Genomic DNA, 57,671 nt, shown 5'->3' on the forward strand with positions numbered 1-57,671 from the left:
TGCCGTCCTTGTTGCGCGGCAGGCCGCCGAAGGACGGTGTCGAGTGCAGGTCTTCCACACTGGCCCCGGCGGCCACTCGGGTATCGTCGGTCAGGTCGTACTCGAGAATGCCGTAGAGCACGTTCTTGCGGCTGTCCGCGGTGTCGTAGAAGTAGTCCCGGTCCTCATGGCCTGCTACTACCCGACCACGCAGCCTGCCGTCGGCGGTGAGCGGGGCGCTGCCATCGATGGTCTGCCGGTAGGTGTCCCAGGAGCCTGCGCTGGCGGTCAGCGAGAGCGACGGCTCGGCCTTCGGGCGCTTGCGCACGAGGTTGATCGCCGCGCCGGGGTTGCCGCTGCCCTGTAGCAGGCCGTTGGCGCCACGCAGGACTTCCACGCGGTCGTAGAGCAGCGTGTCGGAGGTGAAGCTGCTGCCGATGGCGTAGTAGCGGCGGTCGAGGGGGACGCCGTCGTACTGGATGGTTTCCACTTCGAAGCCGCGCGAGTAGATGTACTTGCCGCCGGACGGGCTCTGGTAGGTGGTGATGCCGGTGGTTTTCTCCAGCACCTGGTCCAGGGTGTCGAGGCGCTGGTCGTCCATCGCCTTGCGGGTGATGACGGTGACCGACTGCGGAATGTCCTTCAGGCGCTGGGTGGATTTGCCGATGGTGGCTTCGTTGGAGGTGTAGGAACCGGAGTCTTCCGTTGTCGGCCCCAGGCCCTGGCCGGTGATGATCGTGTCGCTCATCGCCAGCGCGGTCGGAACTTCCTCCAGCACATAGCTGCCGCCCTGGTCCACTGCTCGCAGCCCGGTGCCGGAGAGGAGGGCGGCGAACCCGGCCTCCCGCGAATAGCTGCCGTGCAGGCCGGCCGACTGCAGATGCGCGGTCCTGCTGGCATCGAACGAGAGCGCGACCCCGGCTTCGCTGGCGAAGCGGCTGAGCACCTCGGTCAGCGACCCGGCGGCGATGTCGTACTGCCGGATGCTCTGCGCTGCGCTGGACGCTGCGGACTCTGAGGGCTCTGCGCCCTGAGCGACGGGTACGCCGACGACGGCGACACTGAAGAGGGCAGCCTGCACGTGAATGGCAAGCCGGTGGCGAACGAACGGATACAGCATGGTCTCTCCCCGGTGGTGGTGACCAAGTGGGTCACTGATGCCGGAGTAGCCGAACCAGGGACGAAGAAAGTGCACACTGATTGGAAAAATCTTTTCGCGCCTCCAGGCCGGCTCAGCCGCGCGGAACCACGGTTACCCAATACCCCGTGCGATACACCGTCGTAACAGGGAAGCTGCGCTCCAGGGCCCTGAGCGCGAGGTCGGTGTCATCCACCGGGAAGGCGCCGGAAATGCGCAGGCCACTGATGCGCGGATCGCACCTCAACCAGCCGTGGCGGTAGCGTCCCAGTTCCTCCAGCAACTCGCCCAGCGGGCGGTCGATGGCGATCAGGCTGCCCTGCGCCCAGGCGCCCACGGAGGCATCGTTGGCCTGCACAGGCTCGATGACGCCGGAGACGATCCGCGTGTGCTGGCCGGCTTCCAGGCGCAACGGCTTGTCCTGGCCGGGCACCGAGACTTCGACGGCTTTCTCCAGCACCGCCACCTCGGTTCCGTTGCCCCAGCTGCCCACGCTGAAACGAGTACCCAGCGCGCGCACGGTGGCGTCGGTGCTGCGTACGCGGAAGGGTCTGTCGAGTGCATCGGTTGCGGTGCTGATCAGCACCTCGCCGGCGCGCAGGACGATCAGGCGCTGGTTCGCGTCGAACAGCACATCCACAGCGCTGTCCGTGCCCAGTTGCATCCGGCTGCCGTCCGCCAGGGTGAAATGGCGACGTTCGCCGACCGCGGTCCGGTAGCCGGCGGTGTAGCGTTGGCGTACGTCACTGCGCCAACCCAGGGTGGCCAGGCCGCCCAGCGAGGCGAGCACGACGAAGCTGCGCAGCACCTGGCGCCGGGACTGCCCGGCCGAGGCCAGCGTGGCAGCCGCCAGGCGACCCGGCACGCGGGCCATCTGCAGGTTCACCGATTCGATGCGTTGCCAGGCGCGCTGGTTGATCGGGTCGGCCGCCAGCCAGCGTTGCCAGGCCCGCTGATCGCCGTCTCCCGGCGTCGCGTTGGCCAGGCGTGCGTACCAGCGGGCCGCTTCGCTGATGGCTTCCCGTTCATTGGGTTGCAGGGAGTCGTTCACAGGACTCCCGCCATGGCCAGGCAGCAGTGCTCCATGGCCTTGGCCATGTACTTGTTCACCGTGCGCAGAGAGATCCCCAGTCGCTCGGCGATCTGGTTGTAGGTCAGCCCTTCGAGCTGGGAAAGGATGAAGGCCTGCCGGACCTTCGGTCCCAGGCCATCGAGCATCCGGTCGATTTCCTGCAGCGCCTCGAGCAGCAGCGCCTGTTCCTCGGGGGACGGTTGCACCGCTTCGGGCAGCAACGCCAGCGCCTCCAGATAGGCGCGCTCCAGCGAACGGCGGCGGTACAGGTCGATGACCAGGCCCCGGGCGATGGTTTGCAGATAGTGCCGGGGCTCGCGGATCGCCTCGGCGCTCCGGGCCATCAGCACGCGAACGAAGGTATCCTGCGCCAGGTCGGCAGCATCGGCGGCATCGTTGAGGCGCTTGCGCAGCCAGCCACGCAGCCAGCCATGATGGTCGCGGTAAAGCATCCCTACCGCCTGCAGCGACGAATCCCCCTGCATTGCAATCCCCTAAGAACAATTTGCAAACGACAATCGTTATCAAATATACGGGATGTGGGATTGCTTGAAAACTCCAGCTTGGCGATGGTCCGTTGCTGCCCGATGCGGAGGGCAGCTTCCGGCCCGGAGCTCATGGAGTCAGGCCGGACACCACCAGCCAATGCGAGTGCTGGCGCGGTATGACCCAGATTTCGCTCAGGGCTGGTCGCCGAGCCTGACGAGCACATTGGACGCCAGCACGGCCAGGCCTTCCGCCTTCGGTAAGGTCCTGACCAGCGCCTGCGCGACCGCCCGCGCATGGACGGGTCGATATTTCCCTGGCATCAGCGGCCCCAGGAGCTTCGCGATCGGGATTGCCAGCTGCTCGCCGAGGCGCGGCGGTTGTTGCAGGCCATCGCGGTAGTCCAGCAACAGCGAGGGTTGCGCGATCACCAGCGCCGTCAGTTCCATCGCCTTGAGGGCATCCTCCAATTCACCTTTGATGCGGTTGTAGAACACGGAGGACCGCGCGTCGGCCCCTGCCGCGCTGACCAGTCCCACGCGCCGGACTCCCGCAGCGAGCGCGGCCTTGGCCACGGCGAGATTGGCGTCCAGGTCGACAGTGCGGAATGCCGCCTGGCTGCCGGCGACCTTGATCGTGGTGCCGAGCGCCAGGTAGGCCTCGTCGGTAGGTGGCAGCGCAGGCAGGCGGCTGAAGTCGACGATGTGAACCTGAAGCCTGGGGTGGCTGAGGCTCAATGGCCGACGACTCAGGGCATGCACCTCGCAGACAGAGGCGTCCGCCAGCAGTGCCTGGAGTATCTGGCCTCCCACGAGGCCGGTGGCGCCGGCCAGCAGCACTTTGCGTTGATCGTCGGGGGTGGGCACGTTTGCGGCTCCTCAGTTCAGGCGCATGGCATGTCGGGCGCTGTCGGGCGTCTGCCCGGTCCAGTCCTGAAATGCGCGGTAGAAGGAATTGGGATCTTCGAAGCCGAGCAGGAAGGCAATCTCCCCGCCCGACAAGGTGGTTTTCGCCAGATAGTGACGAGCGAGGTCTTCGCGGGTGGCATTGACCAGGGCGCGAAAGCTTTCCCCTTCGCCCTCGAGGTGGCGCTGCAGCGTACGCTTGCTCATGCCAAGGCGTACGGCGGTTTTCCCGATGGTCGCGGCGTTGCCCGGCAGCAGTTCCAGCAGTACCGCACGCACGCGCTCTGCCGTGGTCGCTGTCGCGTCGAGCTCACTGAGCCGGCGGCGGAGGTCCGGCTCGAACACCCGCCACATGGTGTCGTTGACCGTGAGAAAGGGACGCAAGGCGTCTGCGGCGGCGAATGTGATGCTCGGATTCGCCGCCTGTTCGACGCAGGCGCCGAAGAAGCCCTCGTAGCGTCGGGCATGGGCGCCGAGCGGCAATTGCGGAAGTGCCACACGAAGCGCCTTGACCGGCTCGCGGGTCGCGAGCCGGGTGAGACGCAGGAAAAACGCGATCTCGGCTACCTGCAGCGAATACGGCACTTCGGCCTGCACGGGTAGCCAGTGAGGCGTCAGCGTCAGTTCGCCTTCCTTGCCAACTTCCACTTCCAACCGCATGGGTGCCACGAGTTGCTTGTACTTGGCGAGGCGCTGCACGGCCTGCATGAGATTGGCGCTGCACAGGGCGGCGAACAGGGGCGGGTCGAAGGACTCGGCGGATAGGGTATCGACGAGGCGCAAGGGAAACAGCGCATCGCCGGCTTCGATCTCCAGGGCGCACCAGAAGCGGAAATAGTCCTCCGGAGAAAGACCCGGCGCTCCACGGGAAAGCAAGTCGTCCGGGAGCCCGGCACGGCGCAATACATGAGCAGGCTGCAGGCCAAGATCCTTGAGCAGGGTCTGCCAGCCGATGTTCATGGGAAAGGACTTGTTCTGCACCGTCGGGACTCCATCGTCACTCAGCGGGGGGTACGCAGCCCCTTCGAAACGTACGCGGAGTATAGAAAGGTGGAAAACTTTATCTCATGCAAAGTGCGCCATCCGGACGTCGAACGGCGCCAGTATCGGACATGTGCGCCCCGAAGCGAACTGGCGTCGTTCCCCTGAACAATGGCGTGAATTGCTAGAGCCCGGTGACAGGCCGTTTCTTAGAGTGAGCAGCACAACGTCGCCATGTGAGGGGATGTACCCCGCCACGACGCTGCTCAGCCAACCGGCCGCCCTGGATGTGGCTTGCCCCCGATTGGGCGCCATCCTCGACTGCTGCCGCACGAACGACTTTTGAGCCCGCGTGCTCGAGGAAAAACGCCATGACCCGCCAGACCATTCTCATCACCGGCTGCAGCAGCGGCATAGGCCGCACAACCGCCAGGTACTTCCAGGAGCGCGGGTGGAATGTCGTGGCGACAGTTCGCTCGAACCCGGAGGGGGACCAGGAACTCAACGCCCTCGACAATGTGCTGGTCACCGAACTCGACGTTACCCGCAAGGCCAGCATCGACTCGGCCATCGCTGCCGGGATCGAGCATTTCGGCAGGATCGACGTCCTGCTCAACAATGCCGGGTACGGCTCCTACGGGCTGCTGGAGGCAACGCCCGAGCACAAGATGCGCAGGCAGTACGAGGTCAATGTCATCGGCACCATGCTGGCGATGCAGTCGATCCTCCCGCACTTCCGCCAGCGTGGCGAAGGCCTGATCATCAATATCTCGTCCATGGGTGGAAAGATTACCTTCCCGCTGGGCACGCTGTACCACGGCTCGAAGTTCGCCGTCGAAGGCATGACCGAGGCGCTCTCCCACGAACTGGCCGCGATCGGGGTGACCGTCAAGCTGATCGAGCCCGGTGCGATCAACACCAACTTTGCAACTACCTCGCTCGACATGAACCTCGACCCCGGCCTCACCGAGTACAACGCGTTCGTCGAGGCTGTAACCGGGGCGTTCGGCACTCTCGCTGGCCGTGGTTCCGATCCGGTCATCGTGGCGAACACCGTGTGGGATGCGGCTACCGATGGAACCCGCCAGCTGCGCTACATCGCCGGTGAAGACGCCCGGCAGATCATTGCGGCGCGCCAGCAGATGAGCGATCCCGAGTACCTCGCACACCTGCGCAGTCAGCTGGGGCTCTGACAGACCGACGAGAAACGCGGGTGAGGCACCGAAGGAAACGTGGATGCGTGCCCACCTCATGGCGATTGGGGCTATACCTCCCGCCAAAGGTTTTCCGGTGGTCCTGGCAGGTTGGAAAAGCTGCATTGGCCGCTGGAGGAAAGGCACAGTGCAGCACGACGGGGCAGGGCGGGGGCTCGCATGTTTGCGGTGATTTCGGGGTGTTCGGGCGCTGGCAAGTCAACGCTGCTGGCCGAGCTTGCGCGTCGCGGGTACGCCGTCGTCGAAGAGCCTGGCCGGCGCATCATTGCGCAGGAACGGGCGGGTGACGGAAGCGCATTGCCGTGGGCGGATGCAGAGGCCTTCGGGCGGCGCGCACTGGCGATGTCCGTGACTGACCATGAAGCGGCGCAAGGGCTCACCTTTTTTGATCGGGGCATCGTCGATGCGGTCGTGGCGATCGCCGCGTGTGGCGGTGTTCTGCCGGTGGCTTCTCTCGCCACCAATCGCTACGACCGGCTCTTTCTCGCGCCGCCATGGCCTGAAATCTACGAGAACGACGCTGACCGCCGACACAGCCTCGAAACGGCCTTGCGCGACTATGAGCGCGTCCGGCGGGCCTATCTGGATGCCGGGTACCAAGCAATCATGCTGCCCTGCGATACGGTTTCCGCTCGCGCCGATTTTGTCCTGGCCAACTGTCAGGGTGGGAGCGGCAGGTCTCGCCAGTGATCGGTAGCCGGTGAGCGCACCGATCTGGCCCATGGCACTCAAGCCAGCTATCTCTCCCAATCGTCGAGAAACTGGTCGTCCGCTGCTCAGCGACGACCGGTGCATCGATGCATCCACCAGCCGCCGCGCACTACCTCGGCGGCGCCACGCAAAGGTCGTGTATCGGCGGCGATACACGATAGGAAGGAAATGCAGGAGAAATTATCAAATGGGATGTATTACCATTTGCGACAAATAATCACTACCTGCCAATTCCAGACACAAGGCCGCCCCCCATGAAACCCCGTTTCTCCGCTCTGTTGCTCACCGGAGCCTGCAGCGCAATGCCTGCGGCTTATGCCGCAGACGATGTACTGAACATGTCCGACAGCGTGATCCAGGCCCCCGATCAATCCGACGCACCCAGCGAGGGTTATCAGACCAAAGCGTCGCGCAGCACCACGCGGATGAAGCTGACCGACCAGGAGACGCCGCAGGGCGTCACCACCATCACCCGCCAGCAGATGGATGACTTCGGCCTCAACGACGTGCGCGATGCGCTGCGTTCGGCCCCCACGGTGACCGTGGAGCAGTTCGAGACCGATCGCACCATCTTCACCTCGCGCGGCTACCAGATCGACACCTTCGAGTACGACGGCATGGGCTTGCCGTTCGCGCAGACGCTGATGGGCGGCGGCCAGGACATGGCCGAGTACGAGCAGATCGATGTGCTCCACGGTGCCAATGGCCTCATGAGCGGCACCGGCAATCCTTCGGCCACGGTCAACTTCGTGCGCAAGCGCCCCACCGATACCTTCCAGGCGAAGATCGGCAGCAGCGTCGGTTCGTGGGACAACCGCCGGGTGGAGGCCGATGTCTCCGGGCCGCTGACTGACAGCGGCAATGTGCGCGGGCGCTTCATCTACGCCCACGACAAGGGCAACTCGTGGCTCGACCGCTACAGCCACGAGGTCAACGTCGCCGCCGGCTTGCTGGCTTTCGACCTGTCTGCTGCCGACACCCTGACGGTCGGTTTCTCCCAGCACAATTCCGACTCCAACGGCACCACCTGGGGCAACCTGCCGCTGGTGGACAGCAGCGGCAACCCGATCCACTACAGCAGCCGCAGCTCCAGCGTCGGCCAGGACTGGACCTACTGGAACCTGCACACCCAGCGCGCCTTTGCCGAGCTGAACCACGACTTCGGCAACGGCTGGAACGGCAAGCTCACGCTGACCGGTATCACCCAGTACCAGGATACCCAGCTGTTCTACCTCTACGGCATCACCGACGACGCCGGCACCGCCTACTCCAACCAGACTGCCAGCACCCAGCACCAGGTGATCGGTGAAGGCCTGCTCTCCGGTCCGTTCCAGCTGCTCGGCCGCGAGCATGAGCTGACCCTCGGCGTAAACTATGGCCGCACCCATCTCAAGGCCAGCGCCAACACCATTGGCGAGAACGGCTACTATAGCGCCAACCTGTCCGACGCCCTGGCCGGCAACCTGCCGCGCCCGGCCATGCCTTACACCAATGACACCACCAACGCGCAGAACTTCGAGGACACGCAGAAGAGTGTCTACGCCGGCGCGCGCTTCAGCCTGATGGATGACCTGCACTGGATCGTCGGCGCGCGCATGCTCAGCGCCGACGGTAGCGGTGACAGCTATGGCGCCGCGCACGACACCCGCGAGCATGGCAAGGTCACTCCCTATACCGGCCTGGTCTACGACCTGAACCCGGAGTGGGCGGTCTACGGCAGCTGGACGCGGATCTTCTCACCGCAGTACGTGATCGGCACCGACGGTGGCCTTCTCGATCCGCTGGAAGGCACCAGCAAGGAAGTCGGTATCAAGGGCAACCTGCTGGACAGCCGCATGAGTGTCAGCGCTGCGCTGTTCAAGACCGACCAGCGCAACGTCCAGGAGTACGCCGGTTACGTCGATGGTCATTACGTCTACAACGGCGTGGACAACAAGAGCCACGGTGTCGAGCTGCAGGCCTCCGGTGAGGCGCTGCCCGGCCTGGACCTGCTGGCCGGCTACACCTATGTGCGCATCGATGACGACAATGGCGACCGCACCCGCAGGTACGTGCCCAAGCACACCGTGCGCGGCTCCGCGACCTACCGCCTGCCGGGCCTGCCGAAGGTCAAGGTCGGCTCGCGCGTCAGCTGGCAGAGCGGCGTCGAAAGCGACAGCTACAGCGCGGTGCGCCAGAGCGCCTACGCGCTGGTCGACCTGATGACCAGCTACGACATCGACTCGAACTGGAGCGCCTCGCTGAACCTGAACAACCTCACCGACCGCAAGTACCTGCTCTCGCTGGAAAGCGGCAGCACCTCCAACTACGGCGCACCGCGCAACCTCACCGCGTCGGTGACCTGGAAGTACTGACGGGCAGATCGTCGGGCTCGCTGCATGCGGGCCCGAAAATCTGGCGCGGCACCGAAACGGGCTGCTACATGCCGTTGTGGAAGTCGCGGTGCTCCAGCTGGATGCGATCCCTCAAGCCGCGCATGCCGTGGGCGTATTCGCTCAGTACGCGCAGGGCCCAGTCGGCCCGGCGGCGGATGCGCATGTCGTCTTCTCCGGCCGGCTCGACACCGTTGAACACCTGGTCGACCTGGCGGATGACCAGTTGCTCGGGGAGGTAGCAGATGCGCGAGTTCTTGTAGCTGGAGGCGCGCAGCTCGGAGAGCGGGTAGGAGCCGCCCAGGCCTGCCGACACGCCCACCAGCAGCGCCGGCTTGTGTGCCAGTTCGGCGTAGCCGGCATAGAGGAACAGGTTCTTCAGGGCAGGGCAGGCCATGCCGTGCCACTCGGGGGAGATCACCACCAGGGCGTCGGCGCGCTGCAGTTGCCCGGTCTGTTCCACCCAGGCCTGGTCTTCGATCGGCGCCGGCCACAGGGGCAGCGGAGTACGGCCGAGGTCGACGACGCTGGCGGTGGTGCAGATTTCCAGCGCCTGCAGGCGCCCGGCCAGGTAGCGGGCCACCTTGGCGGACTGGCTGGATGCCTGGCTGGAGCCGGCGATCAGGGTGACGTTCAGGTTCATCGGGCGATCTCCGCTACTTCTTTCGATTGCGACTGTGGTTGGGCATCACGCACCAGCGGCCAGAACACTTCCTGTTGCCAGCTCACCGGGTGCATGTCCTCGATGCCATAGGCCGGCGGCCGGCGACGGGTGATCTTCGCGGTGCCGAACAGCACGTCCCAGAAGAACAGCAGGTTGCCGAAGTTGCCCTTGTAATTCGTCACGCCATCCTCGGCGTTCAGGCCGTGGTGCGCCGAATGGGTGGCGGGTGTGGAGATGGTCCGCTCCAGCAGCCACATCAGCGGACGCATTACGCGGATGTTGTAGAGCTTGTCGTCCCAGGCGACGCTGCTGTGCGCGCCGAAGATCACCAGCATCTTCACGATCAGGTAGCCGTAGTAGAAGTTGGCCAGTCCGAGGTAGACCAGCGCGCTGGTCAGCCAGATGCCGGGCATCAGCAGGTAGTAGAAGCTGTTGTTGCGATAGACGATGCGGATGCTCATGTACGGCGCCGAATGGTGCGCGCGGTGCAGTGCATAGAGGAAGGGAACGCGGTGGGTCAGGCGGTGCCACCAATATTGCGTCATATCGTCGAGCACCAGGAACAGTCCGAGGGCGGCGTACCACGGCACGTCGGCCAGGCGACCCTGCAGTTGCGGGGCGAAGTGGCCCAGCAGGTGGTTGGTGGTGAACAGGATCAGCGGAAAGGTGACCAGCAGCAGGATGCCCGAGCCGAAGATTTCCACCAGGGCATCGCGGCGCCGGGAAGCGGGCTGGCGGAAGCAAGCGCAGGCCATTTCCAGCAGTATGAAGGCAATGAAGATCGCGACCACCACGGGGGTCGGATTATTGGCGAGCAGTTCAGAGTTCATGGCACTCTCTTCTTGTTGGCTTCTTGGTTGCCCCTCGGGGCGCGGCAAACACAATAAGAAAACAAGGGCCCGGCCCGCGTCAGGCGTGAAATGGACAGAAATCCCCGAGAAGTGGCCAATCCTCAGCGTTACCACCGCGGCTCGCTGGGGCTGGTGCTGGAGCGTTATCTGCAGGGCATTCGCCGGCACCGCGAAGGTGACTACAGCATGGTCGCCCTGGAAGAGCTGCTGGCCGAGGCGCAGCAGCATGACCCCGCCATCGGCTTGCACCTGTTCGGCCAGTTCACGGCGCAGGACCGCCACATCCTGGCGATTTCCGCCGGCTACTGCGCCAGTGTCGGCGAGGCCCTGCAGCTCTGGGCGCGCTATGGCCGGCTGGCGTCGGACATGGACACCATCGATTACCTCGTGGACGACAAGGGTGCCGGCGTGGAGGTGATGATCGATGCACCCGGAGATCTCGCCCGGTTCACCGTCGAGCACTATTTCGTCATGAGCCTCACCGTGATGCGCGAAGCCACTGGCCGCCCGATCACACCTTTGCGCGTGGAGTTCAGCCACCCGCGCCCGGCCTATCACGCGCAGTACGCCGAGGCATTCGGCGTGCCGGTGGCATTTGCCGGTCACGGCAATCGCCTGTACTACGCGAAAGAGGACCTCGCCAGACCGCTGGCGGGCCGTCACGCCGGCATGCTCGAGATCATCTGCCAGGAGCTGGACCGTCGTCTCGGGCGCCAGCGTCAGCTCAGCGGCTGGGCCGGGAAGCTGGCGCGGAACATGCGCCGGGCCCTCGCCGAGGGGCGGGTGCCGGGCCTGGAGGAGCAGGCTGTGGCCCTGCACCAGAGCGCCCGGACCTTGCGCCGACGCCTGGAAGAGCAGGGGCTGAGCTTCCGCCAGTTGCTGGACCTGGTTCGTGGCGAGCTGGAGCAGCACTTCGAGTTGCAGGGGCTGACTGCCGGCGAGATCGCCACACGCCTGGGCTACGGTGACCAGGACGCCTACCAGCACGCCCGCCGTCGGTGGCGCGAGGCCGAATAACCGACAATGGGCCCACTGGCCCGGCGCGGGCACGGTCCCGGCTTGTACGAGGCAGCTGACGCGGCTTTTGTGGTGGTTTGCTCATTTCACGACAGGTGCCCGCATGGCGCGGCGTAAAGCAGTTGCTAGAGTAACGGGCAGGCGGTGGCACGGCAGTGTGTCTGGAGAGCAGTTCCAGCACGCCATCGGCAAGGAATCCGAATCGATGGAACAAGGAACCAACCGTGTCCACGCGTGAACAGATTGCAAGTCTGGAAGCCGCCGTATCGGCGCAGGTACTGGGTCAGGAAGAAACCGTCCGGCACATCCTGCTGGGCCTTCTGGCCAATGGTCATGTCCTTCTGGAAAGCCTTCCGGGGCTGGCCAAGACACGCACCGTGAAGACCCTGTCCAAGCACCTCGACGCGCGGATGAGCCGTGTGCAGTTCACCCCCGACCTGCTGCCCTCGGACATCACCGGCGCGGAAATCCTTCAGCAGACCGAGCAGGGCAACCAGCTGAAGTTCCAGCCCGGGCCACTGTTCGGCAACGTAATCCTCGCCGACGAGATCAACCGCGCCCCGGCCAAGGTCCAGGCGGCACTGCTCGAAGCCATGGAAGAGCGGCAGATCACTGTGGCCGGGCAGACCCACCGCATGCCGGGGCTGTTCATGGTGCTCGCCACGCAGAACCCGATCGAGCAGGAAGGTACCTACCCGCTGCCCGAGGCGCAGATGGACCGCTTCCTGATGAAGCTGCTGATCGACTACCCACGGGTCGAGGACGAATCCCGCGTGCTGCAGCTGGTGCGCGCCGAGGAGCGCAGCCAGCAGTCCGGAGCGACGCCCGAGGCGATCACGCCGCTCGCGCAGGAAGCCGTGTTCGCGGCCCGCCAGGAAGTCAGCGACGTGCATGTTTCCGAGGCCATAGACCGCTACCTCATCGACCTGATTAATGCCACGCGCCGCCCCGCCGACTATGACGCCGACCTGGCCCGCTGGCTGAAAGTCGGCGCCAGCCCTCGCGGCGGCATAAGCCTGGACCGGGTTTCCCGTGCCCACGCCTGGATGGCGGGTAACGACTACGTGACGCCCGACGATGTCCGTGCCGTGGTGCACCCCGTGCTACGCCATCGCCTGTTGTTGTCCTATGACGCCGTTGCCGATGGCGTGGGGCCCGATCAGGTGATCGACCGTCTGCTGGACAAAGTGGCGATCCCGGCCTGAGGAGGGTTTCCATGGCCGAGTCGCAGCCGGTTGCCGAGGGTTTTGTCTATGCGTCGCTGCCACAGCTGATGCTGCTGGAGCACCGAGTGCGCGGCCTGAGCTTTGTGTCGCGACAACCGCTTTCCAGCGTGCTCTCCGGCAGCCATGCCGCGCGCCTGCGCGGGCGCGGCCTGAGCTTCGACGAGCTGCGCCAGTACAACCCTGGCGACGACCTGCGCCACCTGGACTGGCGCGCCTCGCTGCGCTACGGCAAGCCCTTCGTGCGTAGCTACACCGAGGAACGCGACCGGCCGACCCTGCTGCTGGTGGACCAGCGCATGAGCATGTACTTCGGCTCGAAACGCAGCTTCAAGTCGGTGCTCGCCGCCGAGCTTGCAGCGCTGGGTGGCTGGATGGCGCTGCAGGCCGGTGACCGGGTCGGCGGCCTGGTGTTCGGCGACTGCAACATCGAGTACATCCGCCCCCTGCGCAGCCGGGCGAGGGTGGAGGCCCTGTGCGCGGCCATCGTCCGCTACAACCACGCGCTGCACGCCACGCACAGCGGCGAGGACTCGCCGGGTCAGCTGGACCGGGTACTGCGCCAGTGCCTGGGCGTGGCCGGACACGACAGCCTGGTGGTGATCGTCAGCGACTTTGCCGGCGTCACCGCGCAGACACTGCAACTGCTGCAGCAGCTGAGCGCGCACAACGATGTGCTGGCCCTGCAGGTCTTCGACCCCATTGCCCTGAAAGTGCCGGACAAGGGCCGGGTGACTGTTACTCAGGGGGAGTTGCAGGTCGAGCTGGAAGTGGGCCGGCGCCAGGTCCACCGGCCACTGGGGGAGTTCCTTTCCGGGAGACTGAAGGACGTGGCGACACTGCTGCGCCGCAGCCAGGTACCGCTGATGATGTTCAGCAGCGGGCGTGACAGCCTGGAGCAGCTGCGCGGTGAACTCGGGCGCCTGGCGCGATGAGCATTCCCAGCATCGATCAACTCCAGGAGCTGGCGCCGCCGGCTCCGCTGGTCAGCTACTGGCCGCAGACCTGGGCCTGGGTCTGGCTCGCCAGCGTGTTGCTGCTGCTCCTGGCGACATGGGGCTTCTGGCGCTACCGGAAATGGCAGCGAGATCGCTACCGGCGCGAGGCGCTGGCCTTGCTCGATGAACTCGGTGCGGCCATCAGAGAGCCTTCCCAGCGATTGGCCGCGCTGCGCCAGTTGCCGACTCTGGTCAAACGTGTCGCGCTGTCGATGCCCGATGGTGCGGCTTCGGCGCCCCTGGGCGGTGCTGACTGGCAGGCCTTTCTGCAGGCACGCAGCCCGGCGGCACTGCCGGCCGGTCTGCAGCGGCAACTGACGCTGCTGGCGTATGCACCTGACGCCAGGGTTGCGAATATGGACGAGCAGGAGGCGCAAGCCCTGCTGGCGGCCTGCCGGCAATGGGTCGAGGTGCACCATGTGGCAGCTTGAGTACCCCTGGCTGCTGCTCCTGTTGCCGCTGCCCTGGCTCGCCTGGCGCTATCTGCCAGCCTACCGCGAGTCGCGCAGCGCCCTGCGGGTGCCGTTCTTCGCCGCCATGAGCCACGCGGCGGGCCAGGAGCCGAGCCGTGGCGGCACCGCTGGCGGGCGCTGGCAGTTGCCGCTCAACCTGCTGGTCTGGGCACTGGTGCTGCTCGCCTGTGCGCGCCCGGTGCTGGTGGAGAAGCCCATCCAGCGCGTGCAGCCGATCCGCGACCTGATGCTGGCCATCGACATCTCGCAATCCATGGAAACCAGCGACTACCGGGATGCCGCAGGCAATCGCGTGGATCGTCTGAGTATCGTCAAGGGCGTGGTGCGCGACTTCATCGGCCAGCGCAAGGATGACCGCATCGGCTTGATCGTCTTCGGCACCGGCGCCTTCGCGCAATCGCCGCCGACCCAGGACCACGCCAGCCTGCTGATGCTGCTGGACGAAGTGGGCATCGGCATGGCCGGGCCCAACACCGCCCTGGGCGATGCCATCGGGCTGACCCTGAAGCTGCTGGAAAAGGCGCCGGAGCAGCAGAAGGTGCTGATCCTGCTCACCGACGGCAACGACACCGGCAGTGCCATCACGCCGAGCCACGCCGCGGCCATGGCCCATGAGCGCGGTGTGGTGGTGCACACCATCGGCATCGGCGACCCCGAGGCCAGCGGCGAGTCGAAGGTGGACCTGCAGACCCTGCGCGATATCGCCCATACCACCGGCGGACGGTTCTTCCGCGCGGGTGACCGCGAGGCGTTGCAGGAAGTCTACGCGACGCTGGACCAGATCACCCCGCACCAGGTGAAAACCCTCAGCCACCAACCCAAGCGCGACCTGTTCTGGCTGCCGCTGGGCGCTGCCTTGCTGTTGCTGCTGGTGGCGCATGTGCTGGCGGCCATTGCCGGGCGGCTGGCCGTTCCGCGTGCGGCGCAGGTCGGCCAGGAAACGGAGGGCTGATGGATATCGATCTCAGCGCCTTCCATTTCCTCCGCCCGGTATGGCTGTTGCTTCTGCTGCCGGGCATCCTCCTGCCGCTGCTCTGGAGTCGCCGCCACGACCTGGCGCGTCGCCTCGACGGGATCATCGCGCCCCACCTGCTGCAGCACCTGGTGATCACGCCGGTCGACCAGCACCGCGTGCGACCGGTGCAGCTGCTGGGTGCGCTGCTGGTGGTTGGCGGCGTGGCCGCTTCCGGTCCGACCTGGGAGCAGGATCGCCCGGCCTTCATGGAGAACCGCGCGCCGCTGATCCTGGCGCTGGACCTGTCGCCCTCGATGGCCGCCAATGATGTCCCGCCTTCACGCATCGAGGCGGCCAAGCACAAGTTGCACGACCTCATCGCCCGCCGGCCGGGCAGTCCCACGGCACTGATCGCCTACGCCGGCAGCGCGCACCTGGTGCTGCCCGCAACCCAGGACGCAGCGCTGCTCGACAGCTTCCTGCAGGCGCTTTCGCCCGGCCTGATCCAGAGCGAAGGCAAGGATGCGCTGGGTGCCATCGAGAAAGCCGTGCAGCTGTTGGCCGCCGAGCATTCGCCGGGCACGCTCGTCCTGCTCACCGACGGAGCCGACAAGGGGCAGTTCGACGCCATCGACAAAGCACTGCGCGGCAAGGACCTGCAGGTGCTGGTGCTGGCCGTCGGCAGCCAGGACGGCGGCCTGCTCGCCGGTGGGCAGCAGGACTCCGAGGGGCGACCCCTGCTCGCCACCTTCGATGAAGAAGGCTTGAAGGGCCTGGCAGACGCCGCCGATGCGCCGCTGGGCAGCCTGACCCTCAACGACGATGACCTGGACTGGATCGAGCTGCACGCCCAGCAACACTTCCAGGCCGCCCAGGGCGATGAGCGACAACTGCACTGGAAGGATGCTGGCTACTGGCTCTGCTGGCCCCTGCTGGTGCTGGTGCTGCTGAGCGTGCGCAAAGGCTGGACGGTGCACTGGCTGAGCGCGCTGTTGCTCGCCGCCAGCCTGAGCGGTGTGCCACAGCCGGCGCGTGCCGGAGTGCTTGCCGATGCCTTCTTCACCGCGGATCAGCAGGGACGCTGGGCGTTCGAGCACGGGCACTATCCGCAGGCGGCAGCGCACTTCCGCGATCCGTTCTGGAAGGGGGTGGCTGCCTACCACGCGGCGGACTACCCGCTGGCCCTGGCCAGCTTCGCCCGGCTGGATACGGCGCAGGCCTACTTCTATCTGGGCAATACCTACGTGCGCCTGTTGAAGTTCGACCAGGCCATCGGCGCCTATCGCCAGGCGCTGAAGCGCCAGGCCGACTTCCCCCAGGCCGCGGCCAACCTGGCGCTGGCCCAGGCGCTGGAGAAGGACCGCGAGGACCAGCAGGAGGCCGGCCCGCCGGGCGAGAAGCCCGATCAGGAAGTCTTCGACAATATGGCCGACAAGGGCAAGAACGTGGTGCTCAAGAAAGGTGCTGCCGAGTCGGACGAGCAATGGCTGAACAACCTGAGCACGTCGCCGGCGCAGTTCCTGCGGCGCAAGTTCCTGCTGCAGGACGCGGCGAAAGGGGCGGGATCATGAAGCACGTGCTCGCCGCTCTGCTCTTGTGCCTGCCGCTGCTCGGGCTGGCCGCCGAGCCCGAGGTGAGGGTCCGCACCCAATTGTTACCGGGGGATTCGGTGATGGTCGGCGGCACGCTCAGCCTTCAGGTTGATCTGCTGGTGGACACTTGGTTCAGCCAGCCACCGCAATTGCCGCCGCTGAAACTGGCCGGCGCTCTGGTCTCCGAACCGGCCAGCGAGGCCACGCATCTCACTGAGAAGATCGATGGCAAGACCTTCTTCGGCCTGCGCTTCCGTTACCAGATCACTCCGCAGTCGGCCCGCCGTTTCGACATCCCGCCGCTGGAGATCCAGGTGCAGCCGGGACAGGGCAGTGGTGCGATCCAGGTGCACAGCGAAGCGCTGCACTTCACGGCACGCCAACCCGCCGGCGCAGGGAGCGAACCGGCGCAGCGCCTGGTGGCGAGCCGGGTGACCATCAGCCAGGAACTCACGAAGTCCCATGAGCCGCTACGGGTCGGCGACAGCGTGACGCGCAAGGTGCACGTCCGCGCCGAGGGCGCCCAGGCCATGCTGATTCCCGCAGCGGATTTCGCCGAACCGGAAGGTCTGCGTCGCTACCTGCAATCGCCAACCGTGCAGCCCCTCAGCGACGGCCGTGGCGATGTGCTGGGTGGCGAGCGCATGGACGCGGCGACCTATGTGGTCAGCCGGCCGGGAGACTTCCAGCTGCCGGCCATCGAGTTGCACTGGTGGGCGGCGGACAGTGGCGAGGAGCAATCGGTCTCGCTTCCCGCATTGAAGTTGTCGGCCAGCGGTGCGGCTGTCTACCAGGCGCCATTCTCGATCAGTGACGATCTGCGGGAACTGGGCCGCCGGGCGCAGGTGCGCATCGCCAGTCACTGGCTGGCGCTGGCCGCTGGGCTGGCGCTGCTGGCGGCCCTTGGTTATGCCGTGCATGCCTGGGGTGGGACGCTGCGCGCCGCTGCCCGGGGCGCTATGGAACGTCGTCGCCAGGCATGGCGGGACTCGCCAGCCTACGCCTGGCGACAGGTCCGTCAGCAACTCGAGGGCGAGCCGCCGCAGGTGGGGGCGCTTTATCTCTGGCTTCGTCGGACGAACGGTTGTCGTGAAATGAGTGCTGCAATTCCCAATCGCACCATCAAAGCCGTCAATCCTTTGCTAGCGTTCCTAAGGGCCCGCTACGGGCGTCCGGGCGCGCAGCCCGGCGCGGGGCCGCAACCACTGATCCAGGCTTTGCCGGATATCCGCCGGGAACTGGGCCAGGGCAAGCCGACGGACTTGCCGGCCCACGCTCTCAAACCCTTGAATCCGTGATCCAGGGATGTGACATGCATTTGAAACTCGCTCCACCGATGGCCCGCTGGCTGCTCCTGCTGCTCCTGCTGCTCCTGGGCATGCCGTTCCTGGTCCGCGCGGCAGACGCATTGCCCTCATGGAACGACGGCCCCTCGCGGCAGGCCATTGTCGCCTTCGTCGAGGCGGTGACCCAGCAGGGCGGCAAGGACTTCGTGCCGCCGGCCGAGCGCATCGCCGTGTTCGACAACGATGGCACCCTGTGGAGCGAGCAGCCGATGTACTTCCAGGTGCTCTTCGCCCTGGACGAAGTGAAACGGCAGGCGCCGCAGCACCCTGAGTGGAAGGAGAAGCAGCCGTTCAAGGCGGTGCTCGAAGGCGACCACAAGGCCCTGGCCGACAGCGGCATGCAGGGCATCCTGGAGATAGTCGCCGCCACCCATGCGGGCGTCAGCACCGACGAGTTCATCGCCAACGCCCGCAGCTGGCTGGCCAGCGCCCGCCATCCGCGCAGCCACAAGCCCTACACCGAGATGGTGTTCCAGCCGATGCTGGAGTTGCTGGATTATCTGCGCGCCAACGGTTTCAGGACCTACATCGTTTCCGGCGGCGAAGTGGCGTTCATGCGCGCCTTCGCCGAGGAGGTCTACGGCATCCCGCCCGAACAGGTGATCGGCACCACCCTGGGCAGCCGCTTCGAGGACCGCGACGGTCAGCTGTCGATCCAGCGCCTGCCCAAGCTGGTGCACAACGACGACGGCCCCGGCAAGCCGGAGAGCATCGACAGCATCATTGGCCGTCGGCCGATCCTGGCCTTCGGCAACTCCGACGGCGACCTGCAGATGCTGCAGTGGACGACCGCGGGCAAAGGGCTGCGCTTTGCCGGCCTGGTGCATCACACCGATGAAACACGCGAGTGGGCCTACGACCGGCAGAGCAAGGTCGGGCGCCTGGACAAGGCGCTCGACATGGCAAAGAACAAGGACTGGGTAGTAGTGGACATGGCAAAGGAGTGGAAGCGGATCTATCCGTTCGACCAATAGCAAGCCAACAGGCAAACCGCAGGGACACGGGGATTTCCAGCCAGGTAGTCGGCATCTCCAGTGACGCAGTCGTGGCAAACGATGAGTAACTGGAAGGGAGAAACACCAATGAAGCGCACGGGAAGATGGATATCGCGGTTCGCCCTCGCGGCGACGGCGATAATGGGGTGCTCGATCGCCAGTGCGGCGGACAAGCCGAACATCCTGGTGATATTCGGCGACGATATCGGCCAGACCAACATCAGCGCCTACGCCTTCGGCGTGGTCGGCTACCAGACGCCGAACATCGACCGCATCGCCAAGGAAGGCATGATGTTCACCGACTACTACGCGGAGAACAGCTGCACTGCCGGCCGCTCCACTTTCATCACCGGCCAGGCGGCGCTGCGTACCGGCCTGTCCAAGGTCGGCATGCCCGGCGTGCCGGTCGGCCTGCAGGACCGCGATGTCACCATCGCCCAGGCGCTCAAGGCCCACGGCTACGCCACCGGCCAGTTCGGCAAGAACCACCTGGGCGACCGCGACGAATACCTGCCGACCAAGCACGGCTTCGACGAGTTCTTCGGCAACCTGTACCACCTCAACGCCGAGGAGGAGCCAGAGCGTCCGTACTGGCCCAAGGACGACGAGGCCTTCACCAAGGCCGCCTCGCCCCGTGGTGTGCTGAAGGCGACTGCCGACGGCAAGATCGAGGACACCGGCCCGCTGAACAAGAAGCGCATGGAGACCATCGACGACGACACCACCCAGGCTGCGATCAACTTCATGGACAAACAGGTGAAGGCGAACAAGCCGTTCTTCGTCTGGATGAACACCACACGCATGCACGCCTTCACCCACGTGCGCGAGGCCATGCAGGGGCAGAGCGGTATGCCGGGCAACGAGTACGCCGACGGCATGCTCGAGCACGACGGCGATGTCGGCAAGCTGCTCAAGGCGGTGGATGATCTGAAGATCGCTGACAACACCATCGTCGTCTACACCACCGACAACGGGCCGAACCAGTGGTCCTGGCCGGATGCGGCCACCACGCCATTCCGCAACGAGAAGAACTCCAACTGGGAGGGCGCCTACCGTGTTCCGGCGATGATCCGCTGGCCGAACCACATCAAGCCGGGCACCGTCTCCACCCAGATGTTCTCGGGGCTGGACTGGTTCCCGACCTTGCTCGCCGCAGTGGGCGATACCGACATCAAGGAACGTCTGCTCAAGGGCGCGGATGTCGGCGGCAAGAACTTCAAGGTGCACCTGGACGGCTTCAATCAGCTGGATTACCTGACTGGCAAGGCCGATAAGAGCGCCCGTAACGAGTTCTACTACTTCAGCGATGACGGCGACCTGGTGGGCATGCGCTTCGGCGACTGGAAACTGGTGTTCTGCGAGCAGCGCGCGCCGGGCGGCTTCAAGGTCTGGAGCGAGCCCTTCACCTGCCTGCGGGTGCCCAAGCTGTTCAACCTGCGGATGGACCCGTACGAGCGCGCAGACACGGTCTCCGACCAGTACTACGACTGGCTGGCGAAGAACGACTACCTGCTGTTCCAGGGCGAACGCAAGGCGGCCGCCTTCCTGCAGACCTTCGTCGAGTACCCGCCGAGCCAGAAACCGGCCAGCTTCAGCATCGAGTCGGTGCGCAAGGAAGTTGACGCGAAGATCGAAGCGAAGATGAAGCAGGGCGCCAAGTAGTGAGCGACAACCGGGGCGCCCGAATCGGGGCGCCCGACCCATCCCCCGCGATAGCCTGGCTATCGCGGGGGCTTTTCTGTCAGACAAGGTTGATTCGATGCCTTCAGCGGTCAGCTCGTCCCCGATGAACACCCGTCGCGCCACCCCGACGCAGCTCCAATCGAAACCTGGGCTCGCGGCCTGGGTGCCGGCATTGCTGCTGTTCGCCTCGGGCGGAGCGGCGCTGGTGTTCCAGGTGTTGTGGGTCAAGCAGTTGTCCCTGGTGGTGGGGGTGGAGGTGTATGCCGTCACCACCGCAATCAGTGCCTTCTTCGCCGGGCTGGCCCTGGGCGGGTTGGCGTTCGGCCGCTTGGCGGATCGCCAGGAGCGGCCGCTGCGACTGTACGCCGGTCTGGAATTCCTGGTGGCGCTGCTGGGCGTCGCCGCCACCGTCGCGCTGGCCAATGCCGCCAGCGCCTTTGCATTTCTCGAAGAGGCGTTCGGTCCCCTGGCCTGGGCGCTTCCGTTCGTATTGGTCGGTGTGCCGGCCTTCTTCATGGGCGGTACTTTGCCGGTGCTGGTGCGCGCGCTGGAGCCCGTCGAAGGGCAGATGGGCCGCGCCGGCGGAGGCCTCTATGCGGCCAATACGGCGGGTGCCATTGCCGGCACGCTGCTGGCCGCGTTCGTGTTGCTGCCCTGGCTGGGCGTGTTGGGCAGCGCCTGCGCGGCGGCTGTATTCAATCTCTTCGCCGCCGCCGGGGCGTTGCTGATCCGCCAGCAGAGGGCCCGGGTCACGGCGCAGGACGCGCCGGCGAGCGCCCCACGCAGCCGCGCGGCACGCCTGGCCATAGCGCTTTACTGCGTTGCCGGTGGGGTTGCGCTGGGGTACGAGGTGGTCTGGACGCAATCCATCGTTCAGTTCATGAGCACCCGCACCTTCGCTTTCGCGGTGGTCCTGGCCACCTACCTCTGCGGCCTGGTACTGGGCAGCGCCCTGTATGCCCGGCGCGCCGACCGCATCCGCGATCCCTGGGGCCTGTTCGGCCTGCTCATCGCTGCGGCGGGGCTGCTGGCCATTGCGCAGATAGCCGGTCTCGGTACCTGGCTGATCGGCCTGCAGACCCGCGTCGAATGGCTGGTGATGCAAGCTGGCGGCAGCGAGCTGGCGGGCATGTGCGCGCGCTTCGCGGTGGCGGCGCTGTGCGTGGTGTTCCTGCCGACGACCCTGCTGGGTGCGGCGTTCCCCATCGCGCTGCGGCTCTCGGTGGATCGAAACCATGTTGGCCGCGATGTCGGCGTGGTGGTCGCGCTCAACACCTTGGGCGGCATCGTCGGGGTCATGCTGACGGGCTTCGTCCTCGTCCCTGGGCTGGGGCTGGTTCGAACGCTGGCAGTGCTCGGGACGCTGGCTGCCGTCATCGGCCTGCTGGCCGTCTGGTGTGGCGAGGGGGTGAGCAGGCAGCTGCGCCTTGGCGTCGCCGCCGCGGCGCTGCTGGCCGTGGCAATCGGCGCCCTGACGCCGCCGCAGCACCTGGCCGAGCTGATGCCGGGCGCGCGAAACGGGCGGATCGGGTTCTATGCCGAGGGTCGCGGCGGCACCGTGGCAGTCATCGAGCAGGGCAGGGGAGACAATCGCTTCCACCGCCTCTACATCCAGGGCGTCTCCAACACCGGCGATGCCATGCCATCGCTGCGCTACATGCGCTTGCAGGCACTGCTGCCCCTGCTGATCCATAACGGCGAGCCGCGCTCGGCGCTGGTGATCGGCTTCGGCACCGGTATCACCGCCGGCGCCATGCTGCGCTACCGCGACCTGCAACATCCGGTGGTGGCCGAGCTGCTGCCGGAAGTGCTGGCCGCCGCGCCGAGCTTCAAGGGCAATTTCGACGCCCTCCACGACCCGCGCCTGGACATCCGCCTGCGTGATGGCCGCCGCGAGCTGCTGCGCAGCGCCGAGCGCTACGACATGATCACCCTGGAGCCGCCGCCGCCTTCGGCCGCAGGGGTGGTCAACCTGTATTCCCGCGACTTCTACCAACTGGCCGCCTCGCGCCTGGAGGAGGGCGGTGTGGTCGCCCAGTGGCTGCCGCTGCCGACGCAGAACGACGAGGAAAGCCGCTCGCTGGTGCGCAGCTTCATCGACGTATTCCCTTACGCCACGCTGTGGACCACCGAGTTCCACGAGATGTTGCTGGTGGGCTCGCTGCAGCCGCTGCACCTGGACGTGACGAACATCCGCCAGCGCTTCGAGCAGCCGGAAGTCGCCGCCGCGCTGGGGGAGGTCGGGGTCGACTCGGTCGAAGCCCTGCTGGCCACCTGGGTCACCGACCGCGCCGGACTGGAACGTTACGCCAGCGATGCGCTGCCAGTGACCGACGATCACCCGCGCATCGAGTACGCGCCCTGGGTACGCCCGAAGGAGATCGCCCGCGTGCTGCCAACCCTGCTGGCCCTGCGCACGGCGCCCCCGCTGGAGAACGCCCTGCCTTCGGTCCAGGCCTCGGTCAACGACAACTGGTTGCGGCTGCGGCGCTTCTACGACCTGAGCCTGAGCGCCTACCGCGGCGACCGCCAGAGCTGGGCGCGGGACGCCCGGCAGGTGGCGCTGGATGATGGCGACAACCCCTATTACCGCTGGTTCCTCGGCGCCCCTTGAGGGGGCGTGGCTGGCCGACTGCGGTTCGTTGCTACTGGCAGTATTCGACCCATAGAGGAATCTGCCGGAGCGGCCAAGAACGGGGCCCATAGCGGGCCGTTCAGCGAGAGCTACACCGACTCCGGCATCACCCACGAATGTGGCAGATCGGGGAAATGGCCCCACTGTGACCATGGAGCGCCGACCTGATCCGCCTGTCGCGAGGCCAGCCCCCATTCTGGAGGGTCTGGGAAACCATGCCAGGTGTTTTGGATCAGAATCAGCTCTTCGCCGTCGAAGGTCGCGTAAAAAGCGATGTCATTCGAGACGAACCAGTCGCGATCATGACCAAAGATGCCTGACGGAGGGAAATCGCTCCATGGAGCGCGCGTCCAAGGGATTGGTTTCATCGCGCGCTCGTGAAAGCCTAGTTCCTGTGCGTCGACAGCCGTCCCTTCCATGTCCCATGGGTTGGGTTCCCACTCAGGATTTATATCGTGTCGGCGGTAGATACTCATAAGAGCCATCACATAAGAGGCTGACGTGTTCGCGGGTCCGCGGTAACGATCCGCTAGCTGGCCAACGAAACTGCCATCCAGCCGCAGAGAATCGTTCTGACCACGATTGTCGACGATTCGGGACATTACGTCGAACGACCGCTTCTGGCCGTTAGCTGCCTGCTGAACCGGATATGTATTGTCAGATCAGGACTCTTGAAACCGCAGCCATGAAGCTCGGTTACTGACATGGACATGCTTCTGTCTGGCCGGTTCGAAGGCGCTGTCCAGCGTGCCAAGGGCTATGGAAATCCAATCGGAAAACTCCCCTTGGCTCGTTGACCAGAACAGCGAAGAACCACAGTTGGAACAGAACTGACGCAGCACACCGACCGACGACGAATAGGATCGGATGCCCCCCGCACCAGCCAGAATTCGAAGATCCCCGCGCGGCACGCTGCCGTAGCTGGCAAAGGCCGCTCCGTGGCTTTTTCGGCATTGGCTGCAATGGCAATGGCTGACAGCCTTGGGTGCTGTGGTCGCTGCATACCTGACCGAGCCGCACAGGCAGCTCCCCTGGAAAGTTTCATCCATGTTATTCGTCGTTCCTTGATGAAGGCGGCAGCTGGACTGCGCCATGGGTGCAACAGATGGAGTGCCGGTCTGTCGAGGGGCGGCCAGACGGGCAGCAGAAGGCACTCAGTGGAGGGTGGGGAAGCGCGCCTTCACCAGTTCCTGCGCCTGCCAGGTCATCTGGTCGAGCAGGCGGTCGCGTTTCTTCTCGGCCTCGCGCATGGCCTTGCTGCCGTTCTGCTTTACCAGGTAGGTGTGGATCTGCCGCACTTCCTTGGACTGGTAGATCGGCGCCAGGTCCTGCACGGCGACCATGCCGTCGGAGCGGTGGTCGCGGGTGTTCATCAGCACATGCGGCCCCTGGGCGGCGAGGACCTGGAAGCCCATCGCCTCGAAGACCGGCACCTTGCCCGCCGCGCAGGCCAGTTCGGCGTGGGGGCGGTGTGCTGTCATCTTCTGCAGCATGGCGCGGGCCATGCCCCGGCGGCGGTGGCTGGCCTGGACGGCGAGGTAGGCCAGGGTGCAGGCCTCGGCGTCGTCCTGGCTCGGCAGGTAGAGGGCGAAGCCGAGCACCTGCGACGGGTCTTCGTCGTCGAGGGCGAGGATCAGGCGTGCGGGACTTTCCGGGGAACCGTCCATGGCCTGCAGGTACAGGTGTACCTCGAAGCCGATCACGTACTGGTACAGCTGGAACAGCGGGTTGCTCGGTGTCAGCGGCACCGGACTGATGTCGCTGAAATAGTCCACCACCATCTGCAGCACCTGGCTCTTCAGGGATTCGGGAGGAGAGGTGTCGAGGATGGCGAGGGTGAACATCTGCAGCGGGCTCCGGGAAATCGGTGTTGGCGCCATTGTAACCTCCGCAGGCGCCGACCGATTCATCCGCCCGGCATTCAGCCCTGCCAGCCGCCACCGAGGGTCTTGTACAGGGTCACCCGGTTGACCTGCTCGGACAGCTCCAGAGTGATCTGCGTCTGCTGTGCCGAGTACAGCGAGCGTTGCGCATCGAGCACCTCGAGGAAGCTCTGCGAGCCCTGCTTGTACAGCGCCAGCGACAGGTCGTAGCTCTTCCTGGTGGCCTGGGTCAGGCTGCGCTGGGCGTCGAGGCGTTCGCTGATGTGGCCGCGTACCGAGAGGGCGTCGGCGACTTCGCTGAAGGCGGTCTGCAGGGTCTTCTCGTACTTGGCCACGTCGATGTCGCGGGTGATCTTTGCCGCGTCGAGGCTGGCGCGGTTACTGCCGGCGTTGAAGATCGGCAGGTTGATCGACGGGGCGAAGCTCCAGGCGCGGCTGCCGGACTTGAATAGCCCGGACAGCTCGCTGCTGGCACTGCCGCCGCTGGCGGTCAGGGTCACGCTGGGGAAGAACGCCGCACGCGCGGCGCCGATGTCGGCGTTGGCGGCCTTGAGCGTGTGCTCGGCGGCCAGTACGTCGGGGCGGCGTTGCAGCAATGTCGAGGGCAGGCCGGCGGGAACATTGACCAGCAGCGCGGCGTCGAGTTTCGCATCGCCCGGCAGCAGACTGTCGTCCAGGCGTTCGCCCACCAGCAGCTCCAGTGCGTTGCGGTCCTGCTCGACCTGGCTTGCGTAGTTGGCCACGTCGGCGCGGGCCGACTCCACGGTGCTCAGCGACTGCGCCAGGCTCAGCCCGGACTGGCCGCCCAGGCCATGGCTCTTTTGCGTCAGCTCGTACGTCTTCTGCTGGCTGGCGTAGGTTTCTTTCGCCAGGGTCAGCAGTTGCTGGTCGGCGGCCAGGGTCATCCAGGCGCTGGCGACTTCGGCCACCAGGCTGATCTGCGTGCTGCGCCGGGTTTGCTCCAGGGACAGGTAGTCCTCCAGCGCGGCGTCCTTCAGGTTGCCCAGGCGACCGAACAGGTCCAGCTCGTAGCTGCTCACGCCGAGGCCGACGCTGTACTGGCTGCTGACCGCGTTGCTGCCATCGGAGACCGAGCGCTGGCGGGTGCCGTCGGCGGTGGCGGAGACCGCCGGGAACAGCGCCGAACGCTGGATGCGGTACTGCGCCTGCTGGTACTCGACGTTCAGCGCCGCCACGCGCAGGTCGCGGTTGTTGGCCAGGGCGCGGGCGACGGTGTCGCGCAGGCGGGCATCGACGAACAGCTCGCGCCAGGCGATATCGGCGCTGGCCTGGCCGGTCGGGGTAGCGGTGGACCACTGGCTGGCCACCGGGGCGTCCGGGCGTTGATAGTCGGGCGCGAGGTTCACGCAGCCGCCGAGCAACATCGCCAGGACCAGGGGAATCGGGGAAAGACGCATCAGGCTTCTCCTGCAGCGGTGACGTCGCGGGTGGCTTTGCGGCGCGAGGCCAGGCGCTGCACCAGCACATAGAACAGGGGGATGAAGAACAGGCCGAGCAGGGTCGCGGCGAGCATCCCTCCAAGCACACCGGTGCCGATGGCCTGGCGCCCGCCAGCGCCGGCACCGCTGGAAAGCGCCAGCGGCAGCACGCCGAGGATGAAGGCCAGGGAGGTCATCAGTACCGGGCGCAGGCGCACCCGGACGGCCTCCAGTGTGGCCGCCAGCAGGTCCTGGCCACGCTCGTGGTTCTCCTTGGCGAACTCGACGATGAGGATGGCGTTCTTCGCCGCCAGGCCCACCGTGGTCAGCAGGCCGACCTGGAAGTAGACATCGTTGGACAGCCCGCGAACACCGGTCAGCAGGAGCGCGCCGAGGATGCCCAGCGGCACCACCAGCATCACTGCGAAGGGCACCGACCAGCTCTCGTACAGCGCTGCCAGGCAGAGGAACACAAAGAGGATGGAGATGGCGTAGAGCAGCGGCGCCTGGTTGCCGGCGAGGCGTTCCTGGTAGGACTGGCCGGTCCAGGCGTAGCCGATGCCTTCGGGCAGCTGGGTCATTATCTGCTCCACCGCCGCCATGGCGTCGCCGGAGCTGACGCCGGCCGCCGGTTCGCCCACCAGCTCGTAGGAGCCGAAGCCGTTGTAGCGCTCCAGCAGCGGCGAGGCGGTGCTCCAGCGGGTGCTGGTGAAGGCCGACAGCGGCACCATGGCGCTGCTGGAATTGCGCACGTACCAGTCGCCGATGTCCTCGGCCTGCATGCGCTTGTCGGCATCGCCCTGGAGGTAGACCTTCTTCACCCGGCCGGCGTCGAGGAAGTCGTTGACGTAGCTGCCGCCCATGGCTGCGCTGAGGGTGTCGTTGATGTCACTGGAGGCCACGCCCATGGCGCCGGCCTTGCGGTCGTCTATGTCGACGTTGAGCTGCGGGGTGTCCTCCAGGCCTTGGGCGCGCACGTTGGCCAGGCGCGGGTCCTTGGCCGCCAGTTGCAGGAAGGTATCTCGGGCCTTGAGCAGCTCGGCGTGACCGAGGCCGGCGAGGTCCTGCAGCTGGATGTCGAAGCCGGAGCTTTCGCCCAGGCCCTGGATCGCCGGCGGCGAGATGACGAAGACGTTGGCGTCGAGGATCTTCGACAGCGCCATGTTGGCGCGGCGGGCCACGGCAGCGGCGGTGTGTTCGTCGCCCTGGCGCTCGCTCCAGTCCTTGAGCTTGATGAAGCCGCGCCCGGAGTTCTGCGCGTTGCCGCCGTTGCCCAGGCCACGCACGGTGAGCACCGACGCGACTTCCGGCTGCTGCAGCATGTACTGCTGCACCTCGCGGGTGACGTCCTGCAGGCGCTCGTCGGTGCCGCCCACCGGCAAGGTCATCATCATCATGAGCATGCCCTGGTCCTCGTCGGGGAGGAACGCGGTGGGCAGCTTGTGGAACATCACACCCACGCCGCCCAGCACCAGCGCATAGATCAGCAGCGCGCGCAGCGGGCGCGCCAGCACGGCGCCAACGCCGCGCTGGTAGTCACGCGAGCCGCGCTCGAAGGTGCGGTTGAACCAGCCGAAGAAGCCACGGCGTGGTTCGCCGTGCTTCGCGTTCGGCTTGAGCAGGGTGGCGCACAGCGCCGGGGTGAGGGTCATCGCGACCAGCACCGAGAGCGCCATGGCGGCGACCATGGTCACCGAGAACTGCCGGTAGATCACGCCGGTGGAGCCGCCGAAGAACGCCATCGGCACGAACACCGCCGAGAGCACCACGGCGATGCCGATCAGCGCACCGCTGATCTCGCCCATGGACTCGCGTGTCGCTTCGCGGGGCGACAGGCCCTGCTCGGCGATGATCCGCTCGACGTTCTCCACCACCACGATGGCGTCGTCCACCAGCAAGCCGATGGCCAGGACCATGCCGAACATGGTCAGGGTGTTGATCGAGTAGCCCATCAGCGCGAGCACGCCGAAGGTGCCCAGCAGCACCACCGGCACGGCAATGGCCGGGATCAGGGTGGCGCGGATGTTCTGCAGGAACAGGTACATGATGAGCACGACGAGGGCGATGGCTTCGAACAGCGTCTTGACCACTTCCTCGATGGAAATCTTCACGAAGGGTGCGGTGTTGTAAGCGACCTCGCTGCGCAGTTGCAGCTTGCTGGGGAAGAATTTTTCCAGCTCGGCGAGCTTGGCCTGCACGGCTTCGGACACGTCCAGCGCATTGGCGCCGGTGGCCAGGCTCACGGCCAGTCCGCCGGAGGGCCGGCCGTTGTGTTCGGCGACCACGTCGTAGCTTTCGCTGCCCAGTTCCACGCGGGCCACGTCGGCCAGAGTCACCACCGCGCCATTGCTGGAGTACTTGAGCACCAGGTCGCGGAACTGCGCGGCGGTCTGCAACTTGCTGCGCGCGCTGAGGGTGGCGTTGAGTTGCTGGCCGGGGCGGGCGGGCAGGGCACCGAGCTGGCCGGCGGAGGTGTCGACGTTCTGCGCGGTGAGTGCGCTGCTGACGTCCGAGGGCATCAGCGAGTATTGCTTGAGCTTGTCCGGGTCGAGCCAGATGCGCATGGCGTAGCTGGAGCCCAGGGTGGTGACCTCACCCACGCCGTTGACCCGGCTGATCTGGTCGTAGAGCGTGCTGGAGATGAAGTCGCTGATGTCGGTGGCGCTGACCTCGGGATTGTCCGAGACCAGCGAGACGATGATCAGGAAGTCGCTGGCCGAGTTGCGGATCTCGATGCCCTGTTGCTGCACGGTTTCCGGCAGGCGCGCCTTGGCCTGCTCCAGCTTGGTCTGCACCAGCATCTGCGCGGTGTTGACGTCGGTACCGGCCTCGAAGGTCAGGGTGATGCTGGCGCTGCCCGCCGAGCTGCTGCTGGATGACATGTAGGTCAGGCCGTTGAGCCCGGTCATCTGCTGCTCGATGACCTGGGTCACCGAGTCTTCCATGGTCTTGGCCGAGGCGCCGGTGTAGGTGGCGTTGAGGCTGATCTGCGGCGGCGCGATGTTGGGATACTGCGCCAGCGGCAGCTGGTAGATGGCAAGGATGCCGCCGAGCATCACCAGGATGGCGATGACCCAGGCGAAGATCGGCCGGTCAATGAAGAAGCGTGCCATGGCGTGGGCCTCAGTCGGTGCTGTCGTTGCGGGCGGTCAGGCTGGTGTCGCCGGCGTTGCCGCTCTTCCAGTCGATGGCCTGCACCGGCTGGCCGACGCGGACCTTCTGCAGCCCCTGGACGATCAGTTGGTCGCCATCCTCCAGGCCCTTGCTCACCCACCAGCGATTGCCCACGGCGCGGTCCAGGGTCAGCTCGCGCTGCTCGACCTTGCCGTCCACCACCACCAGCGCGGTGGCGCCGCCGCGCTCGTCGCGGCTGACGCCTTGCTGCGGTACGAGGATGGCGTCCTGTTGCACGCCTTCCTGCAGCGTCGCCTTGATGTACATGCCCGGCAGCAGCAGGCCGTCGGGGTTGGGCACCAGGGCGCGCAGGGTCACGCTGCCGGTGCTCTCATCCACGCTCACGCCGTTGAAGGTGAGGGTGCCGTCGTGGGCATAGGTGCTGCCGTCCTCCAGCTGCAGGCTGATGCGCGCGGCGTCTTTCTCCTCGGCGCGGGTGAGCTTGCCTTCGGCCAGCTCGCGCTTGAGGCGCAGCAGGGTGGTGCTGGGCTGGGTGAAGTCGACGTAGATCGGGTCGAGCTGCTGCACGGTGGTCAGCGCGGTGGTCTGCTCGGCGGTGACCAGCGCACCGGCGGTGACCGACGAGGTGGACGTGCGACCGGCGATGGGCGCATTGATCTTCGTGTAGCCGAGGTTGATCCGCGCGGTGCGCAGCGCGGCTTGCGCCGATTGCAGGCTGGCGCGGGCTTCGAGCAGCGAGGCCTGGGCGCTTTCGTTGTCCTCGGCGCTGATGGCGTCGATCTTCACCAGCTGCGCATCGCGCTTGGCTTTCAGCTCGGCCGCCTTGAGCGTGGCGCGCGCCGAAGTAACGCTGGCCTCGGCCTGGGCGAGGGCGGCCTCGTAGGTCTGTGGGTCGATCTGGTAGAGCGCCTGGCCGGCCTTCACTGTCGCGCCTTCCTCGAACAGGCGCTTGAGCAGGATGCCGCCCACCTGCGGGCGGATCTCGGCGACCAGGTGCGCGCTGGCGCGGCCGGGAAGGGTAGTGCTCAGGCCCTGGGGCGCACTGGCGACGTGATACACCGCGACTTCCTGCACGGGCAGGCTGGGCGCGGCGGCGCTCTCATCGCGGCAACCGCCGAGGACGAACAGGCCGGTGCCCAGCAACAGGGCACGAGACAGGGGGGGAAACGAGGGGAAGAAGGAGGACATCCGTGGGGCTCCGGACCGGAATGATTTTCACGATCCAGGCTGCTCGGCAAATGTGCAGCCATTGTGCAGAAAAGTGGGAGATTGCCCGTGCCGCCTTGCCCCATGCGGGGTGCCGCGCTTCAATGACGGCAGTTTCGATTGCCCCGGCGGTGCCATGAAAGTCAGTCTTTCCAGCAAGTTCTTCCTGGCTATGCTCGCGGTGTGCGCCTTCGCCGTGCTGGGCATGGTGTTCGCCGCCTACCTGAGCCTGAAGTACGGTTTCCTCGGCTACCTCAACCAGCAGGCCGAGGAACGCATGGAGCGTATCGTCCCGCGCATCGAGCAGGCCTACGCGCAGAACGGCAGCTGGGACTTCATCCGCCGCGACCAGGACCAGTGGTTCGAACTGCTGCGCCCGGACGACATCAAGGACGACAAGACCTTCGACCCCAGCCTGCTCACCGTCTCCGACCTCACCGGTGCCTTCGTCCGCTTCGCCCTGCTGGACGAGCAGCGCAAGCCGATCATCGGCTACCGCGCCGCCGCCGGCGACATGCTGCTGCGACCGATCAACCATCAAGGGCACGTGGTCGGCTGGATGGCCCTGGCACCGCTGCAATCGGTGACCAGCGTTGGTGACCGGCGCTTCCAGCTCAACCAGCTGCGCTCCAGCCTGCTGGTGGGCCTGGCCTGCCTGCTGGGCACCGCGGTGATCGCCTGGTGGCTGAGTCGCGCGCTGTTGCGGCCGATCCGCGAGGTGGCCCGTGCCACCCATGAGTTGGCGGCCGGCGACTATGCGATCCAGGTGCCGGTGCGCTCGCAGGACGAAGCCGGGCAACTGGCCGGCGACTTCAACCGCATGGCCACGACCCTGGCCGGCAACGAGCGCATGCGCCGTGACTTCATGGCCGACATCTCCCACGAACTGCGCACGCCACTGGCGGTGATGCGCGCCGAACTGGAGGCCATGGAGGACGGCATTCGCCCGCTGGACGCCACTGCGTTGCGCTCGCTGCAGGGCGAGGTGGGCGCGCTGACCAAGCTGGTGGACGACCTGTTCGACCTGTCCCTGGCCGAAGTCGGCGGACCGACCTACCGCCGCGAGCGCATCGACCTGCGCGTGCTGCTGCCGGTGGTGGCCGAGGCCTTCCAGGCGAGCTTCGCCGAGCGCGGCCTGACCCTGCGCGTGGAGTTGCCGGAGCAGCCGTTGTGGGTGCTCGGCGACGAATCGCGTCTGGGCCAGCTGCTGCACAACCTGCTGGAAAACAGCCGCCGCTACACTGACAGCGGCGGGCAGACGGTGCTGCGTGCGCTGCGCGACGGCGAGCGCGTGCTGGTGCAATGCGAGGACAGCGCGCCGGGGGTGGATGCCGCTTCGCTGGAGCGCCTGTTCGAACGCTTCTACCGTGCCGAGCGTTCGCGCAACCGCGCCAGTGGCGGCACCGGGCTCGGGCTGGCGATCTGCCGGGGCATCGCCGAGGTGCATGGCGGCAAGCTGAGCGCCAGAGCCTCGGCGCTGGGCGGTTTGCTGCTGACACTGGAACTGCCGGTCGCCGGAGCTGAAGCATGAGCCAAGGACAGATCCTGCTGGTGGAAGACGAACCCAAGCTGGCCGCGCTGGTGGGCGACTACCTGCGCGCCGCGGGCTTCGAGGTGGAGCACATCGCCGACGGCCTGGAAGTGGTCCCGGCGATTCGCCAGAAACACTACGACCTGATGCTGCTCGACCTGATGCTGCCGGGCCGCGACGGCCTGGATATCTGCCGCGAGCTGCGTGGCTTCAGCCGCCTGCCGATCATCATGATGACCGCCCGCGTCGACGAGATCGACCGCCTGCTCGGCCTGGAACTGGGCGCCGACGACTACATCTGCAAACCCTTCTCGCCACGCGAGCTGGTGGCGCGGGTCAAGGCCGTGCTGCGGCGTACCGGCACCCAGGCGTCGAGCTTCGGGCTGGAGCTGGATGCGCGCACCTTTCACGCGCGCTACCAGGGCATCGCGCTGGACCTCACGCCGGTGGAGTTCCGCATGCTTGCCGCGCTGGCGGCGCGGCCGGGGCAGGTGCTGTCGCGCGACCAACTGATGAACCACATCTACCAGGACCACCGGGTGGTCGCCGACCGCACCGTGGACAGCCACGTGAAGAACCTGCGGCGCAAGCTGACCGCCATCACCCCGGCGGTCGATCCGATCCGCTCGGTGTATGGCGTCGGCTACAGCCTGGAGTGCGAGTAGACCGGCGGGCGGATCGCGACTTGTTTTCCGGCCATCCGGGTCAATGCTCCATCGGGTCGCCAGCGGCCAATCGCCTGGCGGCAGGCAGGCCGATGGGCGAGCTTCCCCGCGCTTGATATGCATCAACCGGCCTTCGCCCCGGCCGAGCACACTGGTCGGGTCGGCCGGTTGCCGCGATCCAGCGGTCCGCGCCGTCTCCGGCCATGTGCACCCATGGCGCATTCCGAGCAAGGAGAAAGAGCGATGGCAATGATGAAAGCGGCGATCTTCGTGGAACCCGGGCGAATCGAACTGGCGGACAAGCCCATCCCGGAAATCGGCCCCAACGACGCGCTTATCCGCATCACCACGACCACCATCTGCGGCACCGACGTGCACATCCTCAAGGGTGAATACCCGGTGGCGAAGGGGCTGACCGTCGGCCACGAACCGGTCGGCATCATCGAGAAGCTCGGCAGCGCCGTCAAAGGCTACCGCGAAGGCCAGCGGGTCATCGCCGGGGCGATCTGCCCGAACTTCAACTCCTATGCCGCACAGGACGGCGTGCCCTCGCAGGACGGCAGCTACCTGATCGAGAGCGGCCGCTGCGCCTGCCACGGCTACAAGGCCACCGCCGGCTGGCGCTTCGGCAACCTGATCGATGGTACCCAGGCCGAGTACGTGCTGGTGCCGGATGCCGAAGGCAACCTCGCGCCGATCCCGGACAGCCTCACCGACGAACAGGTACTGATGTGCCCCGACATCATGTCGACCGGCTTCAAGGGGGCCGAGAACGCCAACATCCGCATCGGTGACACCGTGGTCATCTTCGCCCAGGGGCCGATCGGCCTGTGCGCGACGGCTGGCGCACGCCTGCTGGGGGCCTCGACCATCATCGCGGTGGATGGCAACGCACACCGGCTGGATATCTCCCGCAACATGGGCGCCGACGTCACCCTGGACTTCACGCAGTGCGACGTAGTGGAAGAGGTGATGAAGCTCACCGGCGGCCGCGGCGCGGATTCATCCATCGAGTGCCTGGGCCTGCCGAGTACCTTCGAACAGGCGATGAAAGTGCTCAAGCCGGGCGGGACCCTGTCGAGCCTGGGCGTTTATTCCAAGGACGTGCAGATTCCGCTGTCCGCCTTCGCCGCCGGCCTGGGCGACCACCGCATCAACACCGCGCTGTGTCCCGGCGGCAAGGAGCGCATGCGCCGGCTGATGAGCATCATCGAGTCGAACCGCGCCGACTTCGGCTCGCTGGTGACGCACCACTACGCGCTCGACAACATCGTCGAGGCCTACGACCTGTTCGCCCACCAGCGCGACGGCGTGCTGAAGATCGCCATCAAGCCCTGAAGGGGACACGGGGATGAACTTCTGCACGCAGAGGTCATCCCTTCGGCGTTCAGCCCGAATTGCGCAGGGCAGGGCAAATCCAGTATTGTTGAGAACGATTATCATGTTTAACAAAACTGGACGTTCATGGACAGCGAGCGGGCATTCGAAAGGGATGTTGAGCGGCTTTACATTGCCCACCATGGCTGGCTGAAAGGCTGGCTGCGCCGCCGCCTGGGCGAGCAAGCCGATGCCGAGGACCTGGCCCAGGACACCTTCGTGCGCGTGATGCGTTCGCGCAGCGCCATCGCCGACCTGCGCCAGCCGCTGGCCTACCTCGCCACCATCGCCAACAGCCTGCTGATCAACCGCTGGCGCCGCCAGGCGGTCGAGCGTGCCTATCTGGAAGCGCTGGCTGCGCGGCCTGAGGCGGTAGCCCCTTCGGAGGAAGAGCGCCTGCTGCTGATCGAAGCGCTGGTGGAAATCGACGAACTCCTGCACGGCCTCGCGCCGCAAGTGCGGGAAATCTTCCTGATGTCGCAACTGGACGGCCTGACCTACCCGCAGATCGCCCTGCGCCTGGAGCTGAGCGTCAACCAGGTGCAGAAGGCGATGAGCAAGGCCTTCACCGCCTGCTACGCGTGCCGGTTCGAATGAGCGCCATGTCCCGCGACGGCGATTCCCGGCCGATTTCCGATGTCATCCGCGACCAGGCGATTGCCTGGTTCACCCTGGCCCAGTCGGGCTGCATGAGCGAGGCCGAGCAGCGCCAGTTGCTGCTCTGGCGTGAGGCCGACAGCGAGCACGAGCGTGCCTGGCAGCGCCTGAGCAGCATCCCGCTGGGCCTGCAGCGCCACGCCGGGCGGCTGGCTGACCCGCTGCTGCGGCAACTGGCCGGGCGCCGGCACTACGACGAAATGGACCGGCGCAAGGCGCTCAAGGTGCTGGTCGGCTTCGGCCTGCTCGGTGGCCTGGCCTGGCAGGGGCGCGATACGCCCTGGGTGCAGGGCGCCATGGCGGATTACCACACCGCAACCGGCGAACGTACGCAGCGCACGCTGCCCGATGGTACGCAGCTGTGGCTCAACACAGCCACGGCGGTCGATCTGCATTACACCGACCGCGTTCGTGAGCTGCGCCTGCGTTACGGCGAGATCGAGATTCTCAACGCCCGCGACAGCGCCGGGCGGCCGTTGCGGGTCGTCAGCGGCGACGCCGTGCTGCAACCGCTGGGCACGCGCTTTCGCGTCCGTCGCGAGAACGACGGGCGCGGCACTCTGCTGGCGGTGACCCAGGGCCGTGTCGCCGCCAGTTCCCTGGCCGGTGGCGAGGCGAGGGTGATCGAGGCTGGCTCGCAAGCCCGCATTGGCGCGGCCGGCGTCAGCGCTCCGCAGGCGCTGGATGTGAACGACGGCGCCTGGGTCGACGGCTACCTGGTGGCCGAGCGCATGCGCCTGGCGGACTTTCTCGCCGAGCTGGATCGCTATCGCCCCGGCCTGCTGCGCTGCGACCCCGCCGTTGCGGGCATTCGCCTGAGCGGCTCCTACCCGCTGGGCGACACCGACCAGGTGCTGGCGATGCTGCAGGACAGCCTGCCGGTGCGCATCCAGCGCCGCACGCGTTATTGGGTGACGGTGGGCCCGCGTTAAAGCGGCGAAGACCGCCAGATCGCGCCAATGAAAATAATTCTCGAAAAGTCGGCAGGTTTTTGTTTCTCGCTTGGCCTAGGGAGAAATCCCTGCTCGCACCTGCGGGCCAACAACGAGAAACGGACCCTCTGCCCATGACGCTTCACCCCATCACTCGCGCCCTGCGCCAGTCGCTTGGCCTGGCCCTGCTGTCCTGCTCCACGCTCACCCTGCTGCCGGCCATGCCGGTGCAGGCCGAATCCACCGCTACCCGCACCCAGCAGTACGCCATCCCCGCCGGCCCGCTGGACCAGGTGCTCGGCGAGTTCGGGCGCCGCGCCGGCATCCCGATCTCGGTGAATGCGGGCCTGACCGAAGGCAAGCGCAGTGGCGGGTTGAACGGAGAGTACGGCGTCGAGGACGGCTTCGCCCGCATCCTGTCGGGGACGAATCTGACGGTGCGGCGCCTGGACAACGGTGGCTACGGCCTGGTGCCGGCGCCGTCGGACGCGGTGCTGGAGATGGATGCCACCACCGTCTCCAGCCAGCTGCTGGACCCGACCAGCGAGGGCACCAACTCCTACAGTGCCCGCGCGGTGACCATCGGCAAGGGCGCGCACAGCCTGCGTGAGACGCCGCAGTCGGTCACCGTCCTGACTCGCCGCTACATGGATGACCAGAACATCACCACCATCGAGCAGGCGATGGAGAAGACGCCGGGCATCGCCGTGTATGAGTCGCCCATGGGCGGCAAGTATTTCTATTCCCGCGGCTTCATGATGCAGGGGCAGTACCAGTACGACGGCGTGCCGCTGGATGTCGGTGGCGAGTACGTGCAGGCCAACAGCTTTTCCGGCGACATGGCCTTTTATGATCGCGTTGAAGTGCTCAAGGGCGCGGCGGGCATGATGAAGGGTTCGGGAAGCTCCACCGGTGGAGTGAACTTCGTCCGCAAGCGTGGCCAGGCCGTGCCGGAGACCAAGTTGTCGCTGTCGGCCGGCAGCTGGGACAACTACCGGGGTCAGGTCGACGTGGGCGGGCCGCTCAACGAGTCCGGCACCTTGCGTGGCCGCACCGTGGTGGCGTTGCAGGATCGCCAGTATTTCTACGATGTCGGCAAGCGCAACGACCAGATTCTCTATGGTGCGCTGGATTACGACGTCAGCCCCGACACGACGCTGGGCCTGGGCGTCGCCTACGAAAAGCTCGACGCGACGCCCTGCTGGCACGGCCTGCCGCGCTACAGCAATGGCAAGGACCTGAAGCTCAGCCGCTCGACCTGCCTGGGCGCCTCCTGGAACAACTGGGAGAGCGAGCGCACCACGCTGTTCGCCGATCTGTCCCACCAGTTGAACGGGGACTGGGCCTTCAAGTTCGCCGGCGTCTGGACCCATAACGACCAGAACATGAAATACGCGCTGTCCGAGACCTCCGGCGGCGTGACGCCGGGCACCACCTCGGCGCCATCCTCGGTGTATTCCGGGCTGTTCGACTACGACCAGACCGACTATGGCTTCGATGCCTACCTGGATGGCAAATTCGATGCCTTCGGCCTGCAGCATGAACTGACAGTCGGCGCCAACGCCAGCCGCGCCAAGACCCACGACCGCTGGGCATTGATCAACATGTCGAGCCTGCTGGGCGCTACCCAGGACCCGTTTCACCCCAACTCGCACATTCCCGAGCCGGCGGATGATTTCTATGCCCCCAACTCCTACCGTGGCGGCCCGATTCCCACCGAGTCGGACACGAGGCAGTTCGGCACCTACGCCACCCTGCGCCTGAAGCTCGCCGAGCCGATGACCTTCGTCCTTGGCTCCCGTGTCAGCTGGTATCGCAACAGCCGCGATTCCTACACCCAGGCCTGGGACTACTGGCAGCACGACCGCAGCCAGGAAAACGGCCAGGTCACGCCGTTTGCGGCGCTGATCTACGACCTCAACGACCAGTGGTCCGTCTACACCAGCTACGCGGACATCTTCCAGCCGCAGAGCACCTACACCGACGAGTCAGGCAGTCCGCTGCAACCCAAGACCGGGGCCAGCTACGAACTTGGCATCAAGGGTGAGTTGCTGGAAGGCCGCGTCAACACGGCTTTCAACCTCTTCCGCACGGTCGAGGAACATCGCGCGGAAGCCAACTATGACACCACCTGCCTCGGTTCCTCCGACGGCTACTGCTACACCGACGTCGGCAAGGTCCGGGCGCAGGGCTTCGAGGCGGAAGTCAGTGGCGAGGTCATCGACCGGCTGCAACTGCTGGCCGGCTACACCTATACCCAGACCAAGTACCTCAACAGCGCTGAGGAGAACCCGCAGGAACCGACCTTCACCACCACCTATTTCCCGCGCCACCTGTTCCGCGCCTGGGCGGATTACCAACTGGCCGGAGAACTGGATCGCTGGAACCTGGGCGCGGGTGTGACGGCCCAGAGCGACGTCTCCGTGCGCAGTGGGAGCGTCACCTCGGTGCAGTCGGACTACGCCATCTGGAATGGCCGCCTGGGCTATCGCATCGACGACCACTGGACCGTCGCGCTCAACGGCAACAACCTGTTCGACAAGAAGTACTACCAGAGCGTGGGGGCCGTTTCCTGGGGCAACTTCTACGGCGAACCGCGTAACTTCATGGTCACCCTGCAGGGTGCGTTCTGACACGGAGTCCGAGCAACTGTTCTGTGCGGTGTTGACCTCAACCTAGGTTGAGGTCCTAGAGTCCGTCCGGGCCTGCCTGCCGCCGCCGTTTCCGGCGGCGGGCCGGCGCACTCGGAACATGACCGCACAAGGACCCGGTATGGACACCCACACTTCACTGATGATTTTCCAGGCTACCTGCTTCCTGGGTTTCAGCCTCTGGCTGAGCATCGCGCTGATCAACAACCTGCACGCCTTCTCCAGCTCGGTCGCAGCGGTCGGCGCGACCATGGCGATGGCGCCGCTGCGACAGCCTCCCGCCATCGACTTCCCCTTGCTCGCGCGCGCACTGGCCTCGCCGGCCCTGCATCGCCTGGCACTGATCGTTGTCATTCTGCTGCAGATCGTCGCGGTGCTGGCTGCCTGGACCGGCTGCTACGAGCTGTTGCTGGGCGACGGCCTCGACGCCGCCAGGCCCTGGCTGAACCTCTGCCTCAGCGCGGCGCTGGCCTTCCTCTTCGCCATGCTGCTGGGCGGCCTCTGGTTCGGCTACTGGATCCGCCAGGAGGGGCTGCAGCTGACGCACCTGATGCTGGTCGTCTGGGTGCTGCTGAACTTCCTCGTCCTCAACCTTCGCTGGAACTAGCCGGGACGCCTGCTACGCGAAAGCCCCCTCGACGCGATTGCGCCCGGCGGTCTTGCCACGGTAGAGCGCGCGGTCGGCCTGCTGCAGGTACTCGTCGAGCGCCTGCGTGCCAGTGAAGGCTTCCGAGACGCCGATGGTGGCGGTGCAGCGGATCGGCTGGTCCGGTATCGCGCCCGGTACTTCGCTTTGTTCGATGGCCACGCGGGCGCGTTCGGCCAGTTGCAGAGCGCCTGTCCTGTCCATGTCCAGGCCAACGAGGACGAACTCCTCGCCGCCCAGCCGGCACGTCAGGTCGCCTTTGCGAGCGGTGGCCTTGAGTACCTGGGCCACATGAGACAGCACGAGATCGCCGACCTTGTGGCCGTGGTTGTCGTTGATCTGCTTGAAGTGGTCGATGTCCACGATCAGCAGGTAGGCAGGCCCGGCTTTGCGGGAACGGAAGTGCGCTTCCAGCCCCTCGACCAGCCCGCGGCGGTTCAGTAATTGCGTCAGCGGGTCATGGGCGGCCATGGTGCGCAGCTCATCCGTCAGGCGCCGCAGCACCAGCCAGACGGCGCAGGGCGGCAGCACGGTGCCGAGGAATGACATGTAGAGGTAGAAGACTTTCTGGAAGCTGCTGTTCATGTCCAGCGCCGCCAGCCCGCCCTGGATGATCATCGCGAACTTCGCGGCGTTCAGCGCGCAGATGCCGCCAATCAGCACGGCGAACACGATCATCTCGACGCGCAGGTCCCGGGCGACGTTCTGCCGGGCATAGAGCACTGCCACGGCCATGCCCAGGAACAGCAGGGCACACGAGCCCGCCAGCAGCGCATGGCGCGCTTCACTTCCGAGGGCGGATTGCACCGTGAGCTGCAACGCCGTGTAGAGGACAGCCAGTGTGAGCAATGGCCGCCACACGGCGGTCGGTCGATCGAAGAAGCGCAGGGCGCCAAGAACGTAGGCGACAGGGGCGCAGAGGGTCATCGTGTGGTTGACGACACTCATCGCCCCCCAGTGCGCCGGGCCGCCGAGCAACTGCAGGATGTAGGCGAGCCCCAGCAGGAAATTGCCCAGGGCGAAGACTTCCATGCCCATTTTCTTGCCGTTCAGCCGGGTGCTGATCAGCAGGAACATGACGCTGAAACAAAGCAGGTGCACGCAGAGCATGCTGAGGATGACAGTGGTGACCATGGGTTCGCGTCAGTGAAGGCGTAGCAAAGGGAGCCGGGCAGTGGAGCTGTGGCGGGCGCGGACCCGGCACTCCAGGCCGCCTCTGGCGTACTCGGCGGAGTCGTTCGGGGCCAGGGCACCTAACCATATGTGTAGCGGGAAGGCAATCCGCCAGCACAGCACGCCAATGGAGGTGGTTCTCACGAGTCTGTCGACAGCCCGGACCGGGGGCTACAGTTCACTGTCGAGGGCGATACCGGGGGATGGGCCAGGAACCGGGACGTTCCGAGCAGTCAGAGCCACTGACCCTGGAGAAAGGGCATGCCCAAGAAAATCATCATTTCCTTTGACGGGACCTGGAATACCCCGGACGCGAAGTCCGAGATCAAGGGCAGTAAAAGTACCAACGTCTGGAAGCTGCATGCTTCCATCCTTCCCGCAGACAGCAACGGCACCTCGCAGGCCAAGTGGTACGACAAGGGAGTCGGCACCGCGTGGTACGACCGCCTTGCGGGTGGGGCATTCGGCGTCGGGCTTTCGGAGAATATCCTCGACGGCTACCGGCAACTGGTCAGTACCTACGAGGCGGGCGATCAGGTCTACGTGTTCGGCTTCAGTCGCGGGGCCTATACCGCCCGCAGCCTGGTGGGGCTGATCCGCAACGCCGGGCTGCTCAAGCCCGAGCACATCAACCTGACGAACGAGGCCTACGGGCTCTACCGCACCCGCGACGAGGGCGCCGACTCCGAGCGCGCCAGGCTGTTCAGGGGCAGCTTCTCGCGGGAGATCACCATCCACATGCTCGGCATCTGGGACACCGTGGGCGCGCTGGGCGTGCCGCTGGAGTCGTTCGACTGGTTCAACAAGGCCTACTACGAATTCCATGACACCGAGCTCAGCTCGATCGTGCACAACGCCTTCCATGCGCTGGCCATCGACGAGTGGCGCAAGAATTACCAGTGCACGCTGTGGGACCCCAAGAGCAAGCCCAACCAGCGGGTGGAACAGGTGTGGTTCTCCGGCGCCCACGCCAACGTCGGCGGCGGTTATGCGGACAACAGTCTGTCGGATATCGCGCTGGTGTGGATGATCAACAAGGCCATCGAGTGCGGGCTGGCGGTGGACACCCGCAAGACCCCGAGCCTGCCCACCACGACCCTCCCCATCACCAACTCCTACAAGGAGTTCCTCGGCGGCGCCTACAGCCAGTTCACACAGCCGCATTACCGGGATATCGGCAACACCTCGTTCGGCCAGGAGGCGATCGACCCGAGCGTGGAGGAACGCCTCAAGCACGATGCCCAGTACAAGCCGAAGAACACCGTGGGTGGGCATCTCACCGGCAATTTCACGCCGGTGGGCAAGATTCGCTGAGGGGGAGGGCGTACCGGGAAGGTCGCCTCAGCGCTTTACGCAGACGAACAATGCGTTGCCCGAGGTGCCCTCCCAGGGCGTGATGCGCTCGTAGTCGTGCTCGAAGACCTGCACCTCGAAGAGCGGCTCCAGCAAGCGCTGCAGCTCGGCGAAGGTCAGGGCGACCATGGCGTGTTCGTCCTGCCAGGCCTGGGTCTCGCCGGCGCTGGTCTTTTCGATGCTCAGGCGCAGCGCCTGGCGCTCGCCCGCGCCGCCGTAGTACCAGCCCGAGCCGAAGGTGAACTGGCTACCCTCGTGTTCGACCGAGTGGCGCACGAAGGAGCCGTTGTCGATCAGCGCCTTGTCCACGCTGTTGAAGCAGAACACGCCGCCGTCCGCCAGTGCCTGGTGCACGCTCGCCAGGCACGCCTGCAGCTGTACCACACCGGGGTTGTAGTGGATCGAGTAGAGAAAGCAGGTGATCAGGTCCAGCGGCTCGTCGACGCGGAAACTCGCCATGTCGTGGCAGCTGAAGCTTGCCTCGGGGCAGCGCTGCTGGGCGATGTCCAGCATCGGCTGATTGAGGTCCAGGCCGGCGCTCGCGTAGCCGAAGTCGAGGAAGTGGCGCACGTGCGGCCCGGTCCCGCAGGCGAGGTCCAGGTGCCGGCGCCCCTGGTTGCCGAACAACTGGTGCAGGCGGCGCACGCAGTGGCTCTGCGCCTGGTAGTCGATGTCGGCGCACATCAGGTCGTAGTAGGAGGACAGGTCGGTGTACAGCGCGTTGGAGGACATAGGCAGCCAGACAGGGAGTTTGCCGGAGGTTTCGGCGCGGCATGGTACATCAGCCGTGGGTCTTCTCCGCTGAAATCGGACGTCCCGCAGGCCTGCTCATTCCCCGATCTGGCGCCACTGGTTGCGGTAATGCCGTGGCGCCGTGCCGGTGATGCGCTTGAAGGCATTGCTGAAGGCGCTTTCGGAGCTGTAGCCCAGCTCGGTGGCCAGCTCCGCCATGGTCACGTCGCTGCCGCGCAGCGCCTGCTGGGCCAGCAGCATGCGCCACTCGCTCAGGTAGGTCAGCGCCGGGATGCCGGTGATGCTCTTGAAGTGCACGGCGAAGCTGGTGCGCGACATGCCCGCCGCCCTGGCCAGTTCGCCCAGTTGCCAGGCGCGGCCGGGCTCGCCGTGCATCAGGCCCAGCACCGGGGCCAGGCGCTTGTCGCCGGCTGCGCGGAGCCAGCCGCAGGAAACTGAATCGGAGGACTCCAGGTAGGCGCGCACCGTCTGCACGAACAGCAGCTGCGTGAGCTGCGCGGATACCGCGCCGACTCCCGGGCGCCACTGGTTGCGCTCTTCGACGATCTGGTCGAGCAGCCATTTCAGCCGCTCGGCCTGCTGCGTGCCGGCATGCACCTGCATCACCGCCGGCATCAGGCGGAACGCCAGTTCCTCGCTGGTCGGATCCAGGCGCACATGTCCACCCAGCTGGATGCAGTCCTCGCCGCTGCCCAGGGTGGCTGTGCGCTCGTTGGCATCGCCGCTGAACACGTCCATGGCCTCCAGCGGTTTCAGCGCCAGGTCGCTGGCCAGGACGAAGGCGCGGCGCGAGCAGAGGATGAACACGTCGCCCTCCTTGATCCACACCGGTTCCTCGTCACCTTCGATCTGCAGCCAGCAACTGCCCTTGATCAGCGCGAAGAACTTAAGGTGCTGCGGCGGCGGGAAGCGCAGACTCCAGTCGCCACCAGCGCTGAAGCCGCCGGCCACGGTCAGTTGCGCATCGGCCACGCGCAGGAAGTCGGACAGCGGGTCGGAGCGGGTAGCCGGGTACTGGGTCATGGCGAGGGGCCCTGGGGTGCCGAAAGCGGATGCGGCCCAGAATCGCACCGGGCTCCCGCCGGGGCAACGGCCAACCGCGCAACCGGCAGATTCGAACTCTCGCGCAAGTAAAGTGCACTCCAGCGCATTCACGGTTCGACGGAGCAGGCGTAATTTTCCCGGCGTCCGACTACAGCCTTGCCCGAGAAAATCCATGAAAGACGAATTGGTATTGGTGACCGGCGGGACCGGTTTCATTGCCCAGCATTGCATCCTCGCCCTGCTACGCGACGGCTATCAGGTGCGTACCACGGTGCGTTCGCTGGCGCGGGAAGCCGAAGTGCGCGAGCAGCTGCGCGAAGGTGGCATCGACGCAGGAGAACGCCTGAGCTTCGTGGTCGCCGACCTGAGCCAGGATCGCGGCTGGGCGGAAGCCGTCGCCGGCTGCCGCTACGTGATCCACGGGGCCTCGCCGACGCCCACGGGGGCGCAGACCAGCGAGGAGGAATGGGTGCGCCCGGCGGTCGACGGCAACCTGCGGGTGCTGCGCGCCGCACGCGATGCCGGGGTGAAGCGGGTCGTGCTGACCTCGGCCTTTGGTGCCATCTGCGCCGGACACGGGCAGATGACGCGGCCCTTCGACGAGACTGACTGGAGCGACCTGAGCAGCCGCAACGTCTGGCTCTACCAGAAATCCAAGACCCTCTCCGAGCGCGCCGCCTGGGACTTCATCGCCCGTGAGGGGCAGGGCCTGGAACTCTCGGCAGTCAACCCGGTGGCCGTGCTCGGCCCGGTGCTCGGCGCCGACTACTCGCACTCCATCCGCCTGGTGAAAAGCCTGCTCGCCGGCCAGCCGGGCAGCCCGAAGATCAACTGCGGATTCGTCGATGCGCGCGACGTGGCGGACCTGCACGTGCTGGTCATGACCCACCATGCCGCTCGCGGCGAGCGCTTCATCGCCACCGCCGGTGACAGCCTGTGGCTGGGCGAAGTCGCGCGGGTTCTCAAGGAGCGCATGGGCGCCGTGGCGGCGAAGGTCTCGACGCGTGTGCTGCCCAACTGGGTGGTGCGCCTGGGCGCGCTGAAGGACCCGGCGCTCAAGGGCTCCGTGCCGCTTCTCGGGCTGCGGATGAACTCCAGCAACGCCAAGGCGCGCAGGCTGCTGGGCTGGTCGCCGCGCCCGGCCGAGGAGGCCATCGTGGCGACCGCGCGCAGCCTGGACAAGCTCGGTCTGCTCGATTGAGCAGGCCCGGATAACGCAAAAGCCCCGTCCCGCGTGAGCAGGGCGGGGCGGTCTGGCGCTGGCTGTCAGTAATCCCAGAAGCCGGCGATCCAGCGGAAGGCATCGCCGTCGATGGCCACGCGCCCCACCGAGGGGAAGGGCAGGTGGGTGGCGACGAACAGTTCGCCACTGGCCGCCGCCTCGCGCAGCAGGCGGACCCGCACGTGGACCGACTCTTCCGGGTCGTGTTCGAAGCCGTTGTGCCATTCCGGATGGTCGAAGGCCACCGGGAACAGTGCATCACCGGCAAAGGTCAGGCGCTCGCCGGCGGAGTCGACGTAGACGATGCAGTGGCCGGGGGTGTGGCCGCCGGTGAGCTTCGCCACCACACCCGGCGCTACCTGGAACTCGTCCTCGAAGATGTGCAGGCGGCTCTCGTAGTGAGCCATGAACTCGTTGGCGGTGCGCCGCAGGACGTCCGGTACCGGCTGCGGCATCTCGGTCAGGCTGAAGTCGGGGATCTTCCAGAAATCGACTTCGGTGGCCGTGACGTGGATACGCACCTCGGGGCTCAGGCCGTTCTTCACGGTGTCGGTGAGCAGCCCGCCAATGTGGTCCATGTGCATGTGGGTGATCACGATATCGGTGATCGACGACAGCTCGATGCCGGCATCCTTCAGGCGCTTGGGGAACTGCCCGGCGCGGGGGAAGCCGGGGAACTGGTTGCCCAGGCCGGCGTCGACCAGGATGGTCTGCTCACCGCTGCGCACCACCAGCACGTTCAGTGCCCAGTCGAACATGTCCGGGCCCAGGTACATTTCCTTGAACCATGCCGCGCGCTCTTCCGGGGTGGCGTTGGTCGACATGGTTTCGGTCGGCAGCGGCAGCACGCCGTCGCTGACCACCAGCACGTCGATCTCGCCCACGCGCAGGGCGTAACGCGAAGGCACCAGTTCCTGGGCCGGGGTGGTGGCATCGGGCTGGGCGAAGGTATTCAGGTGCATGGTCATGGTGGTTCTCCTGTTGCTTGTTAGGTCGAGTCCATCAGGCGAGTGGCACTCCCTCGGAGCGAGGGAGTGCGGGCAGAGCAGCGATCAGGCCACCGGGATCAGCGGGTCGGCGGCGGCCAGGGCGGCGCGGCGGTCGGCGGCCGGCGGGTAGATCCAGACGGTGTTGATCTGCGTCTTGAGTTCCTTGGCCTCGGCCTTCACCAGCTTCAGCTGGCGGTCCCAGCCTTCGGTGTACACGGCGCCCCAGGCGCCGAGGTCGAGGCAGGTGACGTACTTGGGCTGGCGGTACTGGGTCGGGGCGACGCCCAGCAGGTCGGCGGCGGCGTTGTTGCCGGCGTGGCGTCCGAGGCTGATGGCGTGCTGGCAGGACATCGCGGCGAAGTTGCCGATGTCGTCGGTGGCGGCGTAGGCGACGTCACCGGCGGCGAAGACGTTCTGCAGTCCGCGCACCTTGAGGTTGCCGTCCACGTGCAGGCGGCCCTGGCCGTCACGTTGGGCAGTCAGCTGTTCGGTCAACGGGCTGGCGCGGAAACCCACCGTCCAGATCACCGTGTGGCTCTCGATGTGGCGGCCGTCGGCGAGGGTCACGCCGTTGGCGTCCACGGCGGCGACCGTGGCGCCGGTGATCCATTCGATGCCCAGGCTGTCGGAGGCCTCGATGATCGACGGGCGGATGCCTTCGCCCATCACCGCGCCGATGCGCTCGCCACGGTCGACGATGACCACGCGGACGTCCTGGTCCTCACCCAGTACGGCACGCAGGCGGGCCGGCATTTCAGTGCCGGTCTCGATACCGGTGAAGCCGCCGCCGGCGATCACCACGGTGTTGCGTGCGCGGCTGGCCGGCTGGTTGCGCAGCGACATCAGGTGGCTTTCCAGGTGCGCCGCCGATTCGATCTGGTCAACGTCGAAGGCATGTTCCTTCAGGCCCGGCACCGGCGGGCGGGACAGCTGGCTGCCGCTGGCCAGTACCAGGCGGTCGTAGCTCAGCTCGCCAGTGCGGCCGGTTTGGTCGCGGTAGCCGACCTTGCGGGCCTGCTCGTCGATGCTCTCGGCGGTGCCCTTGACGAAGCGCACGCCCACGGCCTCGAACAGCTCGGTCAGCGGAGCGAACATGCTGTGCACATCGGGCTCGTAGAAGCGCGGGCGGATGCGCAGTTCGGCCTGTGGCGCGAGCAGGGTGATCTCCACATCGTTGTTGCCGTGCATGTCCAGCAGGCGGGCGGCGCTCAGAGCGCTCCACAGTCCACCGAAGCCCGCGCCAATAACCAGAAGTTGCTGTTTCATCATGTGCTCCTGACTCGAATGGATGAATTGCCTTGAAGTCACTGCTTCAAGTTCGGCGTGACGCTGACGGGTAGTTGCAAACCTTGGTTTGCGTTGTTCCGTCTGCAGTCGTCCGCTGTGAATCCATGCTAGGGAGGAGAACTTCCGGGCGCACTTCTACATCGGTGTGCGGGAATTACGCATGTGTGGAAGAGAACTATACGAAGGTATCGACGGGGAATCGTGTGAAGTATTTTTCAGGGCAGTGCAGTGCAGTGAACAGGGTCGGGAATAACTTGCGGGGGATTTTCGCGTTCAGGATTTCAGCAGCAGGGCAGTCTCGATGCAGTGCAGCAATTGTTCGGCTTCGAACGGCTTGGGCAGGCAGGCGATCACGCCGGGCATGTCCATGCTGATGCGCGGCCGCTCGCCGGGGTAGGCGGTCATGAAAATCACCGGAAGGTCCAGGCCACGGCTGCGCAGCGTTTCATAGAGCTCCACGCCGCACATGCCCGGCATCTGGATATCGGAGATCAGGCAGCTGGCCAGTTCCGGGCCGTCGGAGCCGAGGAACTCGCGCGCCCCGCCGTAGGTGCGCGCCAGGTAGCCGGTGGCGCGCAGCAGGCCTTCCAGCGCGGTGCGAAGGGATTCATCGTCGTCGACTACTGCAATGACAGCCTTGTTGCGCATTTGCGTCTTTTGCATCCTCTGGGGCGCTCGTGGCGGCGCCTGCCGTACTTGCAAGATACGCCGTCGAACAAGTCGGAGAAGTATACCTAGGTATAGTCGGGCAACACCTGGGTATGGATATTCCGGCGGACAGTCTGATGTGGGTGATATTCGCGGCAGGAAGTTGAGCGGAACAATACCCAGGTATTAGTTCGGATAACCAACGGGTGGCGATATTGCACCCATGTACAACTGACTCAGCGGTTACGCCTGAATAATCTGCAATCACATCGCAAGCCTGGAGAAGTGAACGGGCCCAGCGAAAGGCAGTTCGGATGCAACTTTCACCAGGCGGGCGAAACCATGAACAGAAATGACCTGCGACATGCCGACATCAACTTGCTGGTTGTCTTCGAAACCATGATGCGCGAGCGCAACGTGACCCGGGCGGGCGAACGCCTGTTCCTCTGCCAGACCACCGTCAGCAGCGCGCTGAACCGCTTGCGGACGATGTTCGACGACCCGCTGTTCATCCGCAGCGGGCGGGCGATGGAGCCCACCGCGCGGGCCGAGGAAATCCACGTGCGCCTGGGCCCAGCCCTGGAAGGCATCGCCCTGGCCCTGAGCTGCGCAAGGGAGTTTGACCCGCGCACCAGCGAGGAGACCTTCCACGTCGGTCTGTGCGACGAAGTCGAATACGCGCTGCTGCCGCGGCTGATGCAGCAGCTGCGCGCCGAGGCGCCGAACATCACGCTCGTCGTACGGCGAGTCGATGCGCTGCAACTTCCGCAGCTGCTGGTCGCCGGGGACATCTCCCTGGGCATTGGTCACGCGCAGGAGCTGCCGGCCAGCGCCCACTGCCGCAGCCTGCGCCCGGTGCAGCCGATGCTGCTGCGCGCCGATTCGGCGGCGGCGCCGGTGAGCCTCGACGAATTCTGCCGGCGGCCCCATGTGGCGGTGTCCGCGCTGGGCAAGGTGACCGACGACGTCGACCGCGCCCTGGCGCGCCACGACCGGCAGCGCCGGGTGGTGCTCGCGGTGCCGCAGTTCAGCGCCTTGCCGGCGCTGCTGGCCGGAAGCGACATGCTCGCCATCGTGCCCGACTACGTGGCCCAGGCGATGGCGCGGGTGGATGGCCTGCGCGCCGAATACGCACCGCTGCCGCTGTCGAGCCCGGACCTGGCCATGGCCTGGCGCGGCACCAGCCATGCCGACCCGCGCGAGCGCTGGCTGCGGACGTTCTTCGCCCGCCACCTGGAGCAGCAGCCGGAGCGTGCGCTGGCGCTGGCTGTGGCCTGAGCGAATCAGACTCAGCGGCTGAAGCGGCTGCGGTAGTCGCGCGGGGAGATCGACAGGTGGCGCTGGAAGGTGCTGCGCAGCCGCTCCTCGTCGCTGAAACCGCAGGCGCTGGCGATCTGCCCGATGTTGCGCGAAGAGTTTTCCAGCAGGCGTTTCGCTGCTTCCAGGCGGAACAGTTCGATGGCCTTGGCCGGCGTGCGCCCAGTGCGATCCTTGTACACGCGGGAGAAGTTGCGCAGGCTCATCTTCGCCTGTTCCGCCAGGCGTTCCACGGTCAGTTCCGGATCCCCCAGATTCTCCGCCAGCCACAGGTGCAGCTCGTCGAAGGCCGGGTTGTCCTGGGTCTGCAATTGCAGCAGGGTGCTGTACTGCGCCTGCCCGCCGGGGCGCTTGAGGTAGACCACCAGCTCGCGCGCCGCCTGCATGCTGACCTCGCGGCCGCAGTCGGCTTCCACCAGCGCCAGTGCGAGGTCGATGCCGGCGGTGACCCCTGCCGAAGTCCAGACCGAGCCCTGCTGGATGAAGATCGCATCGGCGTCAACTTCCAGGGCCGGGAAACGCTGTTGCAGGGTGTCGCACAGGGCCCAGTGGGTCGCGGCGCGGCAGCCGTCGAGCAGCCCGGCCTTGGCCAGCAGGAAGGCGCCGCTGCACACGGAAGCCACCCGACGCACTCTGGGGGCCGCGTGGTTCAGCCAGGCCGCCAGCTCGCCGTGGCTGTCGAGGGTTTCGCCGATGTCCGGGGCGCCGGGGACGACCAGGGTGTCGACCGCGGCGAGGTCGAGTTCAGCCAGCGCGCTGGTGTCCACCGACAGCCCTTCGACGGTGCTCACCAGGCCGCCGCGCAGGCTTGACGTCAGCAACTGATAGCCGGGCAGGCCACGCTGGGCCAGGGCCTTGCTGGCGGCCCAGAACACGGTCTGGGCGCCGCTCAGGTCGAGCAGGCCCATCTGCGGGTAGGCGACGAAGGCGACGGTGATCGGCGTCGTCGCGGGGAGCGGGTAAGGGGGAGCAAAGGCGCTTGCCATCGGGGTTCTGCCTGTTCGGGGAGCTGGTCGAAAGTGGGCCGAAGGTATGGCCGATATTCAGGGGTTTCTGGCCTGGCGGCGCTTCGCTTCGCCAGGCTAGCCTTGCTCGCAGCAGCGCGATGGTGCGCGCCATGGCGCGCGTTATGGCCAATATCCCGAAGGTATCGCTCCGGCCCCATGACCCCGGCCCCATGATCACTGGGCTGGCACTTTGCCGCGGGCCCCATCATGGACTAGATTTTTTGACCTGCACACCGCGAGTGTCGCGGTCCCCCAAGGAGGCAAGATGAGCTCGTCGGCGCATTCCAATCCGCCGCAAGGCCCGAAGGAGCCGGTGGTCTATGTGGTCGATGACGACGAGTCCATGCGCCTCGCCCTCGATGGCCTGTTGCGCTCCATCGGCCTGCAGGTGCAGACCTTCGATTCCACCCAGGCCTTTCTGTCCTTTGCCCGGCGTGACGTTCCCAGCTGCCTGGTTCTCGATGTGCGCCTGCGCGGCGAGAGCGGCCTGGCGTTCCAGGAGCAGATGGAGAAGAGCGGGGTGCGCATGCCCATCGTGTTCATGACCGGCCACGGCGATATCGCCATGACAGTCAAGGCCATGAAGGCCGGCGCCGTGGACTTCCTCGCCAAGCCCTTCCGCGACCAGGACATGCTCGACGCAGTGGCCAGCGCTTTGGCCCGAGATGGCGAGCGGTTGCAGGCCGAGCAGTCCGGCGCGGCGCTGCGCCAGGCGTTCGAGGCGCTGACCCTGCGCGAGCGCGAAGTGCTGCGCTTCGTCGTCGCGGGGTTGATGAACAAACAGATCGCCGCCGAGCTCAACCTCAGCGAAGTGACCGTCAAGGTGCACCGTGGCCAGGTGATGAAGAAGCTGGCCGCGCGTTCGGTCGCCGATCTGGTGCGCATGGCCGAGGCCCTGGGCGTCGAGCCGTTGCAGCGGACGACCTGAAGGCCGTCTGCAATACAGTCGCTGACCGCCACTCGGGGGCAGCAGAATCCCTGAGAGGTTGCCGAGCCGATGGCCAGCAAACAGAAGATCCTGTGGGACGATGGCGAGCGGGTGTTCTGCCGCGCGCGCCCATCCGGTGACGACGGCGCCAGCGTGCTGCTGGTGCGCCCGGCCGCCGAACATCCTTTGCCCGCCACGCTGGAACGGCTGGCCCACGAGTACAGCCTGCGCGACGAACTGCACAGCGCCTGGGCACTGCGCCCGCAGGCGCTGCACCGCGAAGGCGGCAAGACCCGCCTGCTGCTCGATGACCCCGGCGGCGAGCCGCTGTCGCGCCTGCTGCGCCAGCCGCTGGACACCGCAACCTGCCTGCGCCTGGCCGTGGACATCGCCGTGGCGCTACGCCACCTGCACCAGCGCGGTTTGGTACACAAGGACCTCAAGCCCAACCACATCCAGGTCAACTGCACTGATGGCCAGGCACGCCTGACCGGCTTCGGTCTGGCCTCGCGGTTGCCGCGCGAACGTCAGGCGCCCGAACCGCCGGAGACCATCGCCGGCACCCTGGCCTACATGGCGCCGGAACAGACCGGGCGGATGAACCGCTCCATCGACTCGCGCAGCGACCTCTATGCCTTTGGCGTGGTGCTCTACCAGATGCTCACCGGTACGCTGCCGTTTACCGCCAGCGACCCGATGGAATGGGTGCACTGTCACATCGCGCGCAAGCCGCTGTCGCCCGGCGAACGGGTCGCCGGCGTGCCGCCGATGCTCTCGCAGATCGTTCTCAAGTTGCTGGCCAAGACCGCCGAGGAACGCTACCAGAGCGCTGCCGGCGTCGAGCACGACCTGCGCCGTTGCCTGGAAGACTGGAAACGGAGCGGGCGCATCGAAGCCTTCAGCCTGGACGAGCAGGGCACGCCCGACCGCCTGCTGGTCCCCGAGAAGCTCTACGGTCGCGAGCGCGAGGTGGAGGTGCTGGTCGAGGCCTTCTCGCGCATCGTTGCCAGCAGCACGCCGGAGCTGGTGCTGGTGTCGGGCTATTCCGGGATCGGCAAGTCCTCGGTGGTCAACGAGCTGCACAAGGTGCTGGTGCCGCCACGCGGGTTGTTCGCTTCAGGCAAGTTCGACCAGTACAAGCGCGACATTCCCTACTCGACGCTGGTGCAGGCCTTCCAGGGGCTGGTGCGCACGCTGCTGGGCAAGAGCGGTGACGTGCTGGAGGGCTGGCGCAGCGCGCTGCTGGAAGCGCTGGAGCCCAATGCCCGGCTGATTACTGACCTGATTCCCGAGCTGCGGCTGATCATCGGCGACCCGCCGCCGGTGCCCGAGCTGGAGCCGCAACAGGCGCAGCGTCGCTTCCTGCTGGTGTTCCGCCGCTTCATCGGCGTGTTCGCCCGCGCCGATCACCCTCTGGCGCTGTTCCTCGACGACCTGCAATGGCTGGATGCGGCAACCCTCGACCTGCTGGAAGACCTGCTTACCCATTCGGAACTGCGCCACCTGATGCTGGTGGGCGCCTACCGCGACAACGAAGTGGACGCCAGCCATCCGCTGACTCGCAAGCTGCAGGCCATCCGCCAGGCCGGTGTACGCATCGACGAGATACGCCTGGCGCCGCTGGCCCGCGCGCACATCGAGCAACTGATTGCCGAGGCGCTGCGCTGTCCGCCGCCGAGCATCGTGGCGCTGGCCCGGCTGGTGCAGGACAAGACCGCCGGCAACCCGTTCTTCGTCATCCAGTTCCTCCAGGCACTGGCCGAGGAAGAGCTGCTGACCTACGACCACGAGGCGCGGCGCTGGCGCTGGGAACCGGAGCGCATCCACGCCAAGGGCTTCACCGACAACGTCGTAGACCTGATGGTCGGCAAGCTCGCGCGGCTGCCGCTGGAAACCCGCCAGGCTCTGCAGCAGCTCGCCTGTCTGGGCAACGTGGCGCAGATCGATACCCTGGCGACCGTCCTCGACCTGCCGCCGGCGAAGGTCCATTCGATACTCTGGTCGGCGGTGCGCCAGGAATTGGTGGAGCGCCTGGAAGGCGCCTGCGCGTTCGCCCACGACCGCATCCACGAGGCGGCCTATTCGCTGATCGCCGAAACGGCCCGTGCCGAGGCGCATCTGCGCATTGGTCGTCTGCTGGCCGAGCAGACGCCGACGGAGCGGCGCGAAGAAGCGATCTTCGAGATCGTCGGCCAGCTCAATCGCGGCGCCCGGCTGATCGACTCCCGCGCCGAGCGCGAACAGCTGGCCGAGTACAACCTGCTGGCCGGGCAGCGCGCCAAGGCTTCCAGCGCCTACAGCTCGGCGCTGGCCTATCTGCACGCCGGGATGGAGTTGCTCGACGGTGATTGCTGGCAACGCCGCCACGACCTGTGCTTCGCCCTGGAACTCAACCGCGCCGAGTGCGAATTCCTCACCGGCCAGCTGGCGCAGGCCGACGAGCGCCTCACCGCGCTGACGCCACGCGCCGCCACCACGGTGGAGCAGGCGGCGGTGGCCTGCCTGCAGATGGACGTGTGCCTGTTGCAGGACCGCAGCGACCGGGCGGTCGCGGTGTGCCTGGCCTACCTGCGGGCGGTTGGCATTCACTGGTCGGCGCACCCGGACGACGAGCAGGTGCGCGAGGAATACCAGCAGATCTGGACGCAGCTGGGCGAGCGCAGCATCGAACAGCTGATCGACCTGCCGCTGATGGAAGACGCCGCCTCCCTGGCGACCCTCGACGCCCTTGGCAAGCTGTTCGCCCCGGCGCTGCAGAGCGATGCCAACCTGGCCAGCCTGACCATCTGCAAGGCCGTGAGCCTGAGCCTGGAGCGGGGCAACTGCGATGCTTCCTGCATGCTCTATGCGAATGTCGGGCGCGTCGCCGGCCGCCGCTTCGGTGACTACGAAGCCGGCTATCGCTTCGGTCGCCTGGGCTGCGACCTCGTTGACCGGCGCGGGCTGAATCGCCATGAAGCGCGAACCTACCTGTGCTTCTCGATGTTCGTAGCGCGCTGGATGCGCCCGGTGCGCGAGTGCCGGGAGCTGCTGCGCCGGGCGTTCGTCGCGGCCAATCGCGTCGGCGACCTGGCCTACGCCGCCTATGCCGGCAACGGCCATATCGCTGATGTGCTGTTCCTCGGCGAGCCACTGGCGCAGGTGCACGAGGAGGCCGGGCAGGGCCTGGCCTATGCGCAGAAGGTACGCTTCGGCCTGGTGGTGGATTTCATCAGCACGCAGCTGGCGCTGATCCGCACACTGCGCGGGCAGACCCCGACCTTCGGCAGTTTCGACGATGAGGTGTTCGACGAGGCGCGTTTCGAAGCGCACCTGGACAGTACGCCGGGCCTGGCGCTGGCGGCGGCCAAGTACTGGATACGCAAGCTGCAGGCGCGCTGCATGGCGGGCGATCATGCCGCAGCCATGCACTGCGTAACGCGGGCGAAAGGGCTGCTGTGGGTGGTGGAGTCCTTCACGGAGGAGTCCGAGTACCACTTCCACGCAGCGCTGACCCTGGCCGCCACTTTCGATTCCATGGCTGTCGATGAGCAACCTGAGCGCCTGCGAGAACTGGCCGTGCATCACGCGCAGTTGCAGGAGTGGGCCCGGCAGTGCGGCGAATCCTTCGCCTGTCGGGTGGCGCTGGTGGGAGCGGAAATCGCGCGGGTCGAAGGGCGGCTGGTCGATGCCGAGCTGCTTTACGAAGAGGCCATCCGCCAGGCGCAGGACAACGGCTTCGTGCAGATCGAGGCGCTGGCCAACGAGCTGGCGGGGCGCTTCTACGGCGCGCGCGGCCTCGCCAAGATCGCCCGCGTCTACCTGCAGGATGCGCGTTATGGCTACCTGCGCTGGGGCGCCGACGGCAAGGTGCGGCAACTGGAGGGGCGCCATCGCTACCTGCGCAACGAGGAGCCTGCGCCCGGCCCGACCGCGACCATCGCCACCCCGGTGGAGCACCTGGACCTGGCCACGGTGCTCAAGGTGTCCCAGGCCGCCTCGGGGGAGATTGTCCTGGAGAAGCTGATCGACATGGTGATGCGCACCGCCATCGAGCAGGCTGGCGCCGAGCGCGGCGTGCTGGTCCTCGCCGAAGCGGGCGAGCCGCGCATCGCGGCGCTGGCGACCGTCGGCGACGGCGCGATGCTGTTGTGCAACGAACCGATCAGCGCCGCGGCGCTGGCCGAAACGGTGCTCTACCAGGTGCTGCGCACCGGCGAGAGCCTGTGCCTGGAGGACGCCATGGCCGATCCGGGATTCACCACCGATCCCTATGTCCGCCAGCACGGCGCGCGTTCGATCCTCTGCATGCCGCTGATGAATCAGGCCAAGCTCACCGGCGCGCTGTACCTGGAGAACAACCTCTCGGCCGACGTGTTCAGCCCCGCGCGGATCGCCGTATTGCGGCTGTTGGCCTCACAGGCAGCGATCTCGCTGGAGAATGCGCGCCTGTATCGCGATGCCGCCGAGCGCGAGGCAAAGATTCGCCGGCTGGTGGACGCCAACATCATCGGCATCATCGTCTGGAGTGCGGGCGGCGAGATAGCCGAAGCCAACGACGCCTTCCTGCGCATGGTCGGCTACGAGCGTGACGAACTGCTGTCCGGCCGCGTGCGTTGGCACGACATGACGCCGCCGGAATCCCTGGCGCTCAGTCAGGCGCACCTCGCCACGGCCATTCGGACCGGGCATGCGCAGCCTTTCGAGAAGGAATACATCCGCAAGGACGGCAGCCGCGTGCCGGTGATCGTCGGCCTGGCGGCCTTCGAGGCCAGCCTGCAGGAAGGGGTGGCTTTCGTGCTCGATCTCACCGAGCGCAAGCAGGCCGAGGAGCGGGTGCGCGAGGGCGAACGGCGCTATCGCGAGGTGCAGACGGAACTGGCCCACGCCAATCGTGTGGCGACCATGGGGCAGTTGGCTGCGTCCATCGCCCACGAGGTGAACCAGCCGATTGCCGCTACCGTGACCAATGCCAATGCCGCGCTGCGCTGGCTGGGTGCGCAGCCGCCGGAATTGGGTGAGGTCAGCCAGGTGCTGGGACGCATCATCAAGGACGCCAACCGTGCCGCCGAGGTGCTCGGGCGCATCCGCCAGCTGATCCGCAAGACCCCGCCGCAGAAGCAGCCGGTGGACGTCAGTGCGGCGCTACGCGAGATGGTCGAGTTCACCCGCGGCGAGGCGGCGAAATCCGGCACGGTGGTGCGCGTCGAACTCGCCGACGGTCTGCCGGAGGTGGAGGGCGACCGGGTCGAATTGCAGCAGGTGATGCTCAACCTGATCGTCAATGCCCTGGAGGCCATGGGCGCTGTGCCTGTCGGTGAGCGCCACCTGCTGGTCAGCTCCGAGTACGACGAGGGTGGCGTGCGGGTGAGAGTCTGCGACAACGGACCGGGATTCGCCGAGAACAACGCGGACTTGATCTTCGCGCCGTTCTACACCACCAAGGCCACCGGCATGGGCATGGGTCTGTCGATCTGCCGCTCGATCATTGACACCCATGGCGGCCGTCTCTGGGCCAGCGCCAACCAGCCCCGTGGCGCGGTGGTGCAGTTCACCCTGCCGGCGCATCCCGCAACGGACGCCTGAAAAAGCCAAAGGGGGGCTTGACCTTGACACTAGCGTCAAGCCCCCAGAGTGCTCCCCATCGGAGGTCGACATGCAAATCGGAGAGCTGGCCCTGCGCGCCGGCGTCAGTACACGCGCGCTGCGCCATTACGAGTCGAAGCAGCTGATCGAGTCGTCGCGGCTGGATAATGGCTATCGCGACTACGCCGCGTCCATGGTGCAACGCGTGCTCTGGGTGCGCGAGCTGCTCGAGTGCGGCTTCAGCACCCGGCAGATCCACGGCCTGCTGCAGTACCTGGAGGAGGAAGAGGACAGCGAAGGCTTCCTCGCCTGCCTGCAGCAGCACCTGGAAAAACTGGTGGCCCTGGACGCGCTGCAGGCCCAGCTGGCCGAGCGCCGCGAACGCCTGGCAGAAAAGATCGAGCGCTATCTGCCGCTGCAACAGGACCTGCTGCGTGCTCCCGATTTGCGACCTCCCAAACGAGCCGATTCACAAGCCACGTTGGAGAGATGATGGGAAAGCTAAGCAACAAGGTCGCCCTGGTCACGGGCGGCAACAGCGGTATCGGTCTGGCCACCGCGCAACGATTCGCCCTGGAAGGCGCCGAGGTGGTCATCACCGGGCGCCGCCGGGACGCGCTGGAGGAGGCGGTCGGGCTGATCGGTGACAACGCCGTGGGCATCCGTGCCGACGCCAGCCGGCTGGAGGATTTGGACGCCCTGTACCGGCAGATCGGCGAACGCTTCGGCCACCTCGATGTGCTGGTCGCCAATGCCGGCGTGATCCGCCCGGCACCGGGCGATCAGGTCGATGAAGAACAGTTCGACGAGCAGTTCGACATCAACGTCAAGGGCGTCTTCTACACCATCCAGAAAGCGCTGCCGTTGCTGCGTGACGGCGGCGCCATCGTGCTGGTGTCGTCCATCGCCCACCTGAAGGCGCTGGAGGCTCATGTAGTCTACGCGGCGACCAAGGCGGCGGTGCGTTCCTTCG

47 protein-coding genes (2 of these 47 cut by a window edge) are annotated in these 57,671 nt (G+C 66.4%); 27 read left to right on the forward strand and 20 right to left on the reverse strand.

Annotation, left to right across the window (positions count from 1 at the left end):
• From IB256_RS29595 to IB256_RS29615, 5 genes are all read right to left on the reverse strand, one after another.
• Positions 1 to 1,099: the beginning of a TonB-dependent siderophore receptor gene (locus tag IB256_RS29595; protein WP_192404922.1), read on the reverse strand. The gene continues 1,382 nt to the left of window position 1, outside the view; the window shows 1,099 of its 2,481 coding nt (coding positions 1-1,099); the start codon lies at positions 1,097 to 1,099; its stop codon lies off the left edge, out of view.
• A 112-nt stretch (positions 1,100 to 1,211) separates the two neighbouring features.
• On the reverse strand, positions 1,212 to 2,168 hold the full coding sequence (locus tag IB256_RS29600; protein ID WP_285888364.1) for a FecR domain-containing protein: 957 nt from the start codon (positions 2,166 to 2,168) through the stop codon (positions 1,212 to 1,214).
• Positions 2,165 to 2,674 carry a sigma-70 family RNA polymerase sigma factor gene (locus tag IB256_RS29605; protein WP_192404923.1) on the reverse strand — a complete coding sequence of 170 codons (510 nt, stop codon included), beginning with the start codon at positions 2,672 to 2,674 and terminating at the stop codon, positions 2,165 to 2,167. Before IB256_RS29605 ends, IB256_RS29600 begins: the two co-directional genes overlap by 4 nt.
• A 195-nt stretch (positions 2,675 to 2,869) precedes the next feature.
• Positions 2,870 to 3,541 (reverse strand): NAD(P)H-binding protein, encoded by a 672-nt coding sequence (locus IB256_RS29610; protein WP_192294870.1) that lies wholly within the window; start codon positions 3,539 to 3,541, stop codon positions 2,870 to 2,872.
• A gap of 12 nt (positions 3,542 to 3,553) precedes the next feature.
• A complete protein-coding gene (locus IB256_RS29615; protein ID WP_285888360.1) occupies positions 3,554 to 4,561 on the reverse strand; it encodes an AraC family transcriptional regulator in 1,008 nt (335 codons plus the stop codon).
• A gap of 371 nt (positions 4,562 to 4,932) precedes the next feature.
• Between IB256_RS29615 and IB256_RS29620 the strand changes: the two genes are divergently transcribed.
• The 3 genes from IB256_RS29620 to IB256_RS29630 all read left to right on the forward strand — a co-directional run bounded on the left by IB256_RS29620 (position 4,933) and on the right by IB256_RS29630 (position 8,840).
• Complete coding sequence (locus tag IB256_RS29620) at positions 4,933 to 5,754, forward strand: SDR family oxidoreductase (RefSeq protein WP_192404924.1); 822 nt, start codon at positions 4,933 to 4,935, stop codon at positions 5,752 to 5,754.
• A 180-nt stretch (positions 5,755 to 5,934) separates the two neighbouring features.
• Complete coding sequence (locus IB256_RS29625; protein WP_192294868.1) at positions 5,935 to 6,465, forward strand: AAA family ATPase; 531 nt, start codon at positions 5,935 to 5,937, stop codon at positions 6,463 to 6,465.
• Between the two features lie 323 nt (positions 6,466 to 6,788).
• Positions 6,789 to 8,840 (forward strand): TonB-dependent siderophore receptor, encoded by a 2,052-nt coding sequence (locus tag IB256_RS29630; protein WP_225602020.1) that lies wholly within the window; start codon positions 6,789 to 6,791, stop codon positions 8,838 to 8,840.
• A 64-nt stretch (positions 8,841 to 8,904) separates the two neighbouring features.
• Here IB256_RS29630 and IB256_RS29635 read toward each other — a convergent pair whose 3' ends face one another.
• Positions 8,905 to 9,501 (reverse strand): NADPH-dependent FMN reductase, encoded by a 597-nt coding sequence (locus IB256_RS29635; protein WP_192294866.1) that lies wholly within the window; start codon positions 9,499 to 9,501, stop codon positions 8,905 to 8,907.
• Entirely contained in the window at positions 9,498 to 10,352 is an 855-nt protein-coding gene (locus IB256_RS29640; RefSeq protein ID WP_192404926.1) for a sterol desaturase family protein, read from the reverse strand. Before IB256_RS29640 ends, IB256_RS29635 begins: the two co-directional genes overlap by 4 nt.
• Positions 10,353 to 10,442: 90 nt before the next feature.
• Between IB256_RS29640 and IB256_RS29645 the strand changes: the two genes are divergently transcribed.
• From IB256_RS29645 to IB256_RS29690, 10 genes are all read left to right on the forward strand, one after another.
• A complete protein-coding gene (locus tag IB256_RS29645) occupies positions 10,443 to 11,390 on the forward strand; it encodes an AraC family transcriptional regulator ligand-binding domain-containing protein (protein WP_192404927.1) in 948 nt (315 codons plus the stop codon).
• 224 nt (positions 11,391 to 11,614) lie between these two features.
• A complete protein-coding gene (locus IB256_RS29650) occupies positions 11,615 to 12,595 on the forward strand; it encodes an AAA family ATPase (protein ID WP_192294863.1) in 981 nt (326 codons plus the stop codon).
• A gap of 11 nt (positions 12,596 to 12,606) precedes the next feature.
• A complete protein-coding gene (locus IB256_RS29655; protein ID WP_192404928.1) occupies positions 12,607 to 13,548 on the forward strand; it encodes a DUF58 domain-containing protein in 942 nt (313 codons plus the stop codon).
• On the forward strand, positions 13,545 to 14,042 hold the full coding sequence (locus tag IB256_RS29660) for a DUF4381 domain-containing protein (RefSeq protein ID WP_192404929.1): 498 nt from the start codon (positions 13,545 to 13,547) through the stop codon (positions 14,040 to 14,042). Before IB256_RS29655 ends, IB256_RS29660 begins: the two co-directional genes overlap by 4 nt.
• Positions 14,029 to 15,036 carry a VWA domain-containing protein gene (locus IB256_RS29665; RefSeq protein WP_081518450.1) on the forward strand — a complete coding sequence of 336 codons (1,008 nt, stop codon included), beginning with the start codon at positions 14,029 to 14,031 and terminating at the stop codon, positions 15,034 to 15,036. Before IB256_RS29660 ends, IB256_RS29665 begins: the two co-directional genes overlap by 14 nt.
• On the forward strand, positions 15,036 to 16,610 hold the full coding sequence (locus IB256_RS29670; protein WP_192404930.1) for a vWA domain-containing protein: 1,575 nt from the start codon (positions 15,036 to 15,038) through the stop codon (positions 16,608 to 16,610). The genes IB256_RS29665 and IB256_RS29670 overlap by 1 nt, the downstream gene beginning before the upstream one ends.
• Positions 16,607 to 17,929 (forward strand): BatD family protein, encoded by a 1,323-nt coding sequence (locus tag IB256_RS29675; RefSeq protein ID WP_192404931.1) that lies wholly within the window; start codon positions 16,607 to 16,609, stop codon positions 17,927 to 17,929. The genes IB256_RS29670 and IB256_RS29675 overlap by 4 nt, the downstream gene beginning before the upstream one ends.
• A 14-nt stretch (positions 17,930 to 17,943) precedes the next feature.
• Positions 17,944 to 18,951: an HAD family hydrolase gene (locus tag IB256_RS29680; protein WP_192404932.1), complete on the forward strand. Its 1,008-nt coding sequence runs from the start codon at positions 17,944 to 17,946 to the stop codon at positions 18,949 to 18,951.
• Between the two features lie 108 nt (positions 18,952 to 19,059).
• On the forward strand, positions 19,060 to 20,634 hold the full coding sequence (locus IB256_RS29685) for an arylsulfatase (RefSeq protein WP_192294856.1): 1,575 nt from the start codon (positions 19,060 to 19,062) through the stop codon (positions 20,632 to 20,634).
• Between the two features lie 97 nt (positions 20,635 to 20,731).
• Entirely contained in the window at positions 20,732 to 23,269 is a 2,538-nt protein-coding gene (locus IB256_RS29690) for a fused MFS/spermidine synthase (RefSeq protein ID WP_192404933.1), read from the forward strand.
• 110 nt (positions 23,270 to 23,379) lie between these two features.
• Here IB256_RS29690 and IB256_RS29695 read toward each other — a convergent pair whose 3' ends face one another.
• The 6 genes from IB256_RS29695 to IB256_RS29720 form a co-directional block, all read right to left on the reverse strand.
• The gene (locus tag IB256_RS29695; RefSeq protein ID WP_192404934.1) at positions 23,380 to 23,892 is read right to left on the reverse strand and encodes a hypothetical protein; all 513 of its coding nucleotides are present in this window, start codon (positions 23,890 to 23,892) and stop codon (positions 23,380 to 23,382) included.
• A gap of 60 nt (positions 23,893 to 23,952) precedes the next feature.
• Entirely contained in the window at positions 23,953 to 24,339 is a 387-nt protein-coding gene (locus IB256_RS29700) for a GFA family protein (protein WP_192295283.1), read from the reverse strand.
• Positions 24,340 to 24,444: 105 nt separating this feature from the next.
• Positions 24,445 to 25,134 carry a GNAT family N-acetyltransferase gene (locus IB256_RS29705; protein WP_192295284.1) on the reverse strand — a complete coding sequence of 230 codons (690 nt, stop codon included), beginning with the start codon at positions 25,132 to 25,134 and terminating at the stop codon, positions 24,445 to 24,447.
• Positions 25,135 to 25,211: 77 nt separating this feature from the next.
• On the reverse strand, positions 25,212 to 26,591 hold the full coding sequence (locus IB256_RS29710) for an efflux transporter outer membrane subunit (RefSeq protein WP_192295285.1): 1,380 nt from the start codon (positions 26,589 to 26,591) through the stop codon (positions 25,212 to 25,214).
• Entirely contained in the window at positions 26,591 to 29,725 is a 3,135-nt protein-coding gene (locus tag IB256_RS29715; protein WP_192295286.1) for an efflux RND transporter permease subunit, read from the reverse strand. Before IB256_RS29715 ends, IB256_RS29710 begins: the two co-directional genes overlap by 1 nt.
• A 10-nt stretch (positions 29,726 to 29,735) precedes the next feature.
• Positions 29,736 to 30,935, reverse strand: coding sequence for an efflux RND transporter periplasmic adaptor subunit (locus tag IB256_RS29720; RefSeq protein ID WP_192404935.1), 1,200 nt, complete (start codon positions 30,933 to 30,935; stop codon positions 29,736 to 29,738).
• Between the two features lie 154 nt (positions 30,936 to 31,089).
• Between IB256_RS29720 and IB256_RS29725 the strand changes: the two genes are divergently transcribed.
• From IB256_RS29725 to IB256_RS29755, 7 genes are all read left to right on the forward strand, one after another.
• The gene (locus IB256_RS29725) at positions 31,090 to 32,484 is read left to right on the forward strand and encodes an ATP-binding protein (RefSeq protein WP_192295288.1); all 1,395 of its coding nucleotides are present in this window, start codon (positions 31,090 to 31,092) and stop codon (positions 32,482 to 32,484) included.
• The gene (locus IB256_RS29730) at positions 32,481 to 33,149 is read left to right on the forward strand and encodes a response regulator (RefSeq protein ID WP_192404936.1); all 669 of its coding nucleotides are present in this window, start codon (positions 32,481 to 32,483) and stop codon (positions 33,147 to 33,149) included. Before IB256_RS29725 ends, IB256_RS29730 begins: the two co-directional genes overlap by 4 nt.
• 243 nt (positions 33,150 to 33,392) lie before the next feature.
• Positions 33,393 to 34,487 (forward strand): NAD(P)-dependent alcohol dehydrogenase, encoded by a 1,095-nt coding sequence (locus IB256_RS29735; RefSeq protein WP_081518434.1) that lies wholly within the window; start codon positions 33,393 to 33,395, stop codon positions 34,485 to 34,487.
• A gap of 126 nt (positions 34,488 to 34,613) precedes the next feature.
• A complete protein-coding gene (locus tag IB256_RS29740; protein WP_081518433.1) occupies positions 34,614 to 35,123 on the forward strand; it encodes a sigma-70 family RNA polymerase sigma factor in 510 nt (169 codons plus the stop codon).
• On the forward strand, positions 35,120 to 36,115 hold the full coding sequence (locus IB256_RS29745) for a FecR domain-containing protein (RefSeq protein WP_192404937.1): 996 nt from the start codon (positions 35,120 to 35,122) through the stop codon (positions 36,113 to 36,115). The genes IB256_RS29740 and IB256_RS29745 overlap by 4 nt, the downstream gene beginning before the upstream one ends.
• A 134-nt stretch (positions 36,116 to 36,249) precedes the next feature.
• A complete protein-coding gene (locus IB256_RS29750) occupies positions 36,250 to 38,748 on the forward strand; it encodes a TonB-dependent siderophore receptor (RefSeq protein ID WP_192404938.1) in 2,499 nt (832 codons plus the stop codon).
• A gap of 139 nt (positions 38,749 to 38,887) precedes the next feature.
• Entirely contained in the window at positions 38,888 to 39,373 is a 486-nt protein-coding gene (locus tag IB256_RS29755; RefSeq protein ID WP_192404939.1) for a DUF2165 family protein, read from the forward strand.
• Positions 39,374 to 39,385: 12 nt separating this feature from the next.
• Here IB256_RS29755 and IB256_RS29760 read toward each other — a convergent pair whose 3' ends face one another.
• Complete coding sequence (locus IB256_RS29760; RefSeq protein WP_192404940.1) at positions 39,386 to 40,546, reverse strand: GGDEF domain-containing protein; 1,161 nt, start codon at positions 40,544 to 40,546, stop codon at positions 39,386 to 39,388.
• A 300-nt stretch (positions 40,547 to 40,846) separates the two neighbouring features.
• Here IB256_RS29760 and IB256_RS29765 point away from each other — a divergent pair, with 300 nt between their 5' ends.
• Positions 40,847 to 41,899, forward strand: a complete 1,053-nt coding sequence (locus tag IB256_RS29765; RefSeq protein ID WP_192295295.1) for a DUF2235 domain-containing protein — start codon at positions 40,847 to 40,849, stop codon at positions 41,897 to 41,899.
• Between the two features lie 27 nt (positions 41,900 to 41,926).
• On the opposite strand, the gene IB256_RS29770 is transcribed toward IB256_RS29765, so the two are convergent.
• Both IB256_RS29770 and IB256_RS29775 read right to left on the reverse strand, forming a co-directional pair.
• A complete protein-coding gene (locus IB256_RS29770) occupies positions 41,927 to 42,670 on the reverse strand; it encodes a class I SAM-dependent DNA methyltransferase (protein WP_192404941.1) in 744 nt (247 codons plus the stop codon).
• A 96-nt stretch (positions 42,671 to 42,766) separates the two neighbouring features.
• Entirely contained in the window at positions 42,767 to 43,714 is a 948-nt protein-coding gene (locus tag IB256_RS29775) for an AraC family transcriptional regulator (RefSeq protein ID WP_192404942.1), read from the reverse strand.
• Positions 43,715 to 43,907: 193 nt separating this feature from the next.
• Here IB256_RS29775 and IB256_RS29780 point away from each other — a divergent pair, with 193 nt between their 5' ends.
• Positions 43,908 to 44,936, forward strand: coding sequence for an SDR family oxidoreductase (locus IB256_RS29780; RefSeq protein WP_192404943.1), 1,029 nt, complete (start codon positions 43,908 to 43,910; stop codon positions 44,934 to 44,936).
• 65 nt (positions 44,937 to 45,001) lie between these two features.
• On the opposite strand, the gene IB256_RS29785 is transcribed toward IB256_RS29780, so the two are convergent.
• The 3 genes from IB256_RS29785 to IB256_RS29795 all read right to left on the reverse strand — a co-directional run bounded on the left by IB256_RS29785 (position 45,002) and on the right by IB256_RS29795 (position 47,896).
• The gene (locus IB256_RS29785; RefSeq protein WP_192295299.1) at positions 45,002 to 45,925 is read right to left on the reverse strand and encodes an MBL fold metallo-hydrolase; all 924 of its coding nucleotides are present in this window, start codon (positions 45,923 to 45,925) and stop codon (positions 45,002 to 45,004) included.
• A gap of 84 nt (positions 45,926 to 46,009) precedes the next feature.
• The gene (locus IB256_RS29790) at positions 46,010 to 47,212 is read right to left on the reverse strand and encodes an NAD(P)/FAD-dependent oxidoreductase (protein ID WP_192295300.1); all 1,203 of its coding nucleotides are present in this window, start codon (positions 47,210 to 47,212) and stop codon (positions 46,010 to 46,012) included.
• Between the two features lie 294 nt (positions 47,213 to 47,506).
• Entirely contained in the window at positions 47,507 to 47,896 is a 390-nt protein-coding gene (locus IB256_RS29795) for a response regulator transcription factor (RefSeq protein WP_225602021.1), read from the reverse strand.
• 327 nt (positions 47,897 to 48,223) lie between these two features.
• Here IB256_RS29795 and IB256_RS29800 point away from each other — a divergent pair, with 327 nt between their 5' ends.
• Positions 48,224 to 49,159: a LysR family transcriptional regulator gene (locus tag IB256_RS29800; RefSeq protein WP_192295301.1), complete on the forward strand. Its 936-nt coding sequence runs from the start codon at positions 48,224 to 48,226 to the stop codon at positions 49,157 to 49,159.
• An 11-nt stretch (positions 49,160 to 49,170) separates the two neighbouring features.
• Here IB256_RS29800 and IB256_RS29805 read toward each other — a convergent pair whose 3' ends face one another.
• Positions 49,171 to 50,184, reverse strand: coding sequence for a GlxA family transcriptional regulator (locus IB256_RS29805; protein WP_192295302.1), 1,014 nt, complete (start codon positions 50,182 to 50,184; stop codon positions 49,171 to 49,173).
• Positions 50,185 to 50,470: 286 nt separating this feature from the next.
• Between IB256_RS29805 and IB256_RS29810 the strand changes: the two genes are divergently transcribed.
• The 4 genes from IB256_RS29810 to IB256_RS29825 all read left to right on the forward strand — a co-directional run.
• Positions 50,471 to 51,133, forward strand: coding sequence for a response regulator transcription factor (locus IB256_RS29810; protein WP_151187517.1), 663 nt, complete (start codon positions 50,471 to 50,473; stop codon positions 51,131 to 51,133).
• Between the two features lie 69 nt (positions 51,134 to 51,202).
• A complete protein-coding gene (locus tag IB256_RS29815) occupies positions 51,203 to 56,698 on the forward strand; it encodes an AAA family ATPase (RefSeq protein WP_192404944.1) in 5,496 nt (1,831 codons plus the stop codon).
• A gap of 70 nt (positions 56,699 to 56,768) precedes the next feature.
• Positions 56,769 to 57,191: a MerR family transcriptional regulator gene (locus tag IB256_RS29820; RefSeq protein WP_192295304.1), complete on the forward strand. Its 423-nt coding sequence runs from the start codon at positions 56,769 to 56,771 to the stop codon at positions 57,189 to 57,191.
• Positions 57,191 to 57,671, forward strand: the 5' portion of a protein-coding gene (locus IB256_RS29825) for an SDR family NAD(P)-dependent oxidoreductase (RefSeq protein ID WP_192295305.1). It continues 269 nt past the right edge of the window; the window shows 481 of its 750 coding nt (coding positions 1-481); the start codon lies at positions 57,191 to 57,193; its stop codon lies off the right edge, out of view. The genes IB256_RS29820 and IB256_RS29825 overlap by 1 nt, the downstream gene beginning before the upstream one ends.

The organism is Pseudomonas sp. PDM17, from assembly GCF_014851985.1.
Lineage (GTDB): Bacteria > Pseudomonadota > Gammaproteobacteria > Pseudomonadales > Pseudomonadaceae > Pseudomonas.

Excerpts from the sequence above, each read along its gene's own strand:
- IB256_RS29605 (WP_192404923.1), bottom strand. The coding sequence starts at position 2,674 with ATGCAGGGGGATTCGTCGCTGCAGGCGGTAGGGATGCTTTACCGCGAC.
- IB256_RS29620 (WP_192404924.1), top strand. The coding sequence starts at position 4,933 with ATGACCCGCCAGACCATTCTCATCACCGGCTGCAGCAGCGGCATAGGC.
- IB256_RS29625 (WP_192294868.1), top strand. The coding sequence starts at position 5,935 with ATGTTTGCGGTGATTTCGGGGTGTTCGGGCGCTGGCAAGTCAACGCTG.
- IB256_RS29630 (WP_225602020.1), top strand. The coding sequence starts at position 6,789 with ATGCCTGCGGCTTATGCCGCAGACGATGTACTGAACATGTCCGACAGC.
- IB256_RS29635 (WP_192294866.1), bottom strand. The coding sequence starts at position 9,501 with ATGAACCTGAACGTCACCCTGATCGCCGGCTCCAGCCAGGCATCCAGC.
- IB256_RS29640 (WP_192404926.1), bottom strand. The coding sequence starts at position 10,352 with ATGAACTCTGAACTGCTCGCCAATAATCCGACCCCCGTGGTGGTCGCG.
- IB256_RS29645 (WP_192404927.1), top strand. The coding sequence starts at position 10,443 with ATGGACAGAAATCCCCGAGAAGTGGCCAATCCTCAGCGTTACCACCGC.
- IB256_RS29655 (WP_192404928.1), top strand. The coding sequence starts at position 12,607 with ATGGCCGAGTCGCAGCCGGTTGCCGAGGGTTTTGTCTATGCGTCGCTG.
- IB256_RS29660 (WP_192404929.1), top strand. The coding sequence starts at position 13,545 with ATGAGCATTCCCAGCATCGATCAACTCCAGGAGCTGGCGCCGCCGGCT.
- IB256_RS29665 (WP_081518450.1), top strand. The coding sequence starts at position 14,029 with ATGTGGCAGCTTGAGTACCCCTGGCTGCTGCTCCTGTTGCCGCTGCCC.
- IB256_RS29670 (WP_192404930.1), top strand. The coding sequence starts at position 15,036 with ATGGATATCGATCTCAGCGCCTTCCATTTCCTCCGCCCGGTATGGCTG.
- IB256_RS29675 (WP_192404931.1), top strand. The coding sequence starts at position 16,607 with ATGAAGCACGTGCTCGCCGCTCTGCTCTTGTGCCTGCCGCTGCTCGGG.
- IB256_RS29680 (WP_192404932.1), top strand. The coding sequence starts at position 17,944 with ATGCATTTGAAACTCGCTCCACCGATGGCCCGCTGGCTGCTCCTGCTG.
- IB256_RS29685 (WP_192294856.1), top strand. The coding sequence starts at position 19,060 with ATGAAGCGCACGGGAAGATGGATATCGCGGTTCGCCCTCGCGGCGACG.
- IB256_RS29690 (WP_192404933.1), top strand. The coding sequence starts at position 20,732 with ATGCCTTCAGCGGTCAGCTCGTCCCCGATGAACACCCGTCGCGCCACC.
- IB256_RS29695 (WP_192404934.1), bottom strand. The coding sequence starts at position 23,892 with ATGTCCCGAATCGTCGACAATCGTGGTCAGAACGATTCTCTGCGGCTG.
- IB256_RS29700 (WP_192295283.1), bottom strand. The coding sequence starts at position 24,339 with ATGGATGAAACTTTCCAGGGGAGCTGCCTGTGCGGCTCGGTCAGGTAT.
- IB256_RS29705 (WP_192295284.1), bottom strand. The coding sequence starts at position 25,134 with ATGTTCACCCTCGCCATCCTCGACACCTCTCCTCCCGAATCCCTGAAG.
- IB256_RS29710 (WP_192295285.1), bottom strand. The coding sequence starts at position 26,591 with ATGCGTCTTTCCCCGATTCCCCTGGTCCTGGCGATGTTGCTCGGCGGC.
- IB256_RS29715 (WP_192295286.1), bottom strand. The coding sequence starts at position 29,725 with ATGGCACGCTTCTTCATTGACCGGCCGATCTTCGCCTGGGTCATCGCC.
- IB256_RS29720 (WP_192404935.1), bottom strand. The coding sequence starts at position 30,935 with ATGTCCTCCTTCTTCCCCTCGTTTCCCCCCCTGTCTCGTGCCCTGTTG.
- IB256_RS29725 (WP_192295288.1), top strand. The coding sequence starts at position 31,090 with ATGAAAGTCAGTCTTTCCAGCAAGTTCTTCCTGGCTATGCTCGCGGTG.
- IB256_RS29730 (WP_192404936.1), top strand. The coding sequence starts at position 32,481 with ATGAGCCAAGGACAGATCCTGCTGGTGGAAGACGAACCCAAGCTGGCC.
- IB256_RS29735 (WP_081518434.1), top strand. The coding sequence starts at position 33,393 with ATGGCAATGATGAAAGCGGCGATCTTCGTGGAACCCGGGCGAATCGAA.
- IB256_RS29740 (WP_081518433.1), top strand. The coding sequence starts at position 34,614 with ATGGACAGCGAGCGGGCATTCGAAAGGGATGTTGAGCGGCTTTACATT.
- IB256_RS29745 (WP_192404937.1), top strand. The coding sequence starts at position 35,120 with ATGAGCGCCATGTCCCGCGACGGCGATTCCCGGCCGATTTCCGATGTC.
- IB256_RS29750 (WP_192404938.1), top strand. The coding sequence starts at position 36,250 with ATGACGCTTCACCCCATCACTCGCGCCCTGCGCCAGTCGCTTGGCCTG.
- IB256_RS29755 (WP_192404939.1), top strand. The coding sequence starts at position 38,888 with ATGGACACCCACACTTCACTGATGATTTTCCAGGCTACCTGCTTCCTG.
- IB256_RS29760 (WP_192404940.1), bottom strand. The coding sequence starts at position 40,546 with ATGGTCACCACTGTCATCCTCAGCATGCTCTGCGTGCACCTGCTTTGT.
- IB256_RS29765 (WP_192295295.1), top strand. The coding sequence starts at position 40,847 with ATGCCCAAGAAAATCATCATTTCCTTTGACGGGACCTGGAATACCCCG.
- IB256_RS29770 (WP_192404941.1), bottom strand. The coding sequence starts at position 42,670 with ATGTCCTCCAACGCGCTGTACACCGACCTGTCCTCCTACTACGACCTG.
- IB256_RS29775 (WP_192404942.1), bottom strand. The coding sequence starts at position 43,714 with ATGACCCAGTACCCGGCTACCCGCTCCGACCCGCTGTCCGACTTCCTG.
- IB256_RS29780 (WP_192404943.1), top strand. The coding sequence starts at position 43,908 with ATGAAAGACGAATTGGTATTGGTGACCGGCGGGACCGGTTTCATTGCC.
- IB256_RS29785 (WP_192295299.1), bottom strand. The coding sequence starts at position 45,925 with ATGACCATGCACCTGAATACCTTCGCCCAGCCCGATGCCACCACCCCG.
- IB256_RS29790 (WP_192295300.1), bottom strand. The coding sequence starts at position 47,212 with ATGAAACAGCAACTTCTGGTTATTGGCGCGGGCTTCGGTGGACTGTGG.
- IB256_RS29795 (WP_225602021.1), bottom strand. The coding sequence starts at position 47,896 with ATGCAAAAGACGCAAATGCGCAACAAGGCTGTCATTGCAGTAGTCGAC.
- IB256_RS29800 (WP_192295301.1), top strand. The coding sequence starts at position 48,224 with ATGAACAGAAATGACCTGCGACATGCCGACATCAACTTGCTGGTTGTC.
- IB256_RS29805 (WP_192295302.1), bottom strand. The coding sequence starts at position 50,184 with ATGGCAAGCGCCTTTGCTCCCCCTTACCCGCTCCCCGCGACGACGCCG.
- IB256_RS29810 (WP_151187517.1), top strand. The coding sequence starts at position 50,471 with ATGAGCTCGTCGGCGCATTCCAATCCGCCGCAAGGCCCGAAGGAGCCG.
- IB256_RS29815 (WP_192404944.1), top strand. The coding sequence starts at position 51,203 with ATGGCCAGCAAACAGAAGATCCTGTGGGACGATGGCGAGCGGGTGTTC.
- IB256_RS29820 (WP_192295304.1), top strand. The coding sequence starts at position 56,769 with ATGCAAATCGGAGAGCTGGCCCTGCGCGCCGGCGTCAGTACACGCGCG.